Here is a 56,795-nt window from a genome sequence, read left to right on the forward strand (position 1 = left end):
AGAGGCAACACTTCATCTTTTCCACCACGTTATATCCATGCTAAGGGCTGACAGACCTATGCTGAAGCTTGAAGAGAGGTTTTCACAGAATGTGACTGTATTCGATGACCCTTTGAACCCAAACCTCATCGGTTTCTCTACATTTGATGACGAGGGGGTGAGGACTAGGAGAAAAGAGGTCATTGGAGACGGTTACGTGTTGAGTTATTTAGGAACACTAGGTACAGGTGAGCCGGGAAACGCCAGAGGTGTGATCCCTAAGCCAGATTATTTCAACCTAATCGTTAAGAACGGGGACTGGAGTTTAGAGGAGTTAAGGGAGGAGACTAAAGAGGGGTTGATTATAACTGGTGTTGAAAGGAGTGAGTTAGTAAAGAACAGTATAAGGATTTTTCCAAGAAGAGTAACGCTGATAGAAAAAGGAGATATAGTAGTCAGGGAGATAGCTATCCCTTTACAAGAGCTTCTCACTATTGATGCCTTGACCCAAGAAGCTAGAAGTGGTTATATTGATGATCAACACGGAGGCATAGCTCCTTATTTAAGAATGAAGGTTAGACCAATAATATATTAAAAACGATAACCGTTGAAGAGACCATATAACTATTAATAATTAATATTTAGGTATATCTAATTAAAATAAGCTATATTAGTTTTAAAATTTTCACAATATTATCTATCTCATTTCTATGAATTTATCTATAACTTAGCGTGAATTAGATTTTTATATTATCCTTTCCTTATGAGTATAGACATTAAAGCTTCTTCCACGTAAAAAACTTAGTAACTCCAGCCTCTTCTGCTATTTCAATTGCTAAACTAGTAGGTGCTGATATCCCACATATTATTGGGATACCGACCTTTATTGCTTTACTTACTATCTCATATCCTAATCTTCCACTGACTTGCATTATATATGAGTTAGCTGGTAATTTTCTCTCTAACATTAATTTTCCTATTATCTTATCTACAGCGTTATGCCGTCCTACATCTTCATATTCACCGTCTATGGTAAATAACACAGAAACATGAAGTCCTCAATGCGTTTTGCTTCTGCTTTAATTTCTCTTGGGAGAGGTATAGAATCAGCAACTATTTCTTTTTTCGCCACCTCTTTTACTCCGTCATGTCTAAAAACTCCAACCACTTAAGAATCTCAACATCTCTCTTCGCGTGTTCAAGTCTCTATAACTTCTCGTTAACGAATTGCAAGATCATCTTACTCCAGTTGACGTTGTACTTTACTATCTTCTGTTTCAGTTCCTTATTGCTTGAGATCTCATAATGCTACAAGGTTTGAAGGTCTTCTAAAGGTATTATTGACCTAGTTTAAATTGGAATTTCATATAAATTTTTAAGAAGAAGAGATTTTAAAAATTAGTTAAACGTGGGTAACTTTATTAAAATCATTTTATATATACGAAAGTTAATTTCAAATCATGCCTTTTGATTTTGAAGACCTTGGTATGGGAGTACTCTTAATAAAGCCAAAGACCTTTCCTGATAAAAGAGGGTTCTTCCTTGAAGTGTTTAAGTCTACAGATTTCAGTAAATATAACATTCCAATACCACTCCAGGTTAACATGTCCTTCTCAGTTAGAGGAGTAGTGAGGGGTTTACATTATCAGATGACACCAAAGGAACAAGGGAAGCTCGTGTTCGTCCCCAAAGGGAAAATATTAGATGTCGCAGTAGATATTAGAAGGTCTTCTCCAACATTTGGAAAGTACGTAAGTGTGGAGTTAAGTGAGTCAAACCACTACATGCTATGGATCCCACCGGGATTTGCCCATGGTTTTCAAGCTCTTGAAGACTCCTTAGTCGTTTACTTCGTCACGCATAACGATTATTCACCTCAACACGAGAGGTGCATTAACTACTCGTATATCGACTGGGAAATAAAAGAGGTCATATTAAGCGATAAGGACAGCCAATGCCCTCCTTTAGATTGGGCTGAAGTGTTTCCCTAAACCCTACCGTGTTCTTATTAATTGGTTGTAGGTTATATTTACGTTATACGAGGGTCTCTCCATCATTCTCATAGTATAATTAATCCTTTTTATTCATCACTTTTTATTAATTATATTCTACAAGATCATTTTTCTATTCCACTAACTTACATTAGAAAAAAAAGATTTATAATTTCTATTGAATAATAAGTGCAATGCGAATATTACTGATTGGAGCCGCGGGTCAGTTAGGCATTGAGTTAGGCAAATTACTTTCTAATAAACATCAAGTCATCAAGTTGTACAACTCATCAGAAATCCCTGACGGTTATAAGCTGGACATAACCGAATTTATACGTCTGGAAGATTTCATAATCAAGACTAGACCCGAAGTTGTAATAAACACTGCAGCTATGACTGACGTAGACAAGTGTGAAACAGAAAAAGAGAAGGCATATAAAATAAACGCTGAAGCAGTAAGGCACATGGTGAGGGCAAGTAGGATAATAGATGCTTACTTTATTCACATTAGCACAGACTACATTTTTGATGGAATAAAGGGCAACTACAAAGAAGAGGACTTACCCAACCCAATAAACTATTATGGACTCACCAAGCTAATAGGAGAGGCCTTTGCTTTATCATATGACGACAGTCTTGTTATAAGGACTTCTGGAGTGTTCAGGCACAAGGGATTTCCAGTCTACGTGTATAAGACATTAAAGGAGGGAAAGACAGTCTTCGCGTATAAAGGTTATTACTCACCTATTTCCGCAAGAAAACTCGCTTCAGCTATAGAGGAGTTGTTAACCCTTAGAAAAACCGGTTTACTAAACGTTGCAGGTGAGAGGATATCGCGTTATGAGTTAGCATTAAAGATTAAGGAAAAGTTCAATTTGTCAGGAGAAGTGAGGGAAGTAGATGAGATTAAAGGGTGGGTAGCTAAGAGACCCTTCGACTCCTCTTTGGACTCCTCCAAGGCTAGGAAGTTTTTATCTGTTGATTTTTACACTTTAGACCTAGACGGTATGGTGGTATGAGATGGAGGCAGTAATCCTACACGGGGGTCAAGGGACAAGGCTTAGACCGTTAACCCACACCGGTCCGAAGCAGTTGATAAAAGTAGCAGGGAAACCGGTTTCACAGTGGGTTTTAGAACAGATCAGGGACGCAGGGATAAGGAACGTAATAATTATCTTAGGCGATAACACACCAACACGTGTTGTAGACTATTACGGTGACGGTAGTAGGTTTGGGGTTAGGATAACCTACGTTTATCAAGGTAAAGCTAGAGGACTAGCTGATGCTGTTTATAAAGTGAAGGACGTAGTGTCGGATAGGTTCTTAGTTTACTTAGGGGACAACGTGGTTCCTTACGACCTGAGTAAGTTCTCCTCTTTTAAGGGCTCGGCTTCAATCCTACTCGCTAAGGTTGAAAACCCTAACAGGTTTGGCGTAGCCGTGATAAAGGACGGGAGGGTCATAAAACTAGTCGAGAAGCCTAAAGAACCGATTTCTGACTTAGCCCTAGTAGGTGTTTATGGGTTTACGAGGGAGATCTTTGATATTATCGAATCGTTAAAACCAAGCTGGAGAGGCGAACTTGAGATAACAGATGCAATACAAGGGCTGATAGACAGAGGAAGGGAAGTAGATTATGAAATAATTCAGGGTTGGTGGAAGGACACGGGAACTCCAAGGGATATCTTAGAGGCTAACGCGTTCTTGTTAGACAGATACGCTGAAAGGAAGGTTGAAGGTGCAATAGAGAACTCTACAATTGACGGCAGAGTGATAATTGAGAAAGGAGCTGTAATAAAGAACTCTGTGGTAAGAGGACCAACTTACATAGGAAGTGGTACTAAAATTGTCAACTCCTATATAGGACCTTTCACTTCCATTGGCGATGAGAGTGAAATATCAGACAGTGAGATAGAGTACAGTGTAATCCTTGACCGCGTTAAGATAAGGGGAGTGACACTAATGGACTCTTTAATAGGCAACAACTCTACTGTTGAAAAGGGTGGAAGGTGGCAAAAATTAATTATAGGCGAGAACTCTTCGGTGATACTATGAAAATCATCGTAGTTGGGGGAGCGGGATTCATAGGTTCTGCTTTCGTAAGGGAGTTAAACAAGAGGGGTATCAGACCCCTTGTTGTCGACCTATTAACCTATGCAGGGAGGAAGGAAAACCTTAAGGAGACAGACCACGACTTTATCCAGGCTGACGTAAGGAGCGACCAAATACACGACATAATTAAAGACTATTCACCTGATGTAGTGATTAATTTCGCAGCTGAGACTCATGTAGATAGATCGATTTACAAACCCCAGGATTTCGTAACCACCAACGTGCTCGGTACCGTAAACTTACTTGAGGCTTCAAGGAAGTTCGGTTTTAAATACATCCACATTTCAACAGACGAGGTATACGGTGAGGAGTGCGGAGATGAAAACTCACCTCTAAGACCCTCATCACCTTATAGCGCCTCTAAAGCATCAGCAGACCTATTTGTAAAGGCTTACGTGAGGACTTACGGTATAAACGCGATTATAGTGAGACCTTCTAATAATTATGGCCCCAGACAGTTCCCTGAAAAGTTAATACCAAAGGCTATAATCAGGACACTTCTAGGTATGCATGTACCCGTGTATGGTGATGGTAAAGCTGAAAGGGATTGGATATTCGTAGAGGACACTGCTAGGATAATTTTCGACGTGATGAGCAAAGCGGAGTGGAGAGGAGAAGCTTATAACATCCCGGGTGGACAGAGATATAACGTGCTTGAGGTACTGAAGATGTTAGAGGAAGTTAGTGGCAGAGAGGTTAGGATAAAATTCGTCTCAGATCGACCTGGTCACGACAGAAGGTATTGTATGACGACTACTATGAAGTATGAAGTAACACCCTTCAAGGAAGGACTGAGAAAAACTTACGAGTGGTATTTGAATAGCAAATGGTGGTGGGAGCCGTTAATTACGGATAAGTTCTTCGTAGAAGATGAGCCGTGGCTAGCAGTAAAGAGTAAGTAGTCGTAAGGGAAGTAGAGTTTTAAATAGCAAGCACCTTTCCAAAAGGTAAAAGGAGGAACGAAGGGGAATTTTGTATCTTACAATGGGAAAATCATAGTTTCCTTTGCGTCCTCTATAAGTATACGATAAATGTAGCAGAAAGGGTCTTACAGTATTATGACGAATTATTTGAGGATTACTAAAGTGAATGAGAGTGGTATAGAAGTCTAGATCAATTAAAGATAGAATCAGAGATGATAAGGGAAATTAGTGAAAAGAGAAAAAACATAGTCTTTATTTCCTCTTTAACAATAATAGAACTGCTCCGACTATAACTAACACTACTATAATTCCCACAATTGGAATTATATAATTCGACATTACGCCCGAACTTGCACTAGTATAACCATAAACTACATAATAAGTAGTAGATGGGTCGTCTACAACCACTACTTTACCATGATAAACAAAGTAGTCTTCAGGGTTAAGCTCAACCATACCATCCGCAGTCTGCTTAAACACTGCAAAACTCTCGTTTCGTAACAAACTAACGTTAAACATTATGTATCCACTCCCGCTGGCATTGACTACTTGGGCTGTATAGGACTTACCTCCGATCGTCACATTACTTACACTTACAGATTGAGGAGTTACCACACTTACAGTTACGTAAGAACTGTTGGGATATATTATCACATACTCTCCTGAACCACTAACGTTTACGTAAACCAGTGATGCGGGGTAAACAATGTACACAGGGTGATAGAAGTTTACATTAGCAGTACTTTCCACTCCGTTGTTAGTTATACTCACTATGGCTATATTACCGTTAATGTTAACCATACTCATCGTCTTTGCCTTGGCATAAGGCACCCCTTCATTTATTACTACCCTTATGTGGGACTCAACTTGGTTAAACGTTACATTGAAGAGGAAACCCTGATGGGATAAGTAGCTTGAGCTGAACGCGTTCTCTAGATATGCTAATGTGCTACCGTTAATGCCGAAGAATTCTATTGCACTAAATTCCACATTTTCTTCAGCTTGTAAGGATGGTAATGAGATAGAACCCTGACCCTCTCCTTCCCAGATCATCGCGGGAACATAAGTGCCGTTATAGTACGCTACTGTTACGTTATATGGTGCCTCAGCTTGTACTCCCTCAGATTCAAAATGAATTTTTTTATACCTTTCTGGGGTAGTAGAATTCACAGTTAGTGTAAATGAAGCTTCACCTATTTTCTGTAAAGACACTTTCACTAACGGTAAACTCTCGCTCAAAACATATTGTGAGGTCTTATGGGAGATCGTTAAAGTCACGTTGGCAAAGGTGCTACCGTTGAGGAACTGTAGAACTAGTTCTGCACTGGAGTTGAAATAGGCTAAACCGGAAATGGTGCTGGTAGTATTAAGGAAACCCGCCCATACTACTTCCTCTATTACGTTAGGCTCAATTAAGAGCACCCTTGCCAATTGTGGTATTTGGGAAGTAACATTTATTGAGAATGGCGATACAGTCACCACTATATTTCCAGTATAGGTTTGTAGTTTGCCGGTCTCCACGGCGTAGTGGAAACTGGTATAAGAAATTGTAGACTGTTGTTCATTAGTCGTGTTATATGCAGTGTAAGAGTAATCGTAAGTTATTCCTGAATGAGTTACCATTAGCCTTGACATGTACTGTTGGTACATAACTATGTGTTTAGGAGTTTGTGCCGTAGGAACTAGTGAGAACATCGGTATTAAAAATAGGACGACTAAAAGAGATGAGGCAAATATTTTCTTTCCGTTCATTAAATGATACTTGAAGCTCCTAGCTAAAAATTTTCTCGTAATAAATAGGAAAACTAGTAATCCAATACGTTTAGTAAGATAGAGGAAAGTAAGAAAGAACTGATTGAACTGAATCTTTATATAGAAAGTTGTAGCGTATTGCTACTATAATTAAATCTTAATTACGTCATCAATCACATTCTCTGGTAAGCGAGAAAGGAGCAGGGAGTTCAGGGAAATACTTAATAACTTAGCTCCCGTTTGTCCCTAGAGGGTCATCCTGAGTATTTTAGTGTTGTTTTGTGTCTCCTCTAAGGACTTCCACCTCATCCACAGGGCTCCAATCCCGTGGGGTCATGGGTGGCTGTAGAGCCCAACGGCACGGGACTCACATCTAGGTTTATCCCTGCTGGGCTTAGAGCATTGCTCCCATCACCCCGTAGCTGTCTGTTTTCCTTCCTCTCCCTCAGCTTCCTCATCATCTTCCTTTTCTCTCTAACGTGCAATAAATCGCCCTAACTAACCCTAATAAATCTTTCTGTCCCTAATTTATATCCACACTCGTGAACTGTCTAATATCAATCATGAGTTATCACCGCTTTTACAAAGTCTGGGTAAGGGGACTTCACTATTTATGATGGGGACAGATTAGCTCCTTATATCTTTAAGTCCTAAAAGCATAAAGGGTCGTATAGTTGTAATTCACCCCTATTCGACAATTCCGTAAATATAAAAAATGACCTTGAGCAGCTGGTTCTGCATTTGAATGTGGAATCATCTCTTCTAGTGACCTTTAGAGACTCATAAAGTGACTATTCCGCTATAATATGCTTGTTAACGAGATCATACAAAAAAAAAATTAAGCGAAGTTTAACACGTGGGTTTTCTGATTAAACACTTTAATACACCGAAGAGGAAAATATCTAGTGGAAGTAAATTACGAAACACTCATCACTTCACTCCCTGCAGAAGTAACGTACCACGATAGGAAAAAGTCGGTATTGCCGAGGAAATACGTCCAAAGGGAGGGTAATTTGAGACTTTTCGTTCCTCCTTACCTCATCGATAGTGTGGCAGAAGTTCTGAGAAATCACGGGTTTAAGGACTTAAGGCTCACTTTTCACAAGGGTGAGAAATATTCCTTGTCGAAAAAGCTCTTAAAGATTTGGGAGCTTCACGTCAGAATTTTTTCCAACGGATTTATCGACGCCCACTTTGAGATAAATAGGGATTTCCTCGAACATCTACATTACCCTACCCTCTCTATACGAAGTTTTCGATATTTATAAAGAAATATACCCTAAGATCCACATTTACGATGCGGGGAACAAGAAGTGGATTTCGGAAGTAATAAGCAAATATACGTTGAGTTTGAGGGCTCCTAAAACCGTCACTAAGTGGAAGCCGTTGTTTTACACATCCTTAATATTAATGTTTGTGGGAACTGCTCTTATCCTGAAACATTAAACTAAAACATTAAACGAAATATGCCCACTCCCTTTTCAGCTAAGGCTAAATAAGACGTAGTTAAATACTTATCTATGAAAATAGCCGTAGTCGGGTGTAGAGGTTTCGGCAGAGTCCACTTAAACGCTCTATCTGAGTTGAGAAAAGACCGTGAACTTGAAGTGTACGTTTTCAGCAGGACTGAGAAGTACGCAAAAGAGTGTTACAAGGAGTTCGATGCTCAAGGTTATTTCACGAGCTACGAAAAAGTCCTTACCTCCAATGTGGACATCATAGACTTAGTGGTGAGCCATGATGCTCACGAACCTATGGGAGTCTCAGCTATGAGGAATAAGAAGCATGTTATGTTAGAAAAACCTATTGCTAGAAATGAGGAAGAGGCGATGAGGTTAATTGAGACAGCAAAGGCAACTAGAGTAAAGTTCATGGTACTAGAGAATCACTACTTTGATCCATCAGTCTGGAAGGCAAAAGAGCTAATGGAAAAGTTGGGAAGTATTTCGCTAATCCTGGTGAGGAACACGAGGTTTAATTCGCCTCAGGGGTGGAGGAGAGTAAAGGATTTGATGGGAGGCGGAGCACTGATTGACGGTGGTATACATTTCGTAGATACGCTGTTGAACCTAGGGGGAGACTACACTAGCGTTTATGCGTCATGTAATTCAACATTTTCTGGACTTGAGGGAGAAGATACTACGGTTGCCGTGTTTAAATTTAAGAACGGGGCAGTGAGAAACTTAGTCTACTCTTGGACTTCACAGTCAAGGGGCGAATTCCCGCACTTTGAGATATATGGTGAAAACGGAACTATTAAAGAGGATACCAGAAGTAGGGTCAGTATCAAACCTTACGGCGATTTAATAGTGGAGTGGAAGAACGGAGAGACCCAAGTTATCTCGACCGAGAAAGTAAACGCGGTTAAGGAGGAGATAAAGGGTTTTATTAACGCGGTAGAAAGGGATAGTGAAGTACCGATGGATCCCATGATAGCGCTGAGAGACTTAAAGGCTGTAAGGGACATATATAGAAGTTGCGGAGAAATAAAGGAATAAGCACCGTCTTCGTACTCACGATCAACTTTTATTACCGTACCGTAACTAGTATCTGTGGATAGTATTAAGGAAATTAAACCTTGGGGAGTAAACGTCCCTTACATGATCCTCGCCGTGATTTACTGGATTATAGGAGGTCTTTCTCTGAGGTTTAACCCTTCCGATCACCCCTATTTCATGCTTTTAGGAGCTTACTCGTTATTTTTCGGCATGATCCAAAGGCTCTTCTTTCCTGCAACTAAGTATTTTGCCCTACAAATACTTACTTTAATTCTTTTATCAATCCCGATCCCCTATTTTCAGGTACTAGCGTCAGTAAGCCTTACTGCGACGGAAATATGGGCTCTAAAGGATGTGATGACTTACGGTGGTAAATTTCCGGTGAACCTCCTCGTCCTTTCCTCTCCCTTCTTATCTATAATAGGCTGGTCTTTATACCCACATTATTGGCTACTAATACTCCCCCTCATCACCTACACGTTAGGAGTAAATATAGGTGTTTTCACCGCTACTTTGAGGACTAAACCGGTTTTCGGCAGGAACCAATTGCCCTTATTGTTCTTCTTGGTACTTTCGGTAATTATTAGACCTTTATACTACTTTGTGGGAGTCTTATATTTGCTAATGATCGTTAGGACAGGATATAAAATGAATCTGAGTGCCTCTCTTACTCTTTTCTCAGTATCCGTAACTCCCATCTTAGCGTTATTTTTGGGAAGCACTCTACACTCTTTCTTCTTAGGCGTCATGGCTCCCCTCTTCTTTTCGTGCATAGTGTACTCAACGAGTAGATACAATTACGATTATGTATGGTTTCCCGTTTTGACTTCCTTCCTTTCTTACCTGATGAGGGGGATCAATATTGAACTCTCCGGTATAATTTGGGCAATTTCGTTACTTTCTTTTCTTTACCTAGTTAAGGATAACCTCTCTTTAACCGCTCTGAAGTTGGGTCTCTCCCCAAGGTATCTTAGGAGACAATAAGAGAAGTTTTCCAAGTTGCATTATTGACTTATCTCGCCATAACCATGTTTCCTTCCAAATCTAGAGCGAAAAACCCTTTTTATCTAAAAACAAGCATGATGGTTCACTCCGTGAATTCTATGGGAAAACGTATGTAATAAAAACTTTAAAAGGGGACAAACAATTCACTCGCTAGTGATCGTTTACACTTTTCCAGCTTTAAAGGAGGAAATAGTAAAGGAAAGACCTAACCGCTTTACAGTGATAACAGTCTCAGGAAGAAAGTGTCATCTCCACGACCCCGGTAGGCTAAAGGAGTTGATTTATCCAGGTAATAGGATCCTCATAAGGGAAGTTAAGGGCAATAGGAAGACTGATTGTCAAGTAACTGCAGCATGGAGCGGTAAGGAGTGGGTTGTCACGGACTCCAGTATTCATAGCGAGATAGCTAGAAAATTCCTCCCTACTGATGCTGAGAGCGAGGTCAGAGTTGGAGAGAGTAGACTGGACTTCGTTTTCGACGATACTTTCGTAGAGGTTAAGGGGTGTACTTTAGTCAAAGACGGAGTAGCGTTGTTTCCCGACGCTCCAACGGAGAGAGGTAGGAGACATATTGAGGAGTTGATAAAGCTGAAGAGGGAAGGTCATAATGCTGTTATACTGATCTTGGTGATGAGGAGTGACGCTACTTGTTTTTCTCCTAACTTCGAAACAGATAAAAAGTTCTCTGAGACTTTTCTGAGGGCATTGAAGGAGGGAGTTAAGGTTGAGGTTAAGACCTTTTATTTTGACGATAAATCCCTTGTCTACAAGGGTGACATACCGATATGTAGAGATCTTCTCCATTAGGAGATAGTTGATACTACAATCACTAGAAATATTCTTAAAGTGTAAAGGCTTGTAATTTTAACGACTGTCATTACGAAATAGTTTTAATGATGTTATACATATACGACGATACACGTAAAAGCAATAAGGCTTAACCCAGGTAGGACTAAATACCGTTTGGCTAAGGCTAAACTTTTAATATGGGTATTTTAACGATCTCATGTATACTACTTTCCAATTCTTTATAATCAAAGATAGAGATGAGTCAGAGTTCAAAAGTGAATAAGCTTATCTTAAATTCTGTGCCTTCTCGTTGTAAGACTTACCAATTATATAGAGGAGGATGCTAAAAGAGAAAGTAAAAAAGAATTTCTATTCAGAATATTCTTCCCTTGTGCTCGTATAATACCTGAGGTGTCAAGGCCTTAATTCTCCAATTTATATTAAACTGCTTCGCAGCTTGCATTAACATGTCCATGCTATCCACATCCCACTCACAAATTGCCGTCTTATTCTCATGAGAAATTTCCACTTTTTCAAGTTTCATACCTTTAGGAAGTTTCTTGTCCTTAGCCATGTTAACTAACTGATTGAAAAAGTTTGTAACAGCGTCTTTCTGGTTATCATCCCATTCATGAATTACTACTACTTTCATAATTATCATCTATTATTTCTCTTAAAGACTAATAAATCTACTTATGGTAATCAAATCACCTCAAAATTGTTTAGTTATTCACCACTTAGTGTAACTTATTGTGACATAAAATGGAATTAACTGAATAATAGGAGAGAGATTCAGAGGTTTAACCAAAATTTTCAATTACCTCAAAGTAAGGTAATGGTTATAACTTCACATTACGAGATTTACTTGTGTTAGGGCTACTAGTAAGTCACGGTTCTCCGACTATCCTAATAGAGGACTTACCTTTTAAGAAACAACTGAGGGAATTAGGAGAAAAAATAAGGAGAGAATACGAGCCCGATCTGGTCGTAGTATTGTCTCCTCACTTTATGAACTGGGGTGAAGACAACTTAATAGAAGCTGGAGAGAGGCTTAAATGCATACAAGACTATTACGGGTTTCCTAAGGAACTTTACCAGTATTGCTATGAGATGCCTAATGACGTTGAGGTAGTGGAGAAGCTTTCGACTTTTCTTAAAAAGGACTACAGATGGGGGCTTGATCACGGTGGATGGATCCCGTTATATTATATGTTCCCCGACGGAGGTATTAAGGGTATAACCATATCCATTAGCAATCGTTCACCTGAAGAACACTACCGTTTGGGTGTTAAGATAGGTGAAACGCTTAGGAATATAGGCAGGAAGCCAATAGTCATAGCTACAAGCTCACCGACTCATAGGCTCGACTTATATTCCCTCGGGGTCGATACCTACACGTTCTTCGTATTCGACCACATCCTTCAGGATTTAATAGAAGAGGGTAAGTTTGAGGAAATAGTCAAAATACAACAGCTTTTCCCTAAGGAGTTTAAGAACTCTTCTCCGGAGGGAGAGTTAAAGCCATTGTACGTTATGTTAGGTATAGTAAGACCTACTTCCGGTAAAGTCATTTATTATGACGTACCGTGGCCAGGGGTTAGTATGATGCTAGCGTCTTTCCAATGAGAACAGATTAAAGAAAACAGATCACTTAACGAGGGCAACTGTTAAATGGCATTCACATCTTCTTGTTAAGGAAAGCGTTCAGGAATTCCTTTTCGACATCATCAAATTTCACTTGGTTGTTACCGTGTATGTACTCCCAGACCTTAACGGCTGTGCTCAGGACTACGCCTTCACCGAAGTGGTTGACATATCCGTTGAAGTGATCACATGAACCAATGAAAACGCCGCTCGTGTCACCTTCGTAGATCACACCTTTTGAAGTCAAAGCAAACTGAGATATGTCAGAATGAATCTTAATCGCGAAGAGGAAACTCAGTGCGTCGGCTATGTACCTATCGCCGATCGAAGTCCTCATACAGTGTACGAACCCGCCGAAATCGAAACCTTGAACTGAAAGCATGTTATATATATTATTGTCAGATGATACTATATTAGGTCGCAGGTCGTGATTCCCTTGGGCCTACAGTAATCCAAAAGGGATAACACGTTAGATTATACCTTATGCGTCTCGCCTAAAAGTTTTTAAAAATCTCATAGTCTTCCGTAATAAACGTATTGTACCCATACTAGTTAAGAACTTTGACGTGTTTTCTTAGCGTAGAATCATTTCCTCTTTAATATTTAACTTTTTAAATAAGGCTGTTACTCTCACGAATATGAAATTCCTCCGTGAGTCTACCGGTTTCGTCAAGGAATTCAGCACTTTTGACGCGTTTGCACTTAACTTCTCCTTTCTCGGTCCTGCAGCAGGCGTAGCCTACCCTCTCTTCGTAGCAGCCTTTCTACCCGAAGCCAGTTGGACATTAGCTGTGATCATAGGCGCATTATTAATGGTACCGGTAGTCATTAATTACTACTTATTAACGGTTTTGATCCCGAGATCCGGAGGTGACTATATTTTCGTATCTAGGGTTATGGGACCGTTCTTGGGTAGTGTTCTAGGTATGTCGCTTATCATGGCTTTTACTATGGGTTTCCCGGTCTTAGCTATGTTAGAGGTAATTATGGTAATTGTGCCAGGTTTACAATCACTAGGGTACGTGCTAGGTAACAAAGGTTTGATAGACATTGGGAATGCAATAACTTCCTCTCCTCTAGAGCTTTTCGTAGTTACTACATTAGTTATATTCATTGTTTTCATCATATCGTCATCGGAGAGACTTTATGTTAAGATGTTCCGATATTTGACTTTACTTCAAATAGCAGGAACAATCCTCATGATAGTAGGACTGTTCACAGTTAATCGCTATCCAGTCTTCACTTCACCTCACGTAAATTTACAGACGTTATCTCTTTCCTCAATATTTGTCCTTTCCATGTTTGCCTTTACTAACGCTCCAGCGTTCTTCGCCGGTGAGATAAAGAGGGTTAAAAAGAGCTTCATAGCTGGTTACCTTATCTCCTACGCTGTAGCAACACTGTTCGCGTTATTATTAGTGATAGGGATCGAAAGAGGCTTCGGTAAGCAAAATTACATTAATTACGTACTTAACGGATGGAGCCTACCAATGTCAACTTCGTCCATCCTCTCCTTTGCCGTTTATCCCTTTTTGAACTACCCGTACATCGTGGTATTCTTAGTGATTTCAGCCCTAAGTTGGTACGTGCTATACGCAATGATAAACGTTGGGGCTTCGTCAAGGATACTGTTTTCCATGTCCTTTGACAGATTACTTCCTTCGTTCTTCGCTGAGGTCAGGAGAGGTATACCTATATACTCGCTCGTGTTCTCTCTAGCTCTCTCAATGCTTTTCAACTTCTTAGAAGTATATCTGGGTTACTCAGTTAGCTTTGCAGTTGACGGTCTCTGGTTCGTAATTTGGAACTACTTAATCGTAGCAATATCCTCGATAAAATACGGAAAATCCGACAACAAAATCCTTGTTACGTCTCTGTTATCGGTTTTCACGTTATCTCTCGTAGTAGTATTAACAGTGCTTTATGGGTTCCTGAATAGCTCCTTCGGAAGTGTAATATTCCAAGGTAATACAGCCTTTAACTTAGCTACAATAGTGATACCACCTTTGACCGGGACAGTGACTTACTTAACGTCAAAAGAGATTAGGAAAAAACAGGGTATTGAATTATCGGAGATATACAAGGAGATCCCTCCAGAATGATCATCTTATCAAACGCTCTGCGTTGTCCTTCAGTATCTTCTTTTTTATCTCACCGTCGATAGGTATAGCATCAAACTCCTTTAACCACCTCTCCGGACTGATAAGGGGGAAGTCAGAACCGAAAATTAGCTTGTCAGCTAGCCTTTTTGAATTGTCCCACAAAACTTTAGGAATGTACTTTGGTGCCCAACCGGATAAGTCTAAATAGACGTTGGGTTTGTGTAGTGAAATAGCAATAGCTTCTTCTGTCCACGGCCAGCCGAAGTGGGCTAAGACCATTTTCAAGTCTGGATACCTCACCGCAATCTCATCGAAATATATTGGCCTACCGTAGTCGAGCCTTATGTTCGATTTTACTCCAGCCCCTATGCCTGAAGTGCCCGTATGAAATACAGCGATTAGGTTGTGTTTTTCTACTACTGAGTATAGCTTCATAGCCCTCTCGTCTAAGGGATGAAATCCTTGTAACTGAGGATGAAACTTAACACCCTGAGGTTCTATTTCCTTTATCGCCTTTTCAAGCTCCTCAACTGCATTTGGCTTTAAGGGATCAACCGAGATGAACTTTATAACTCGTGGATCTCTAATCTCTGCAATCAATTCATTTGGAATCCTTCTTCCCATGAAAGTGGTAGAGTCTATAGGCAATATAACAACTCTTTCAATACCTAATGTTTCAACTTCATCTAAGATAACCTTTAGGTCTTTTATCTCGACCTTTGCGTTGAAATATCTTAGTGTAGGTTCAGCATACTCACCGAGATATCTGAGGAACTCCTTTACTGGGGCGTGAAAGTGGAAATCTATTGCCCTAATGCTTTCCTCAACTCCTCTATTATTGAGGGGTCGTCTAACGTAGATATATCACCTATTTCTTCTCCCCTGACTAAAGCCCTCAGCAGTCTTCTCATTATCTTACCGCTCTTAGTCTTCGGTAGACGCCTAACAAACACTACTTTATCAACAATATAACCGCTGTTCCTCAAGTACTCCTTGATCATGTTTTCCAGTTCTGGGCTCTCAGACACACCTTTCTTAGGTACTGCTACTATTAATATCCCTTCGCCTCCATCTTTCTTGTAACCCACTGCTGCAGCCTCAGCTATTGCTGGATGTGTGACTACCACGCTCTCTACTTCCATAGTCCCTATTCTTTCCCCTGCTGTTATCACGTCATCTGCCCTACCCAAAACGTACAAATACCCGTCTTTGTCCACATATCCGTAATCACCAGTATAGAAATAACCTTGAAACCTAGACCAATAAGTCCTGACTACTCTTTCACCGTTAGGATCTTTATGCATCTTTGCTAAGGCCGGGCTATACGGTTTTAATACGATATAGCCCTTACTCTGAGGGGGTAGAGGTTTACCCTCATCATCTACTATTACGAATTCTGACCCTGGGAACTTAATCCCCGCAGAACCAGGCTTATATGGGATCTCTGCTATTCCGAAAGGAGTAGCCGCGACCGGGTAGAGGTGTTCCGTCATCCAATACGCGTCTGCTATATATACGTTAGGCATGTGTTCTCTCAACCACATCCACGCCCCCACGTTTAACGGTTCTCCCGTGTTGAGTATCATTCTTAAAGTAGATATGTCCCCCGATTTTACAGACTCCTCTCCTAAGCTCTTCAACGTATATAAGGTCGTTGTGGACGACCAGACTAACGACACACCGAATCTCTCGACGATTCTTGAGAATAAGTCGGGCTTATAACCGATATACCCCTCGAAGAGCACACCTGTTAATCCCATGACCGGTATCACGTACACGTTGGCCATGGGCCATACTGGCCAACCAAGCTCTGAAATAGTCCACCACACGTCATTCTGTCTTGGATCAAAGATCAATTTGAATGACGTGTTTAATGCTACTACGTAACCGCCGTTGGTGTGAGTGAGACCTTTTGGTCTGCCTGTTGTGCCTGATGTGTAATATATTGTGGCAACTTCGTTAGCTTCTACGGCTATCGGCTCAACTTCCACCTTACCCCTGGGTTTAACCTCCTCGTATATTATGTCCCTCTTATTTACGTTAAAGTCATCATAGCCCCTCTTCACGACCAGAACCTTCTCTACCGGAGTCTTATACTCGTTAAGTAGTTTATCGACGAAGTCTTTTATCCTTATTTCGTTTCCGTTCCTGAAGCCCTTACTAGCTACTACTATTACTTTAGAGTCACAATCGTTAAGCCTATAGGATAGTGTCTCAGCACTTAACCCCACGTAATGGATGACTAGAGTAGCGCCTAAACGGTGAACAGCTAAAGAGAAGTATAAAGCTTCTGGGATACTCGGCATTAAGAGCGAGACCTTCTCACCCTTGCTTATTCCCAACTCCTTTAATACGTAAGCTGCTCTATTCACTTCAAAGTATAGGTCTCTGTAAGATATTGCCTTGCTCTCAAGCCTCTCGTTAACCCAATAAAATGCTACCTTATCTCCCTTTTCTGGTAAATGCCTATCAACGGCGTTATAAGATATATTCAACAACCCGTTTACGTACCACTTCTCGAAAGGTGGATGACCTTCAATAATCTTATCAGGTCTCCTGAACCATGTTATCAGCTTCGCTTTTTCAGCCCAGAATTTCTCAGGGTTCTTTTTAGCTTCCTCCCATTCTTTGATCACTTTCTCTAAACCATAAAACTTAGCGTCCATAAAATTATATTACATAAGTTGTCATATATATTTTACTTTGCACATTTATTTATTAACAATTATTTCAAAAGATAACATATGAACGAACTGATCTTTGACTCCATAAGGGAATTCGTGAAAAGACATGTAGAGCCCTTGGCAGTAAGAATTGACAAAGAGGACTGGTACCCCAGAGAGTTAGTAAGAAAAATGGGGGAGATGGGGTTTTTAGCACCTATGAGCGAAGGGCTTAGCCTACTTGACACGGCGTTGATCTTGAAGGAAATTGCTAAGGTTAGCGGTTCTGTAGCTCTCATACAAGACGCTCAGGGCGAACTGGTAACAGAACCACTGAGAGTTTATGGGGGAGATAAGTATATTGTGAATGCGCTTTCCAAGGGTGAGTTAATAGGTGCTTTCGCCCTCAGCGAACCTCAGGGAGGAAGTGATGTTGCTTCAATTAAGACGAGGGCAGAAAAAGTCAACGGGAAGTGGGTGATCAAAGGGAAGAAGATGTGGACTACTCAAGGTCTTTATGCCGATGTGTACCTCGTTGCGGCAAAGACCGGAGAAAACGGCCTTAAGTCTATAACTACTTTTCTAGTACGAAAAGGAGAATGTGTAAAGGTGAATAAGATAGAAGTGATGGGAAACAGAGGCACTGGTACGGCTGAAGTTGAGTTCAACAACTGTGAAGCTGACAATATCGTAGGTGAAGTTAACAAGGGCTGGGAGGTAGTCAAGTACGCCCTTCTAGTGGGAAGGGTTGCGATCTCAGCGATAGCTCTAGGTTTAGCTGAAGGAGCTTTAGAGGAAGCTCTCGAGTGGGCAAAGAGTAGGGAACTGTTTGGAACCAAACTCGTGGAAAAGCAAGGTATACAGTGGTATTTGGCAGAAAGTGTAGCTCAGCTAGCTTCCCTTAATGCGTTATTAAAGTCGGTAGCCAAGACTGAGGACGTTTTCAAGGACGAAGGAAAAATTGCGGTGTTGAAGTATTTGTCAACGAGAATTGCGACCGACATTGTGGATAAAGCTGTACAAATCATGGGTGGAATGGGTTATGCTAAAGGAACTAAATGCGAGAGGGCTTACAGAGATGTAAGATTAGGAAGAATAGGAGAGGGGACAGATGAAGTACAGTTAGGGATAATCTTCAAGATAATTAATAAAGAGGGACTCAAATACTTTTCAGAATAAGAGTTAAGAGGGTATATGATAATCCCGTTTGTCCCTACACTCTCATTTCAATCATTTTATGTATCAAGTGTAGGGACTTAGCCCTCAACCACCTACCAGGTGGGTCATGGGACTCCTTCGAGCCCAACGGCACGGTGCTCACATCACCATGTACTGGGCTTGGAACATTGCTCCCATCACCCCGTAGGCGTAGGTTCAACACAACATCCCTAACCACTTCTCCCTCCCCTTGGGGCATTGCCCCCATCGGGTTGGTAAACCTCCTTAGTTCTCATCATCTTTTTCACGAAATTAATTTCAATGAATATAAAAAGACTTCTATTGTTATGAAAAAGGACTCAGCCCCACTCTTTCAGACGGTTTTCCAAGCCACATGACTAACTTCCCACCAAACATAGCCCGGGAGCCAATGACGAGAACTACTGGAAGAGAACCCTTATCCTTTAGGGAAAGAGTTCGAAGACAGAGTCTTTCCATAACTCGTTTTCCCGTTTAATGTCAGATAGCCGTATTAACTTTGAGTGAAATATTATAATTTATGAAAATGTTATTAATTGGAATAATTGTAGTCTTAGCACTTGGTGCAAGTATAGGCGGATACGCACTAATGAACCATATGTTCGGTAATTACGGGCTAAGTCCTTATTCACAAAGTTATAATGGGAACGGCTATCCAACTACCTACGGTACGTTAATTCCCGTTCAACAAGCAATAACTTTAATGAAATCACCTCCAAGCTATGTCCACGTATTTACAAATAATAACAGTATTGTATTTACATCTCAAGAGATAAACTTAGTAGTTCTTACAATGGGTCATAAAAGAGCTGAAAACTTGACGGGTAGACCCTCTCCTACTGATGGAAATGTGTTTGTAATATACGGGCTAATCAACCCGACCTTAATAATCCCGCAAGGTGCTACAATTCATGTGACCGTTATTAATCTAGATGCTGGGGATTATCACAATTTCGTCATAACTACTGAAGCTCCTCCTTATTCCTACAACCTAATGATGGGAGGAGGAATGATGCAAGGAGGAATGATGAATGGTGGTAGGTTCATAACTATGATGCCTCTTCTACCTCCAGCTAACTATCAGACCGGCTATGCCCATGAATTTCAGTACACTTTTACATTACACCAAGGAGAGTTCTGGTATATTTGCACTTATCCCGGTCATGCTGAAGGTGGAATGTACGGGGAGATAATAGTAGCATGAGGAGATAAATATGGAAAACTATCAAGTCTTAGGTCTAATAGGTTCACTTCTCCTTATATTGGGATTCTTTATCATGCCCATGTTTTATTATGGTGGAATGATGGGAGGCATGATGGGGTATTACGGAGGTCCTATGCATTTCGGATTTCCCTTCTTAATAGCAATACCAGCTCTAGTTCTGGGTCTCATTGGTTCACTCATTAATGATAGGCAAATAGGAGGAATATTGCTCCTTATTGCTGCCGTTCTGTCTTTACCCGTATTTTTCGGCTTATTCGGAATCTCGTTCGTGTTATTGTTAATAGCTGGGATTTTGGCACTGTCAAAAAGAAGTTAAAACATTTTTGTTACGTAAACTATAGACCTCCCTAAGTTTAATAGAGTTAAGAGATTCTAAAGTTCCTCATGTTACCTCACATAGTCTCTTCCGTAGTCATAAATGTTCAATACTCTTGAGGAAGAATATAAAGAAAAGAAAAAAGAAAACGATAACTTCTGGTTCTCAAGATCTTGCTACTTCTCCCAGTTCCTTGAATATTAGATTGAAGTCGGCCTCGGATAACTTTACAAACACTCCATAGTGTCCCATAACACATACGGCATAGTCACCTGCTGCTACTGCCCAGCCGTGGAACGGTGTCCACTTCATCTTAGTTAACATGGTGAATCCTTCTGCCTCCATACTACCCATCAACGTGTTTGCTGCACACATCTTGGCTACTAGTTCAGCTATATCCTTTGGTATGTCACCTTTGTATCCCAGTAATTTACCATCCGCCGAGAAATGACCTGCAGCTATTACTCCCTTTATCTTCATTAACCTTTCGAGTTTTTCCTCACTCATTTTTGTTCACTTTTTATTATATCAATTATTAATATAAGATTTTTGCAAAACTCTTTTTAATTTCAAATAAATTATAACATATTTCTTTTCATTCTATCATGATAATAATGATAAATTATTCATAGTAGACTTAAAGACTATGAAATGTTTTGATAGTAAAGTTTATATAATAAAATTCTTTAATTTTAATAAGAATAATTTAAAAGGTAAAAATTCTAATTATTTACTCCAACTTTATACTATCCCATACTCTCTAATTCCCTTATCACTTTTAGTGCCTCACTTACGTGAGATGAAGGGTTTAACTGAGAGGAGTAAATATGGATAATTCGCCCATCGGTGTCTATCACAAAAGTCACTCTAGGCGGTATAAGTAAGCCTTTGACGCTGTATAACTCCCTTATCTTACCTTCTGTGTCAGATACCAATATGAACGGTAATTTATATTTCTCCTTAAACTTTTTATGAGAGTCTACATTATCACCGCTTACACCGATTACAACAGCGCTAAGCCTCTGGAGGTCATTATACCTATCACGGAAAGACATTGCTTCAACTCTACATCCTGGAGTATCGTCCTTAGGGTAAAAGTAGAGAATTACAAACTTCCCTCGGAAGTCCGAAAGTCTTATTTTTCTTCCTTCGTCAGTAATTCCTTCAAAATCAGGAGCCTGATCACCTATTTTTAGTTTCACATGATCTTAACGTATTTTTCGTATTTAATTTTGCTTACAAAATAGTCCTACCGTCTCCTTCTATAACGTATTGTAAAGAGATAAATATAAAGGAACTAGCACTTGCTAAGCGTAAATGAAAAGTCTACCTCTAATTACTAGATGAACAACTCTATAAATCTTGGAAAGTTCATAAGCTTCTAGAAAATCTCTGTATAGTCTTCCCCTCGAGGGACGTAAAAGATTACATCAGGATCCATGTGATCTGAAATCTAACTTAGCAATAACATTTTTTAAACAAAACTACAAGATAAATGAACCTTGTGATAGTGGGTTACTTTGACGGATTATGCGAGCCAAAAAACCCAGGGGGAATAGCAACCTTCGGTTATCTCATAATCTTGGATAACGGAGAAAAAATAAAAGGTTATGGGCTAGCTGCAAAGCCTTTCTCAAAGGACTCTACTAATAACGTAGCTGAATATACGGGAATAATATGCCTAATGGAGGAGCTGAAAAGACTCAATGCATTTCAGCCTATAATTAGAGGCGACTCTCAACTTGTGGTAAAGCAGTTAAACGGAGAGTATAGAGTTAAGGCACAGAGAATTATACCTTTATATAAGAGGGCTTTAGAGTTGAAAGAGGAATTAGATGCTAAAGTAGAATGGGTGCCTAGAGAGTTAAACACCGAAGCAGATTACCTAAGTAGGGTTGCTTATGATTTAGTTGTAAAAGGAAAACTTACTGATGTAGGATGCAAAATTTTTGATCATTAAAAATACGTTTAATAATAGTAAGCAGCTGATAGACTGACTCCTCCCAGCCTTAGAAGGGCTTTCGGTTCTTCTTTACTGGAGAGATATATTTGTGAGCCATTAGAGTAGCAATTTGTGAATATAACTAATCCGATATAAAGAAGTTGAGCATTAGTGAAAAACTGAGCGTTATTAAAGGAAAACGATGTTAACATTATGTGTTAATGACTGATACATAAAACCATTGTTGAGAGGTTAAGTTAACTAGTCTCATGTTTTTAAACGCTACAATCTAACCAAAGGTAGATACTTCCATTATTGATGTTTGCACCACGGCATTATTACTTGTTACTGTCTGAATTTCAATAAACGAATATTCTGTTCCCGTTATAAACACTGGAGGAGTATTTCCGTTGTTTGAAGTATTTACACCGAGTCCGTCAACTTCTACGATGAAATGAAGAGAAGGTTCAAGCGTTATAGGTAATGAATCGGATGCATACAATCTACCTCTAACTAATAGATTATCTACGCCGTAAACTTTAGACAGAAGCATGAATTCTTGAAATGCTTGCGTGGAATCAGTTCCCGGTGGCGCATAAAAATCAACATCTGGATCAAGATGATCAGAGATTATTATTGGTATTCAACAACGTATTTGCTAAAGCAAGTTATAAGTTTTTTATATTTACAAAGCAGAATCTCTAAGAATAAAGCCTCATTGATTAACTAAAACAATCCCGATAGTGCTTATACGTTAACTGTGAGGAGAAATTTAAAAACATTGTACGTTTTAAGAAAATCTTTATTATATGAAAGAAGAACTACACCAATTTACTCATAAAAAAGGATCGAAATAGTTTTAAAGTTATTAGAAACCCGGATTAAATTTTACTACAGTCCTTACCATCTGACCGTTAGATAAATATAATAAGACGATGTAAGTGTTACCGGGTGTTAAATTCGTAGCCTGAGGAAATCTTATAGTGACTTCATTTTGTCCTTGATTTAAGGTGCTTGGATACACTTGAGTAGTGTAAATAGTAGTGCTTTCAATAGAAGCTCCAGTTATTGATAAACCGTATCTATTCGCCATAAGGGTTACTTTGGCTTCACCGTTTTGGTTAATTTGACCTATCCCTATCTGATATACATCAGTACTTGCAGGGGGTATATTAGGAACAGGTTGCGAGCCGTATGTTGGTTGAGTGCTATACGGGGGATACCCTCCTTGGGGAGTTCCAGCAGGTGGATAAGCTGAAGCCGGATATCCACTACTCGGTCCGTACGTTAGTCTTCTCACTATCTCGTCTACGCTTATATATGTTAATATCCAGCCTATAAAGGAAATACCTGGTATAATTATTAAGATTCCACCAATCTTCATCATATCGTTTGAATAAACCCCTCCTAAGTTGTATATTGTTATGCCTATCAGCAAGTAACCTACGAAAGTGACTATTGCACCTAGTAATGCTAAAACCCCTCCTATAGCAGCTAACGCTAAGCTACTCGCACTAAATATAGAAGCAGCTACACCTATAACGGCCAATAAACCCCCTATAAAGGATATCAGTATTCCAAATGGTAGTATTTTTAACCCAGTGAAGCCGTTATTAACATCTTTCCCAGTCATAGCAAACGATTGGAATGTTGTTCTCAGTTTAGGAATTCCTATTATAAATAGTAGTATTAAACTAACTATGGAAACTATTGCACCAACACTTGCGAAAAGTCCTATATATCCTAAAAGCGTGATAATGATAAACCACAAAGATGCGTCCTTTAATTGCTGCAGTGCATTAACGTCTTGATAATATGGAGAGTTAGGTAATGGATTGCTCATATAAGTGTAATTTCTTAATATTGAAATATAAATCTACTCCTATATTCTAGTTTAGAAATTAATTTAATATAAAAACTTAGAATTGTTAAAAAGTGTTTTGAGTTTTAAGGTAATGCTATTTATCATTTCATTATATAGAGCGATTGACGTTGATTAATACAATAGACGTAAATTTAGATTTACTTGGCTAAAATACATCTTTAGCCTATTACGGGAATTAACATAGCCTTAATGATCGCGTTTAAGAACGTTACTATTCTTAACTTTAGCTTAGGTAATCACTATTAACCGATATTTCGTTATTACCATATCTTTTACCTAACCTTGTGAACGAGATAACCCCAACATAGTTTTACACCATCATCTAATCTCTAAGTACCTGAAATGAACCCATTTCGCTAAAGGGAAGAACCATTCGTGGAAATTTTTACAAAAACAGATGTTAAGAGGGCTAAAAGTTTAATCCTTTCAATGTGGAGACTTCAGATCCCTAACATTATAACTGCTCCCCCCTTCGGCATACTCGTCCGTTCTGATGCCCGTTTAATGATATGTCCAGTGTAAAGTTATAATGTATTACGCCTCTATCGTCAAGGAAATAAGTTAAATATTCTTTGAATAAAGAAATATATTATGGACGAAAAAGAAATAGTTCTTACCGCTTTGGAGCAAGTTGACAAATGGTACGTCCAATTAGCAGGAATAAAAGAAGATACTTTGTTAATAGTGTCAAAGAAACCAGTACCAGAAAAACTAGTGGTAAACGGAAAGGAGTACAACGTTAAGTATTACACACCAGAACAATACATCGAGACCATTAAGGTGAATGAAGAAGAATTTAGGAGTTTTCACATATACTATTTCGTGAAGATTTACATGAGAAAAGTACTGGACATTCTAACCCAACTGGAAGTAGAAAAGATGAGCCTAAATGAAAACCAACTGAGGTAAGAAAAAATTACTTTATGGCAACTCTTTTAGATTTTCCCTCCCACCTGGGTAGACCTTTCACGAACCGGATATCTGCATGAACGAAAGCTACAGCTTGAATATCTGCAGCTATCAACTCTTCAGACGGTTTATCCGTTTCGATCAGTATCTCGAACTTAGCAGGCTCCTTAGTAAATACCAACTGGTATTCTCTAATTTCCGGATACTTCACTAACACCTCGTTTATCGCCGTTGGATAAATCTTTACCCCCTTGTAAAATATTACGTCATTCACCCGTCCATAGGTCATGTTAATTAGCTTTTTTATTCTCCTTATTTCGCTGCCTAGTTATCCACGTTGTTATTTCTTAACTTCAAATTTAACTAGTAAATTCCGTTTCCGAGAATAGTAGAAATCTCGAAAAACTAACTTAAAGCCACTGTAATACCCTAAAACTGTCAGATTTAATAGTCAACAGCTTCAACATGTTGAAAGAATGTAAAGTTTCCAATAAATTCCAGGGGGAAGTTAGGATTGTGAAATAGAACGTACGAGTCAGGCTAACTCTTTTTAGGAAAATACGCGATTTATTTTACGAAAGTATTAAAAGTTAGGATTTCACACGTTTGTGGAAATGAGTGAGGATCAAGCTATTAACCCACTTGAAGTAACGAGATATTATCCAGAAAAAGGTCAAGTTGAGTTAACAATAGCATTACCCCAAGAGAGATTCTTGTGGAACGCAGATATTCACCCAGTCCCGGTCAAGCAGAGGACATGGGGTCCCTTAACTTATTTCCTAATATGGGTATCAATGGCATTTATAATACCCAGTTGGACTTTAGCGAGTGTAGGCATTGTCATGGGTTTAAATGCGTTACAATCGATCCTCATCGTCTTCTTAGGAAACGTAATTGTCTTAGTCCCTATGATAATCCAATCTCACGGCGGAGCAAGGTACGCTTTAGCTGAACCGCAACTAACTAGATCGAGGTGGGGAATATACGGAGCAATATTCCCAAGCTGGCTCAGGGCTGTCATAGGAGCTGGTTGGTGGGGCATAGAGTCTTACATCATTACTGAGGCTACAACTGCTATCTACGCAATCATGACGGGTAAAATTAACGTTATAGCCTATACTGTGTCTCACTATGCCGATTATCCTTTCGTGTTGAGTAAGGACTTCCCGAACATATTTTGGGGCACTTTTGCCATAGTCATATTAGCCCAGATATTGGTCTTTTACTTCTCACCAATAACTAAAGCTCAGCCCGTATTAAAGTGGTTGGCAAGACTGAGCGGACCTATAATACTCTTAGGATATCTCTTAACGTGGTCTTACTTCATGCAAAAAGTGAATTGGAACGTTAACATTCTTTCTTTATCCACCTCTTCTGGCAACCTCCTCAGCATGTTAGCTTTCTTAAATGCCAACATCGCGTTCTGGGCTACTATGGCTATAACAATGCCTGATTACACAAGATTTGCTAAAAGTCAAATAGCCCAAACTTTAGGACAAATACCAATGCCCTTCCTCATGTTATCTATCGCAGCTATGTCAACTATGACTACTGCTTCTTCCCTCAAGCTCTACGGACAACCTATCTGGGATCCAATAGTCCTTGTGACCTTACATATGCCACCTTCCCTAAACGTCTTTGTGCTTTTCACTTTCATCTTAGCTACATTCACGGTAAACGTATTCGCTAACGCTGTAGGCCCCGCTTACGATATAGCCAATACTTTCCCTAAGAAGTTAACGTGGTTTAAGGGGTCCTTGATCCTAATCGTTATAGGTTTAGCATTAGGAGCGTGGAGTTACTATGGTAACGCTTATAGCTATATTGAGAGTTGGTTGTTGACTTACGGTGGTTTGCTGGGAAGTGTGGAGGGAATAATAATCTTCGATTACGCCTTGATAAGGAGGTTTAAGTTCGAATTATTAGACATTTTCTTATCCAATGGACGATTTAGATACTGGAAAGGAGTAAACCCTGCTGCTGTAATAACGTTCCTAGTTGTTTCCTTAATACTGTATTTACCTTACCGTGGAGAAAACATATTGTTAAGTAACGCATGGGTATTTTCTTTCATAGCTTCAGGTCTAATTTATACACCGCTAATGGTACTGTGGGTAATTCCAAAATACCAGAAGGACTTAAGTGGTTCACTTATTACTGGTTACTACTCTGATGTTACAAAAAAGATATTTAACATCTCTCAGAAAGATGACGATAGAAACAGTAAAGATACCCTATGAGTACGGAGGAGACGCCGAAGGAAACCTCAAATGAGTAAAGCATTAGGGTAGCGAACAAATCGTTACGCGTTAATAGAACAGTCAGTCCCGAAATCCCTGCTATTCCTATGGCGATAAGGTTAACGGAAGCTAGGAGACGTGGGAAGAGAAGACCAGTATTGTAAGCTAGCTTAAACAGAGCAAGTGACAACGCACCAGTTATTACGGCAAAGCTCACGTGAAGGTAGAGGAAGCCCTCTGAGAAACTGACCTTGAGTTTCCCAGCATCTGCGAGAGCTCTAGCTAGACCTAGAGAGAATGTTACGACAAGTAGTAAATTTGTAAAAAGGGAAAGTTTATAAACTCTCTTTAGCATACTCAACCTCATTCACCTTTACTTCTTCTAGATCTGCTTTAGCCCTTAGGAAACGTAGATTAGACATAACTTGAACCTTAACACTTTCGATTACTGAGAGCCAAGCAGTATCTAGCTCTTCGTTCCTTATTTTTACCTCCATTTCCTTAGCCAAAGACTTTACTCCTAAAAGACATTCAGAATTTACTGGACATCCTCCGCACTTATATGTTTCATTTTCAGCGTTATAATAGATAAGTTTCTTGTCTTGCGTTACGAATGCTATTCCTTCTGTAACTGAGAGACCGTTATGAGAGGGCTTATAAGGTAACAAGACTTTAAAGGATAACGCGTTGTCTATAAGTAAACCTAGAGCCCTTAGCTTATTTACAATATAGTAAAAGTAACTTTTACTAATCTCATCCCATTTCTTGTCAGATGCTAGTACCCTTAAGTATGTCTCGTCTCCTAGTCTTACGAAGTCGTCGTAATTGATAAATACTACATCGTTTGTAAGAACTGGTCTATTTACATTAACAACCCGTAATAAGCACGTAAATTATAATTTTTAGTGTAATTAAAAATAACTGTATTCCTAATGACTCACATTAGGAGCATTAACAGAGTTAACAAAACGTCAGGATAACGGATTAACAAGTGTGTTACTACTGCTTACGATTTAATTCAAATTAATTATCACGAAATTTGAATTGAAGCATACCTATCCCTTTCCTAATTAAAATTAATATTTAATATTACAACTTTCAATAAATAGAAAAATAATAATAATTAAAATTAGTTCACACTATTGAGACCTAAATTAAATTATGTAAAGTATTAACTTAATGAATGAACGGCAGTGTATTACGGATTAATTTTAACTACTTAACATAACTAGTCCTTTATTATCGTCTACTTTATACTCAATAATCATTTTTTCACTATATATAACTATATAACTATGTATCACTCTATTTACTACTTAAACTATGTAGAGAATATTTTAAGTAGACTTTCTATCTATGTATAAAACCATGAATAGGCCGGAATCCCTATTTAAGCCGATAGATTCCCTAAAACTGACTTTTACACATATAAAGATATGGTATACTGCAGGGATGGGATTTTTCACAGACGCATACGACTTATAGGTTATATCCTGGCAACTATAATTGATGCATACAAGTATGCAGGAATTACAATACCAGGCTTTACCGAATACTTAGTAGGAAGTAATGCAGCTTTCTGAACTGGTTTACTGGCTTCCATATCACTAATCCCTTAAGCGGTATTTCAGCCTTAATTTTACCGTTTTGAGTCTCGACTTTGTCAGCTCCCAGCACATTCTTAAAAGTGAAATGAGGGTCTGAAAGCAATTCTATTACCACAGTCCCGTGAGGGTTTTTTACTTGGTTTACGTACTCCACGACACAATTCGTGTGATAAGTTATTATACTTAATCGACATAATTTATATACTTCTCAATACCGTACATAGTCAATAAAACGCTTAATTCTATACTCTACCACATCCTCTCTAGCATTCGGCTAACCCTTTAGCCCTCCTCAAAATTTTCAACCAATCTTCCCAGCTTAGTCTCCCAGTCCTAGTATTCTGGGCACTCACGTGATAACTAACTAACACTTTATATTTTCCAACTTCGATCTCTTTACCGTGCTCGAAATCAGCTTTTATTCCTAATAATAGTGACACGCTGTAAAAAGCTACCCTACCTAAAGGGATAATGACCTTGAGATACTTCAAAGAGTTAATTTCCTTTAGTAACCAGTTTGCCGAACATTTCTTTATTTCTTCGTTGGTGGGTCTATTCTTGGGAGGAGCACACTTCACAGCATTAGTTACGTATACACATTTGAGCATAAGACCATCGTCCTGCGAAACACTTTCCGGTTTATTAGCGAGACCTATTTCATAAAGCCCCCTGACCACCCATTGCCCTGATTGATCTCCAGTAAAAGCCCTCCCAGTTCTGTTACCACCGTGGGCTGCGGGGGCAAGTCCTACAATAAGGATCTTGGCATTTGGATCGCCAAAGCCTGGGACTGGTTTCGCCCAGTAATTCCATGACTTAAACCGCGGTGGAGGGATTATGGACTTGACGTAATCTCTCAGTCTGGGACATAGATTACAAGAAAAAAGAGACTCACCGGCTAAGTTCATAAAAGACTTTACGTATAAAGCAAATAAAAGTGATTTCTTCTATACCCTAATATAATGTGTCATACTCACCTACTATTAAACGATGAATAAAATAACCGTTACATAGTATCATTAAAAACCTGACCTTTTCGCATTGCCGATGTTTGATAAACTTCAATCTATAGGTGGAAAACCTTACGTCATTTAATACGTAAACGTTTATCGAGGTTCTCATGGTTTCGATATAAAAGCTTTGTACTTTTTCCCTATCCTAACACCAATTAATATAAATTGTAAAAATACGATATGTAGGCATGGAAAGCGGTGCCAGAATACTCCTTTCTAAGTTGAAGGAAATGGGTGTTGATAAGATATTCATGGTCTCGGGTACTGATTATGCAGCTTTCATCGAGGAGAAAGTGAGAGACCCCTCTCTGCCCGATTTTATAGTAGTACCCCATGAGATAACTGCAGCATCAGCTGCTCTAGGTTATTCTTTAGCAGGAAAAATAGGAGTAGTCGCACTCCACACACTTCCCGGTACAGCAAACGCATTGGGTATAATCATTAACGCTTACACTTCCCGTATCCCCCTTATAGTAATAGCCGGGAGAAGCCCTTACACGGAAGAGGGGAGTACAGCTAGCAGGAATTTACGTATTCATTGGACCCAAGAAGCTAGGGATCAAGGTGAAGTCGTTAGACAGTGGGTCAAGTGGGACTTCGAGATAAGGCGTGCTGATCAGGTGGAAAAAGCTGTAAACAGGGCTTTTCAGTTAGCGTTTAGTGAACCTACTGGTCCAGTTTACCTCATGATTCCCAGAGAGGTAAGTGTGGAAAAAACTGAGAGAAAGTACGAGAGACCTCTGGCTACTTTTTCACCGGGAGTTAGAGAGGAGGATTTAATCAAGGCTAAGAAGTTAATAGAGGAAAGCCAAAACCCCGTTATTATCACTTGGAGGGCTGGGAGGAAGAAAGAGTGGTTTGATAGTCTAAAGTCCTTTGTTGACGAGGTAGGTATCCCAGTTCTGCATTATGTAGGTGAAGTGGTAAATTATGAAGGTGAGATGGGAGTAGACTATTACGACTTATCTCAATCAGATTTGCTCATAGTAGTCGAATCTGAGGTACCTTGGATTCCTAAAAAGGTGAAAGTTAAGGGAAAAGTAATAAGGGTTGACGTCGATCCCTCATACTCATATATACCGTTTTACGGTTTTCCTTGCGACCTATGTGTACAGTCTACGGTATCTGAGTTCTTCTCTAGGCTTAAGGTACCAGAAAAGAAGGAACTGAAGGAGAAGATTAAAGAACTCCACACTGTACAAGAAAAGAAGAAGGCAGAGGAGATTGAAAAGCTAAAGAAGATGAAGGTCATTCATCCGAGGTTATTATCATATTATGTGGGCAAGTTAGGGTTAACCATATTTAACGAGTATCAATTTAATCCTAAATATGCACACCTAACTTTCGGGCAATATTTCGCAGATCCGGGCTTCGGTCACTTAGGTTGGGCATTAGGGGGTGGTGTAGGTTATTCTATCGCTAGTGGAAGGAAAGTAGTAGTTACAACGGGTGACGGAAGTTTCATTTTCGGGGTTCCAGAGGCCTTTTATTACACAGTTACGACATATGGAGGTGATGTACTAGTAGTGATATATGACAACGGTGGGTGGTTAGCAAGTGCTGAGGCTGTAGACGAAGTATTCCCAGAGGGTTTAGCAAAGGCCAAAAGAATCTATCCTGGAGCAGATTTTAGAAGATACAACATAGGGGAGACTGTAAAAAGTTTCGGTGGGTATTTTAAGTTAGTTGAGCGGCCTGAAGACATTGAGGATAGTCTAAAAGAGGCGTTGAAATACAAATTAGCCGTTGTTCAAGTTATAGTTGAGAGGACTAGATGATAAGTAATGACCTTGAAACTTAAAAGATCGACTGACGATGTTAGAACCAATTTAATCAAAATTTAAATAAAAGTGAATATACCACATCTCAAGAGAAGATAGTTAATGAGTGTTTATTCACAAGATATTACAATCCAAACTACTAAGGAGAGAATACTAAGCTTACTGACGGATCCCTTCCTCCTCACTGGAGTCTTTGGTCATATTAACATACTACAGATTTATGACCAAAAAGAAGGAAAATATGTGAAACCTTCTTCACTTTCAAGCTTCTCGAACAAGTTCTTAGTATTGTACATCTTTGGTACACCAGACACAAAGCTGAACTTCTTAGAAGGGGAAATGGAAGGGCCAGTATACACGTCAGAGGGTATAGTTTATAGAGGATGGGAAAAAGACCAAAAATTTACTTGGGAAATGAAATTCCAAACCAAGGCAGTAAAGCCTATGGAGACGCTAGTAAGAATAATTGTGAATGCTGACTACAAAGTATCTGGTCTAGACAAATTACTAGGGAGGACACCTTTCGCCTTAGCTCAACATATAGTACAAGATCACATAATACCGTACGTGAAATACTTTCTAAAGACCCCTAGTGGAATTGGAATAGATGATATCACACCGACGAAAATACTGGAAGAACAAGGTACATTTAGCCAAATATTACCAAAGATAACAAAAGCAAGAGAAGACGTAGAATACGGAATAGCAATAATAAAAGGAGAAGACGTAAACGGAAGAATACTAATTAAAGACGGAAAAATTACGAAAATAAATGTGAATTACAAAGGACAAATAATACAAGGACAGGACGCTATTCTCGAACTAGTAAGTTTACTAACTCCAGTCAGAGTAACACTTTACGCAGTATATATAGATGAAGTGTTGATGACAAAACTCGAAAAATACGCACTCGCTACCGTTTCTCAAGAAACCAGCCCTGAATGAATTAAAAAGAAGTAAATTGATATAGTTTGCATAATTTTTATCAAATCTAAACTGCTAGTTTATAAAGCGGAAATATATTTAGTTTTTTGCTGAAAGTATAATTTAATGAGTGAAAAAAAAAGAAAAACAAACCAGACTTAATCCTTGACCTAAGAGGAGAACCTTGTCCGGAACCCCAGATAGAGATCGTAAAAAGGCTTAACCAGATGAAAGAAGGTGTTGAGATTATAAGTGATAACGAACCAGCAGAGCTTTCAATACCAATGATATGTGAGTCTAGAGGTTATCCATGCGAAATAAAGAGAGATGGTAACACTTTTAGAATTAGGATCCTTAAAACTAAGTGATTTTGCTATTACTTTCAGAGATCAACTTCTTAAATCGTAATGCATCATCAAAAGAGTAGATGTTATTGAACATTACATACGACTCGTCGGTTACCATATTCTTCAATAAGTCGAGGTCGTCATCAGTGTACTTGTAAGAATAGTTCACTTCACCTTTTCCTATACCGTGAAGTCTGTAGTATTTCACCGTTGTTAATGAAGTGTGCTTGAAGGGGTCTACTACGTGAATCACACCGGATTCCTCCACTACCTTCCTCAATAACTTCAGCTCATTATACCATTCTCCCCTAGGTTCCCAACCGTATTTAAATTTCTTATCAAGGGTGGAGAAATAGTCTATGACAGCCCTAGCGTTACTCTCGGAAGGTTTAAAGGAGGCAGGTGTCTGGAAAATGATAATCTTAGCGTTCAACCCCTTTGCCTCCCTTAACGTGATCTCAGTAGCTTCTCTAACTTCCTTAGTATCCTTAAACGACCCGTAATTTTTAGCATCTCCGAACTTATGTTTCATTCTCTTGTAAGTACTCGTGTTATACTCGTGAGTTATTATTTGTAACGCCTTTATTGTGAGCTCTACATTATTTTCTTCAGCTAACTTCCTCCATTTTTGTAATTGAGTGTCGCTAACAATGTCGTAAAATGTTTGTTGCACTTCTAAGGCGTCAAAATACTTGAAGTGCTTATAGGTGAAACCGCAAGTACCTACCTTAATCACAATGTAAATCTTAGCGCGAAGGTTTAAAAACCGAATTCCCTTAACATCTAATTCCTAGTTCCTCCTTAACTTCGTCAAGAACTTCGTCTTTCAATTCACAAAGCCACTTAAGGTATGGCCTGACCTCATCCCTACCTATGATTCCTACATTAATCAGTGGTATCAAAGTTACGTACCACGATAATACCCTTACAGTTAGGTTTTTATCCTTTAGGAGTTGAAAGAAATACTCAACATTTTTTCTAACGTCCTCCATTGTGAGCACATTGTTACTGATAAAGTTGGGTACTTCATTCCAAGCCCTATATCTTGTACCCGTATCGTCGAAACGCAATAATTGAATAAGGTATTCTCTCCCTAAATCATTTTGATGTCTAAGTACGTAGTTCCAAGCTTCGTGCTTTATTTCCTTATCTTCACTCCTCAGTAAAGCGTCTAACTCATCTGTGGGGATAACTTCTGAGCTATTCAACTTTTTAATAATCTTTTCCTTTTCTTCCACAAAATTAAGTAAATGCTTAAAGTAATTAAATAACCGAGCTCACTGTAAACTCAAGAATTTATTATCCTACGCTACATGAAATGATGTTTAATAATAACCGTAAAATAAAGGTCTAAGGCGGATAATAAGGGATTGAATGAAAACAAGAAATATTAGGGTTTTCTTCACGTACAATAATAACCTCATAATTTCTTGGTTCATTATTATAATACTTACTTCTTCTACGTCAATCTATTCTTGGTGAGTAATCTTTTAAACACTACTTAGTCTTTACTCCAATAATGTTTGATAAGTTAATATCCGGTTTGGCTGGAGGAATTTTTGAATTATTTTTCTTTGTAAACGACCTATCTATATTTGCGGTTATTTCGTATCACCTAACTCATGTATCTTCCATACTACTCGGCATAATTATTCACATAATTGCGGCAGTAGTTGTCTTTACAATCGGAGTAACTATTATTGAGGCGAGTGGTATAAGGTCAAACAGTATCCCGTCTTCAATAGTGCTAGGACTTCTTTTCGGTTCTTCCGTCCTCTCCATTTTCAGTTTACCAATTCACTTAATCCTCATACCTTATACGATCACGTTACCGTACGTAATAGCTCATCTTACTTACGGTCTGGTATCTTACTTAATTTATTACTTGATACAACGAAAATAGAGGACGAGTTTATAATCTTTCACATTTCAAAAACAAGGTAGTCATGCAGTCCTCTTCATTACTCCTTTTTCTCCTTGGCTTGTAGTCTTGAATGCTTCTCTAAAGCTCGTTATTATACTCAGTAAACCTATGAGTCCAACAGTCATTACTACTAACAGGAAGCTCACATCTATAGCGTCGAGGTTAGGAATTGAAATCCCAGTCGAGATTGCAAAGTTGTCTATCTGCGGAAATGCTATTATAAGTGCACCAACTACCATGAACACTAATCCGCCGTAATATAGCACCCTGCCTGCGGATTTCCTGGCTACATAAGTGATCTGTTCTTCGCTAGCCTTCTTAGCCCTCAGTATATTTCCGAATATTGCTCCAAATATTATCTGCATGATCATTGTACCTATGCCGAACATTAAACCTGGGAGAGGAGCGTAAATGACACTAGGTAACTGCGGAGCGAGGACGAAAGTTATTATCGTTGCATAAGCACCAAAGCCGAAGCCAGCAATCAGACCATGCACAACTGTCATTCTTAATGGTACATCCCTAGGAATTTCGTGGCTTCCGTGCTTCATTAAAGCGTCTATCGGTAAATGTAAGTACCTTCCCTTGAGGATATAAGAACCTGCTATTGCCATTACGAAACCTACGATTATGTACACCGGACCGTCTAAGTTGTACTCTTTGTAAATAGCTGCAAGGCCTATATAACCGAGAGTGGTTAACAGAGCTCTCTGTGCAGTGAATCCTGCTGAGAATAGGAATCCTGCTTTCATCCCTCCCTTCGTACTGTATTTTCCTATGGCATAACTGAAGGTTATAGGCCAAGTATGTTCGTCAGGTGTAGCACCGTGTAGCATTCCTAGTATTAATGATATTAGGAGGATTTCTGAAACTAAGAGACCTGTAGGTGGGTTCAAAATTTCGCTTAGTCCTATCATTTTGGGTAACCCTAATAATTACACTTATTCCGTTGCTTTTAAATTTATCGTTAGTAAAAAGAGCTAGAAAAAATGATTATAATTCTAGACTTAGATAGTTAGAAACTAAGTAGAGTGTGCAACTTCCTATACCTATATTCACATCCGACTAATTGTTCTGATACTTTATTTTAAGTCATAATCTGTGCACTCCTATCATGACTAGCCTATCACAACAATTAACTTTCAGTAGTATCTCGGAACTTTAATAAAGAGATGTTAGTACGTTTCTCTCCTCAACTCGTTTTTAAACTAGAACTGAAGTAATATCAGAAGGACTGAATCCTTTTTCATAATAATAAAAATCTTCTTTTTATATTCATTTATTGATTAATTTCGTGAAAAAGATGATGAAAAACTAAGGAGGTTTATCAACCCGATGGGGGCAATGCCACAAGGGTTAGAGAAGTGGCATAGAGATGTTGTTGCTGTGTTGAATCTACGCCTACGGGGTGATGGGAGCAATGTTCTAAGCCCCGTAAACGGAGATGTGAGCCACATGCCTTTTGGCTCGAAGGAGACCCATGACCCAGCTGGTAGGTGGTTGAGAGCTAAGTCCCTACACTTGATACATAAAATGATTGAAATGAGAGTGTAGGGACAAACTGAGTGCTATCGCTACAGAAGTCAAAGGTGTACTGAATACTGAAAATAGTCCTAACAAAGGTGAGTTTATGATAATCCTCCCTAGACTTCAGGGTGACTGCCACGGGCTAAGAACCCTCAAGACTATAATCGATGTTTTACCGAGTGAGCATAGTGACCTCCTAGCTGGTAGAGACGAGATAGAAGTGGATGACAAGCTGTACAATATTTTTGTAGAGCTCGAGTCTCAAGTTCCTTTCGATTGGAGGGGGAAGAATATTCTGTAATCCTCAAAGAGATTTACTAATCTAGAGTGATCTGGTGAAAAGTTAAATTCTATTGAGCAGCTAATCTCTTCTCACCTTCTATTCTAACGCTTGTCTAACTATCATAGCCCACTAACTACAAGTTATAATGAGTGATTATGAAAAGGTTTCTACATCAAAAACGCTGTCTCACCAAGCTCAGAGGTGTGGGCGTAATTCTACATAGCCTTAACTGTAGGTAGATATGCTGTGTCTGACTTCTTCCCCGCCAGCGATGGTTCCCTCCTCATAGTTCCCACTATAAGTTCGGGCTGATCGGTGGTCCACGGAACCAACCCCAAATGGTAAGAAGTTGTGCGGGACTTTCATCTAATCCCTTAAAGGAGATAGTAGTTCATCCTCCCTTAATCCCATTAATCTAACATCGTTATAATCACTAGAAGAAGAATAGTTTAGAAAATGTTTAAATTATCTATAAAGAGCTACCCCTTGGCAAGGCTTTTCTTCCCTTAACCCTCAGAGTAAAGTCCTTTGATACTAATTTATCTCACACATACTCTTTTTTGACGTGAAGGCGTTTACTTATATCTCTTATCCATAAGACAGACCCGATAAGAGATAATACTACCCCTTGGAGTAGGACGTCCTTTGGGTAGCTTACCACATAAGCCTTAGTGACCTTGAAGATCAGTGTTACATTATAGTACTGAGAAGTATTAAGTACTTTCCCGGTCGTGGTATTGATCTCTTTCAAGAGGACAAACTGGTAATCCCCACTACTTAGACAACCTGAATAGGGAGTTACTACGGTCGTATTTGATGAGCCGTTAAGTATCGAGATTATAGCCCTTACGTCACTTTTGTTTTCGACCAAGTTAATGCTCACACTATTAACGAAAGACGGTATACTGACGCCGTGTGAGTGAAGGAAGTTAACTGTAGTCTGCGTGTTACCGCTTATGGTAGTAAGAGATAAGAATACCATAGTCAGTCCTAATGAGAGTAAAAGTAAACCCAACCTGATCAAAACTCCATCACCCTAAACTTAAGGTAAGATATCAAGAACAAAACTAGAGCTAATACGACGTCCACCTCGACACCTGTTATTGCATAAGGGATTACCGTGAAATAGGTTGAGGGATTGATAGAGTAAGCCAAGATTAACGGATATACATTCATGAAGGAGGTAATACTCAAGGAGTTGTAATTTATCCCTCCTATTATTATTTCGTAATTTCCAATCCCTCCGATAATGAAAATCGAGCCTAGAGTGAACATTGAGGCTAGAGTTGCAGCACCATTAGTCCTCAAGAGGACGGTGTAGAACAGTATTACTGACGTGGAGAAGAAATAACCGGCTGTGTAAATTAAACCCATGAACATTGTGAGGTTGTTGATGAGAGATAATTCATATAAATACCAGAAATAAGTGGCTAACCACATGAGGTAAGGTATAACTACGTCATTGAAATAACTCATGAAAAAGAAAGCCCTTCTCTTTACGGGCATCATCAGGAAAGATACTATACTCCCTGAGTTCATGTGGTCTCCGAAGACGAATATTATGTTCCTTAACGCTAAAGCTACAGCTACCGTCTCGGGGATACTTATTACCGGTATATTAGCTAAAACCAGAGCGTAATTAAGGAAGTCCTCTCTTATCAGGAATGAGGGGATAAATATATAACCCACTAGCATAGTCGGCAGGATCATCTGTAACGTCGGGTCTTTGTACCTCTCCTTAAAAAGTATTTTAAACACCTGAAAGCTTTCTGAAGACGTCATCCAGGCTCACCTTCCTGATACTCAATACTTCCACATGGTTATCATCAAGAATATCTATTACCTTTCTCATTTCACTCCTGACTTTAATGTAAGGGCCGTCTTCTGCGGGGTTAAAGTCTTTGAGCACTTGTAAAGCCCTTTCTTTATCTTTGACGAGAATCAATATCTCATCACCTTTTAGCATGGATTCCACATAGGAGAGCTCTCCAAGAGCCTTTACCATCCCGTCGTCAATGAAGACAAGATGATCAATTACTCTCTCTAACTCTGATAATATATGAGACGATATGAAAAAGGTGACCCCGTAATCACGTGCAAGGGCTTTAACCATTTCGTAAAACTCTATCCTCGCTTGAGGATCTAGGTTAGCCGTAGGCTCGTCAGCTATTACCAACTCCGGTTTTTCAATAGTGAAGCTATAAGCTGTATTTTCTGTGCTTGTCCTGATGAAAGTTGAGAGACCCTCTTTCTCATGTGTTCCTGTAGGTCGAATTCCTTAATCAGTCTGGTTAAGTCTCCGTGAAATAAGCTGTTCAAGTCCTCGAGATATTCCCTAACCGTATCATTGGAAGGATAAGGTAGTTTAGTGAAGATAACGGACACCTTTTTCCTAAGACGCGGATTATCCCACGGGTCTTCACCCAGTACATATAATTCTCCTTTGTCCTTCCTGAGTAGTCCCGAAAGGATTTTTATGGTCGTAGTTTTTCCAGCTCCATTAGGTCCCACAAAGCCCGTAATTGAACCCTTCTTAACGGAAAAAGTGAGACCTTTTAAGACTAATTTTCCTCTAAAACTCTTGATTAATCGTCTTGCAAAAATAACGTCCACAATCCCTTTTTTAACTGTTAATTATTATAATTTTTCCTAATTTTTGAAAGAGCACAAAAGCTTCTCTCTATAGTCAAGGATCTTTGAACTAACTTCCAAAAAGTCGTTAACAAGTGATGAATCAAGCTTTCGATAGCTTAATACCTCGTTTACGCTCTCCTTCAATAATACGTCCCTAGACTTCTTGTCTAATGAACGTATTATTTCCACACCTTCCTTAAAGTGATACTCATCACTCCAGAGATTGAACCTCGTAACAGGCTTATTCATTATTTCGTAGACATAGTAGAGGGGTTTCCAAGAAAGTAACGAGTGTCCGTGGTCTACAATATATCCGTTGCCCTCCTCGTCAGCCATTAGGTGGTCTTGTTTGAGGTCTATGTTCAGAACCCATTCCTCAAAAGGTAGAGCTTTCTTAAGCTGAGCCAAGTTTCTAATGTCAGTAGGATTTATGACCTTTCTAGGTAAATACTCCATTACTAAACCCTCGTGAGTCAGACTTACCTCCAGTACTGGGATCCCTAATATATTACCCAGTCTTGACACAAAGAGTTCGCTGAAAAGTTCATATGTTCCGTGGACTTCATCTTCCTCCTTAAACCTCTTTGTAAATTTCATCGCCTTGTAATTATCTTAATGCTTAAAAATTCTCTGTCTGTCGTGAGTCTAACCTTCACTTTTTCCTTTACACTGTCTTACTTGTTATACAAGTTATCCTTTCTAGTTCCGCTTTCATTCTCACCTTGATGTCTACATCTAAAGGCAATTGAATGCTGTTTATCAAAGTCTTAAACCGCGTTGTTAGCCAGTTGAGGTAAAGGAGTGAGTAAAACACTTTAGACTTCTCAACGTCATATAATATACTTTTTACATTATCCAATGTCTTTATATTCCTCACAAACGATCTTTAAACCGTATTTCTCACAAAAACCCTTAGGTTCTTCAATCATCTCTTTTAGTGGGTTCATTTTACCGCTTACTAACTCTCTCAAGGGAAAGACTTCTTTACATAACTTACCCCCGCATTCAGCGTCAATTAGAAAGGAAGTCTTGTCCAAGACGTCTATTAAATCCTCGATTTTGAATGAGAGCACTTCTTTCATAAGTACTTCCTTGCTCATTATACTACCTTTTACATCTTCAGCCAAAAGCACGTCTATCACTTTTATTATCTCGGCATACTCCTCTTTCATTTGATCAATTTCGCTCAAGAGTTCGCATTCTCCACCTTTCGAGGAATATGGTAAATTACAAATAGAGTTTATAATATCCTCTAGAAAGGCTTCATAATTCTTGAACCTTTCATCCTCTAACCTAAGGCTTTTTAAATCTCGTAATAATCTCTGTATTTTCTCCCTGATCTCATTGATCTCTTCTTGTCTCGAAAATATATTGTGTACATAGGCCATGCAGGCAACTTGAGATGAACATACCTTATTCAATTCCTCAAAATTATAGATCTCGTTGATCTCATCTATCATTAAAGGTGTTAAAACTTCGTGTAAGCGAATGGTGGAATCCCTCATCTGAAGGCATTCTTGAATTGAAGATTGCTTTTTCAGCTCGTCTATCTGGGTCTTAAGCAAATCAGTTTGCTTACGGTAGTAATAGATAGTCCAAATTAAAGCGGCTGTTGAGATAATTGAACTGAGACCTGATGCTGAACTTAATATCTGGTTTAAGAGCGTCATGAGAGTAAGATCAAAATTGATCGGGAATAAGATTGACTGAACCTATTGTTTCTTCAGAATTACAAAAATTAGCATGTCTAACGGTCCTTTACTAATTATTAACATTTTTTAATTTTCAAATCATTAATATTTTTATGTACAAGAGAATAGAAATTAGAAAAGACGGATTAGGCTTCTGTTATCAAGGATCGTGGATAAGCATTACCGCGACCGACGATTCATTAATTATAGCTGAAGAAGTAACCTATGAAGTTCCGGTGGGAAGTCAGTTCTCAAAGATAAGACTATTGGTGAAGAACGGCAAAGTTTACGCCGAGACTCCTTTAGGTACTTCTGAACTTAAAGATCCATCACAAATCCTTGAAAACCTCAAAAAGATTAACGAAGAGGTGGTCAAAACCAAAAACATAGAATTATACGAGAAAATTAAGAAACATATGTCGTACTAAACTCCACGATTTTGCGAATTAACGGACATTACCAATCCCATAATGAGTAGTATATTTATCCTACATTACGCGTGTCATGAAATCTTGGAAAAAGTATTTTGAGGAAAAGTAGGAAATTTTTTGACTACTGTTGTAGATCTTAATCTAAATAGGTCTAATATTCGGAGCTATATTAAGTCTCATTATTTTCAATCAAAAATAATTAAGGAAAAGAGTTTTTCCTTAATCTTTTTAAACTTACATTTAGATTTATCTAGGCTTGCAACTAAATCAGGAGAAAATTTGGTCAAAACTACTAACTTATCATTCAGCCTTTAGCGCCCTCTCAAAGGGCCTTAACACTCCTCTCTTCTCCATATCAATCGTGAATAGGGCTATCCATCCTCCCAGTAGCCATCCTCCTAACACATCCAAGGGCCAATGGACACCTACGTAAACCCTCGAATAGGATACTAGTAAAGCTTCGATTAATAGAGGAACCCATACCCATCTTGGAGCTGTAAAAGCTAAGACTATCGCCCCATCTCCTACAATTAACGCATGTCCTGACGGGTAGCTGAAATCGTGAGGCTCACTGACTAATAGATAATCGGGGAAAACATAATAGAATGGCCTTAGTTGTGCTACTAAATATTTGCTTCCCTCACCAAGAATTATGGCGAGTATAAAGGATGCAGCTAAAGTTATTGCTATTTTTCTAGTCTTCTTGAAAATGAGTAGTATTGCTATTACGGGAATCCAAACGTATTCCCTTCCGTATTTAGATAATAAGACCATTATAGGGTTAAGAAATGAAATTTGGTGATAATTTATCAGTTTAAATACCTCGACGTTTAGGGGGATATTTTGTTCCCCAACTACTTTTACATACAGTGTAAGGGCTATAAATAGAATAAGTAGAACCCAATACTTTTTCATATGACTATTGCTACTATATTTTACTATAAGGTTATCCGTATCCAATTTTTTTATATATAAACTATATACATGAACCTTATTAGATGGGCGAGATCTCTATAACATATGACAAATTATTACGTTATAATCACCTCAGTTTTACTACTATTCCTGAATTTCTACCACCCATACTCTTTGCTATTATTAATACCATTACTCATCTCCGTGACTAATCTAAAGCTACCTAGAGTTATAGCACCCATATCATTGTTGCTATCTTTACCTTTCCACGATATCATCATAACAGCACTAGCGTTACAACTTGTCATTCTAACCGGGGATTAAAATGATTGACGTGATCAAATCTGTAATTTTAGGTATAGTACAAGGTATTTCCGAATGGTTACCCATAAGCAGTAAAACACAAGAACTCCTTGCTTCTCACTTCCTCTTGGGACTTACAATAACCGTAGCTTACACCTTTGGTCTCTTTATGGAAATGGGATCTATTGGCTCTGCGTTGATTTACTTTAGAAAAGACGTCACGGCTGTTTTTAGGGATAAGTTCTTACTCAAATTCCTCATAGTAGTGACCCTAGTAACGGGTCTTATAGGCGTACCGCTTTACGTTATCTCCGATAAGTTATTACAGAACGCTTACAACCCCTCTATTCCTATGCTCTTACTGGGAATTGTATTAATACTGGATGGTATATACATCAAGTTTACAAGGGAGAGAATAAAGCCACGAGAGCTCAGAGAGGTATCCCTAAAGCACATGATAATTATAGGCTTTGCCCAAGGGTTAGCCGCCTTACCTGGAGTAAGCAGGTCAGGCATGACGGTATCCACAATGCTTTTATTAGGTATAAAGCCTGAGAACGCGTTCAGGTACTCTTATTTAGCATACATACCAGCTGCTTTAGGTGCCGTCCTCACTACACTCTTATTCACTAGGCATAACGTCAGTTATGCAGTTCATTACATCGGCATTGAGGGTCTGATGATAGCAGTTGTGACTGCCTTAATAACTGGCATATTGGTTATAAGGGTATTGATGAGAATAGCCAAGACCACTAAAGTATACATAATCAACTTCATGTTAGGAGTTATTGCAATTGCAGTAAGCTTGGTAACCTTATTTCTCTAAACGTATTACAAAGTAATTAACCTTCTTACGAAAAATATATATTATGAGAGCTTATGCGAGAGCCGAATGGGATCCTTTGAAAAAGGTTGCATTACATAAGCCGGGGCTGGAAGTCTTTTTCGGACTTTTGGATCCTGAGAAGTCGCTCTTCAAGAGGAGATTTGACTTCGTAAAGGCTAGAAAAGAGTACGAAGAGTTAATAGACGCGTTGAAGTCTGAGGGTGTGACTACTTTCAGAGTATTGAGGAGCATTATTAGGAGAGCGTTAAAAGACGAGAAATTTTATGAAAGGCTGAAGAAAGTAGTAGGGGTTGACGCAGACCCATGGTTTTTAGCAAAATTGTTAGTTCTCAGACCTAAGTTCATATCGACCGACGGTGAGATAAGAGTTGAGCTAATAAACCCCTTATCTAACCTGTACTTTATGAGGGATCAACAAATAACGACTAAGAACGGGGTTATCATAGGTAAGATGGCAAAACCTCAGAGGAGCGCTGAGACGGAGCTGGTGAAACTTTTCTGGGAGTCGATCTCCGTTAAGTATAAAGAAGTGAGTGAGGGACATCTAGAGGGGGGAGACTTCTACCCTATGGGTGACTTTTATTTAGTAGGGGTGGGTAACAGGAGTGACATGAATGGCGTTAAAGGACTAATAAATAGCGGTGAAGAAGTGGTAATAGTGAAAGAACCTATGTCAACAGAGTTCTTTCATCTAGACACGTATTTTAACGTAATATCTCGTGAGTTGGTGGTAGGAGTAAAACAACTAATGCAACACAGTACTGTTGAAGTTTATTCTGAAGGGAAGTTAGTAAGGAAAGGAGTAGATATGATAACATACCTGAAAGAGAAGGAGTTCAATATACACTTCGTAGATTTAGATGAGGCTAGAAAGTTCGCTACTAATTTCCTAACCCTGAGAGCTGGGAAAATACTCACCCCTTATGATTTGAAAATCCCTGGTGTTGACTCCGTTTTCGTTAACGTTGAAAACCTCACTGGAGGATTCGGTGGGATACATTGTATGACAGCTGTTATAGAAAGGGGATCAGGGTAAGAAATGATGTTTCTCATCCTCAATTATCTTTCCTATCTCACCCATAGGTTCGAAGTTCTTCAAATAAAAATCCAGTGCACCTGATTCTGCCTTATTCACAACGTAACGTATCGCTTTGTAACCAAGTAAAGCAGTGATGACTCCTACCACGTATAAAAGGTAGAAAACCGGCTTTTCCAACACACTTCTCCTATATTTCTTGAAATACTCCCAGTGAGACCTCTCGTTCTCGTAGGCAATTTTAAACCTCTCCTCTTTTCTAACGTTGTATATGCCTTTCGCTAGCCCTGTAGCACCTGCCTCTCCGAGGAGTGCAAGTAAGTACTTATCCACGATAATGAGATCTTACTGGGAATTTTAAAATGGTTGTGAGAGAAAAGAGAATTCAAATTTTTAAGGGAGCATCTACAAATTTAAGTCTTCTTAACCGAGGTGTATATCACAATTATGCCGATAAACGCAAGAATAGGAAAGATATCTAAAAATGAGGAAGAGTACTATTTCGCTTATGAGGGTGGAAAATGGAGGCAAGTTAAGCTCAAGGAAAAAGCATGGCACTCGCTGAAATCAGTTAAGTACGTTGAGGGGATTTTAGACGAGAAGGAAGGCGTGGTAATAAAAAGAGTTTACAAGAGGAGCGGGAAAGTCATATCTGTAGATTATTTCGTCAAGAGAGGAGATTCGTTAGAAGATCTTAATTGCATAAAAGGTACTGAATTCGAGGGAGAAACGATCGAAATCTTCAAAACTGATGACATTACAATTTACAGATACGCAGGGAATTATTTTGAAGATAAGACCTCTCTTGTGAAGTTCTTGACCCTACAAATCAGAAGGAGGGTGGAAGAGAAATTAGGAAGTGAGTTAATCTCACTAGATGCAAAGCTCAAAGGAGAGACCGATAAAGCTTATCTTCTCGTAATTAATGGGAAGGAAGTGTGGGTTCCCAAGAGCGTTGGTAAATACCTAGACGGTAAAGTAACTTTGCCCATCTGGTTTGTGAAAAACAATAACCTTGCTGATGTTAAGGATTATGAAGAAAGGGTTGATAACGAGGTTAGAAAGTATGAGGAAAAAATTGCCAGATTGGTATTTGAACTATAGTAAAAATAAAAGTGTTATAGAATAAGAAAGGAGAGAAGATATAACGCTATGCTCAAGGATATCAAGGTCATGGATAAGTTTATAGCCCATCTTCCTTCAAATCCCGGTAAATTAAGTTTGTGGAAAACCAAGTGAATGGCCCCAAATACGATTAACACCGTACCAATCGTTGTAAATATTATTCTTAAGAGTAATACCGAATCGATTATCATATATCTGACTCACATTTTATGCTTTAAAGCTTAATTGGAATTTTCAAATTAATTCTCTTAAATCATCTCTTACATCTTCCAGCCTCTTCAATATATTGTCTAGGTCACGTTTATCCAGATCCTCTCCGTTATAAGCTCTTTCTAACAAGTCATCTATATCGGATAATATATCCTGAAGTTCTTCTTTAGCTTTCTCTAGAGTCTCGACCTCTTCTTTATTAACCATAATTAAAAATTAATACTCCCCTTATTTAAAACAAACGTATGGTTAATCTATCCAAGAAGTTGGAGCCTAGGGAGGAATCGATTAGATCTTCACTTGTATACGCTCAGTCCCTCAGTTCAATCGCCCCACTTGGTTCCGTTTCGGCTTACCTAACGTACGCATTACAGAGTTCCTTAGCCTCAACATTCCTAGCGGGTATAATGGGGGCATTAATCTACTTCCTTTGGGTTCTAATTGGTTACAACTATTCAAAGGTCATAGCAACTACTGGTGGTACTTACGATTTCGCTAGGAGCGGAGGAGGTGAACTCTTAGGGAGAATTGCCGGATGGCTTTATTGGCTGAGCTACGGTGTATATCTCTCTTCAGCCTCAACCTATCTAGCTGGGATAGTTATACCCTCAGAATTTAACGTAAGTCCGGCGATTTTTGAGATCGCGATTCCCCTGCTATTAACACTTCTTCTACTAACGGGTATAAGACCACCACTGATCTATGCATTAATAACTTCAAGTATTGAAGTAGCGTTAATTTTCATACTGGGTATAAAAGTTCTATTACTCACTGGGGTATCAGCCCTTCCTCTATCACTAACTGTTCCTCCTGCTGACTTTTTCTCAGGGGCTCTGGCAGTTGGATTCACATTAGCTGGAGGAGGCGCCTCGTTCTTCTTGGGATATGAAGCTAAAGGTAAGGGAAAAACTGTAGGGAAGTCCTATATTATAGCCTACTGGGTTGCAGCTATAGCAGTGCTCTTCGCATCTTATTTTGAAATAGCCGCTGTAGGTTATAGTAACGTTGGTGTCTCTAATTTACTCCAAGTGACTCAATACCCAGGTTTTTACATAGCTCAGAAGTTCGTGGGAAGTACATTCGCATTGATATTCTTCATATTCACGATTAATAGCTTAATAGGCTCGGTTACAGCCGCTTATGTAGCCCTTTCAAGGCTAACTTATACTTTGGTTAAAAGGGATATGGTAGTGTCAATAGCAATACTAGCCTTCATGTTCACGTTAATAAACACGTATACTGCTGTTTCGCAGTCTTATGTTTTGGTGTATAATATCACTACTGAAGTTAGTTTGATAACGTTATACTCGTCGCATGTTATAATTTCCTCTGTATACCCGTTTTTCAAATGGAAGGTATTTAATAAGGTTACAGTTACTGATTTACTCCTTTCAATATTTTCTACCCTCCTTATGGGTTACGGTATTTTCAGTAATCTGATACAATCGACCTCTTTATACGGGTTAATTTCATTAATCATAGGTGTTATAATTGGATTTATACACTGGTGGTACAAACGATAGACGTAATTGAAAACTTGCTTAGGATGGGTAAACCTCTAACTGCATTGCGTTTTCTTAAACAGTTCGTGAAAGACAACTCAAAACTCATGAGAAATGATGAAGAGTGTGAGACTGTCAAAAAAATTGTGATGGCTTTTCCCTCGCTTAATGACGAGAGTTGGAGGTATTTCGTGCCCCAACCGCAAAAAGAAGAAATAGAATATTTAATACAGAAAGTTAAGGAATGTTTACCTATTTCATGATACGCAAAGTTTTTGAGGTATTTAATCAGCCTTTTATAATCATATTATAAGTGAATTTATAACTCACTTAATTCAAATTTTTACATAATGAAAACAGTAACAGAAAAAGTGGACGAAGCAAAGTGGAATATTAATCATTGGAAGCTGTTCATTTCTCTCAGCTTAGGCTATTTAATGTGGGGACTTATTACTTCAATCGCACCTTTAACATATAGCCTAGCTAAGGGAAACCCGATATACATAGCATTACCAGCTCTATATCCGTTAATAGGAACGTTATTACTACCTTATCTCTCAGACAAAGTTCTGGGGAGAAAGAAGACGTTTTACATTACTTTAATACTCTATTTAGCTGGTGCGCTTATTGTCTCTGCCACCGCTTATTATATATCCTCCTCTAGTGTTGCGTTTTTACCTTTAGTGCTTGTGGGACTTCTGTTAGCAAATATAGGCGTTGAAGGAGAAGTACCTACCGGACTTTCTTACGCAGCTGAGAACTTCCCCTTAAAGTGGAGGGAAAAGCTGTTGATTCTAATACCTAATTTTGATAATATCGGAATAACTGTTGCTGCATTGTTATCATTAATAGCCTTCTCACAGATATCTTCTCCTACGTTTGTAATGGAAGTATTAGGGTTTTCGGCGATACTGGTTAGCGTTTTCTTAATTTTAGTGAGATTTTCGTTACCGGAGTCAGTAAGATGGCTCGTAACTAAAGGTAAAGTGAATGAAGCCGAGAAAAATGCCGAATTGCTACTAACCAAAGGAGAGGACACAACAACTCCTATGAAAAATAACAGAGTCTATAAACTACCGTTAATAACAAGATATTTATTCCTTGTTATTTTAGGAGTATCCCAGTACCTTACTTTCGGTCTGATGGCATATACAATCGCAGATTATTACTTCTCTAACAACCAATATTATCTGTCCACGATAATATTTGTCGCTTCTCTAGCTACTGTATTAGCTGGTTTCTTGGCAGCATATATCGTGGATAAGATAAGAACTAGATTTTATGTGATGTTGTCTTATATTGGAGGTACTATTACTATGTTACCGATACTCGCACTAGTTATGATAGCGAGTAGTATTACTGGGACTTACCTAGTAATGTTTTACATCCTATTAGCACTAAACATGTTGTTCAGCGAGTTTGCATGGGGATCAAGGACAATATTGGAACCTCTTTTATTCCCTACACAAAATAGGGCTTTCCTGATAGGTCTTGTGAGGGCTATACCAATAGTTTCTTATGCAATATCAGTTTACCTAACTAGCAGTATTCCGTTAGTCAATTACGTCTTACTTAACCTTATACTTTGGGGAATGGGTGCCGTAGCTTCATTATGGTGGTTTTTCAGAGGCTATGATACAAATCTTGTCCCACTAGAGGAGATCACTACTGAAAACCTTTCTCAACAAGGTTAAAGCTGATTTTTTCCCACATACTTTTTCTTATTAAAGCTACAATGAGGACAGAAACTGACGTTAATAAGAACAAGACGCTAGTTAACAAGAATAGACCAGCTAAAATTGTCAGCGCTATAATTATATAATCAACAATTATAACCACTATCATACCGCTTCCTGCTCTGTAGTTGTAAACCTCACCTCTGAACTGTATCGGGTTCAGTTTACTCATAAGGATTGCTGTGACTAAGTACCCCGTCATTACGCCACTAAAAAGCGATATGCCTAGTGTACATCTCCCTAGTATAGAGTCTACAATTGCAAAGGGAAGTGAGAGGAAGGCAGTCTGCAGAGTCTTAATAATTATTTTTTCTGCTATTATTCTCCCTTGGTCTAAAGACATAAAGGTTAGCCAAGGTCTCTCTTGTGAAAGTGCATAAAGACCAGTAGTAGACAGAAAGGACACGATCAGGACATTAGGTGCTATAATCCCCGTGTAAAACGGTGGACGAAAAGTCATTTCTATAGACAGATATACCAAGGAGATGAGCGCTGAAATCCCTATTGCCTTATAGTAAGGGATGATGTAGAAGAATATCCTTCTCCCGGAAAAAGTAGAACCGTAACCCCAAACAAACTCATAATTGTTTAAGATTATATGAAGAACAGACTGTTTACCATTAATGAGACTGGTCCTTTTGGCTCTAACCTTGGACCCAGATAGTTGTAAGTCAGCATATCTAACAGAGTAATAAAGTATGAGCGCTGAAAGAATTAGGGAGCTTAGAATTCCGCTTAATAAGTGTCCAAATATTAACGCTGTCGGTGTAAGGTAGAAGTGAAAATAAGGTAACCAACTTAGAAAAACTAACGCAAAGATTATATAGAACTTGTTTCTTGCTAAGGTCAAGGAACTAACTGCTATTCCGAAAATTGAAAAAGAGATGAAAGCGATATAAGAGTACGGAGGGGGATAAAGCAAAATCATATAAGTACTGAGAACTATGAAGTAAGCTCCCCCGGTAAACATGCCTCCTACTACGTATAGAAGAGTTAATGTTGTAGTCTTTACTGGGGAGGTCAGTAAAAAGTCAAAGTCTGCCTTTTGGACTATTGAGGAAAATAAATTAAAGACTAAGAAGAACGTAACAAATTCTAGGACATTTATTTTTAGTTGGGGAAATAGATAGGTAACAAATACTATTTTTCCTATACTGAGGTAAAACAGCATCATTAAACCGGAAAATACAATAGTCAATATCACAAAGCTTTTGGTAAATCTGGATAAAATGAAGAATTTAAGAACATAAAAAAGGTAGGTTAAATTATTGTATTTCACAGATAGTTAAAGATTTCAGTGTAATTTATTTGTTTAGGAGAAATTATCATAGCTCCATAATCCACTCCGTTGGTTCCCTTTTCGATACCTATTATGACGTATACAGAATGTCCGTTATCTTTCTGTGCAGTAAATTCATAAACTACTGCCGTAGAGTTCTTTATTATAACCTTCCCCTCAACAATATACTTGTGGGTCTCGAACAGGAAGAAATGGAATAGATTTTCAAGCTTTGTAAAGTTTGCAGATGTTGAGTTAGCCTTTAGTATTATCATCTGTCCGTTGACAAACTCTTCAAAACTCGTGTTCTTTACATATCCTTGGAATACTAAACCACTTACTGGGGTAGGTAAAACCTTAGGAGAGTTATATAGAGAAATTATCATATTTACGGCTTCAGACGTAGATACGTTGTCATGAGTAAAATGCACGTAATGACCGTCGAAACCTATTGCAGTTTTGTTGGCGTAATAGTATATGAGGTTCTTATAAGAGCCTTGTTTGAACCCGTGTTGTGTTAAAGTCGAGTTTATATAATAAAATATTAGGGAAGCTTCCGGTCCTTCCACTTGAATATAACCTAGTACTCCTCTTGTGTCGTTGTATTCAAGTACGTGAATTACTCCCTCTCCAAATACGTTGGTGATATTACTCACATTGTAACCGTATGCCGAAATAAAGCTATTTAATGCGGAAATGTTGTATATATAGATTGTACCTATGTAGTGAGGATCTTCTAATAAAGTAGTTTGTTGTGAGCTAGACGCCAGGCTATGTGTTTCAAACATAAGGAAACCTAATACTGAGGCTAAAACTACAATTGCTATTAAAACTCCTTTAAATAACGCCTTCATGAGTTATTATGTAATCTGTGAAGATTAAAAACCTTTACCAAACGGCTTATTTCAAGAATATATTATGTCCTTAAATATCCTTTCTATCGTTCTAGGAGATATTGCTCTTCTAATTATCTCCCTTAAAGCCTTTTTCATTTCCTCTGACTTAGCTATATCTACCATAGAGTACTCCAGTCTTGGTGAGGTAACTATCTTGGACTGGACATCTGAAACTTCATCTTCATAGTTCTGGCTCTTTAGGTAATCAACAACCAAAGTCAATTTACTCTCTAACATTATGGGATCGTTTATTATGGATTGAAGATACTTAACGATCAAATCCTTTTTGTCAGATGCCTTTAGGTTAGTCTTATAAGTGTCACTGAAGTGTTTTGACAATATAGGGAAAGTAATGGTTATGAAGTACTGCTCTCCTCCTAGGCTCCATAGCCCTACTTTTTCTGCAATTTCATCTACTGACTGTATTAACGCATCTTTTATTGAAATAAGTGCTAAATCTAAGATTTCTTTCTCGGCATCAGCAGCATTCTCGGCGACTTCGGTCTGCTGAATTACGTTCTCTTTATAAAGTTGACCATATACCGATAAAGTTCCGAACTTCCACGTTGAGAAAGGACATATTGTCGCTACTTGCTTTTTGTTATAAGGGAATGGAAAACCCTGATAAGTAGTAAAAGTCAAACCAGCACACTCGTCATCATCACCTTTAATTCCTAATTTCTTAGCCCAACAACCAGTATGTATTTTTCCTTGGACTTTGTCCTTAATTACCTCATAAGCTAAAATCCCCTTTTGATCAGAAAACTTGTTGTAAACGTACAAACCCTCTGGACACATAAAGTATACGTTTATAGCCCCACTGTTGTTCTTTTCTTCAATAATTGACATAACTTTCTTCCTTGCTCCTTCCTCATCTCCTGCTAAATAGTCATCGAAGCCACAGCACCTTCCAGAGATTAGCCTAACTCTAGGAGAGAATTGTGCAGGGAGCTTATCTCCATTATCTAATAAGAACTGTAGGAACCCTCTCAACCCAATAGGATCATATTTAGCAGCACATCCCACAAATAGGAGAAATAGGGGTCTATTTCTATACTTCTCATTTAACTTCTTCTCAAGTGCTCTTATATCAGCCGTCACGTCAGATATCTCAATCGGAGGCTTAGTAGTTAGTGATACTTTGTTTATACCTTCAGTCATTAATTCACTAATAGGTATATTTACTGGACATACCTCCTCATCTTTAGTACAACCGAAACATGTTTCGAAGCTAGTCTCTTCAAATATAAGACGACCTATTCTACCCATGGGAGAAAAGACTGGGTTACCCGTTATTTTATATGCTAAACAAGCATCTAAACATAACCCACAATTTATACACTTTAACGAGTCTACGTATAATTTAGATATTTTAGTGTATTGCTTAGGTGTCTTTACTTTCTTTCTAACCTCTCTCAGAATTGATAATTCTAATTCTGTATATTCCCTTGGGCTGGGAAAAGGTTTTACATCTTTGTTTTTCAGCAGGAATTCAGAGATCTCCTCCAGATTATCAAACTTTGCGTTGCCTATAGTTACGTAATACTTCTCAGGCGAGTTATAACTTATAATGTAAGTCAAAACTTCCTCATAGTTCGGGATCGAAGGGATCTTATTTCTGGAAGCCGGAGGATATATAAGGATTAGAGGGAAATAATCCCTCTTAAAACTTCTTATTATTTGAGAATTAAAGTCACTAAGCAAAGTATAGGAATCTACTTTACCACCACTGCTTATACCCAAAAATTTTGCGTAGAATGAGGGCAAATAATACCTTTCCTTACCGTCCACAATTACGGCACTCCACGCATATTCTGTCTCCGCGTCTACTTCTATGACCTCTGGGTACTTAGCTGTCATTATAGTTGCTACAGTAGATCCAACAAGTTTGTATACTTCCTTTTTACCTCTCACAAAACCGAACTTATAACTACCGAATCCTGAACCGTTAGTCGATATAAACCCTCCTACTGTTCCCTTCAGGTAGAAGGGTGAAAGAACTGGTACATAGCCCGAAGGCTTTAACTCAGTCAACAATTCCTCGAATGTTAAACCCGGAGCTACATTATAGTATTTATAAACTGAAGAACCGTTCTGTTCCTTGCTCTCCTCTATCTTATTTCCATTACCTAAAAGGTTAGGGGATCTTACGTATTTGGCTCTAGCATATCTTATTAAGTCACCTGAGACAGAAGTAGCCTTGCCCACGTAAATTACTTGCTCAGTTTTATCGAGATACTTCTCTATTTTCTTAATGTCTATTGTAGTCAAAGCTCTACTAAAGAGTGATGCATCTGTAATTGTCATCGTTTCTTACCCTCTATAAGATTGATTATAAGATTTAGTTGTATGTATATAAATACCAGTGCTCATAAGTTTTTGTACAAATTGCACTTAGAAGTATCAATACCACTAAACGTTTCTGGAGTCTGGTATCCAGTTTATGATAACGATGTCTCAAAAAGCGGTTCAATAGGTCTTTCTTTAACGCTAGAACCAAAACTAGTTGTAACTGGAAGATTGAGTGACCGTGAAAAAATAATCATCATTAGAAGTGACGGTGAGGAATTGGAATTAAATGACTTCAAGAACTTACTTACATTAAAGAAGTTGGGTACGCTATCCCTAAACGTATACAGCGAAGTACCTTTGGGTTATGGTTACGGAATGAGTGGTGCAATAAGCTTAGGATATGCAATGATAGCTTATGAATTAGGATTAACAGATTTAAGGAAGGCATTGCTTACGGCTCACGAAAGCGAAGTTCTGTCAAAAAACGGTCTAGGTGACGTTATTTCTGAATATTACGGAGGCGGAATAATTTTCAGAAAAAAGCCTGGAGCACCTACTATAGGAGAAGTGGAAGTATTTACAGTTACGGATGACGTACAAATTTGTAGTTTGCCAGAATCACGACTTTCAACGAGCCTTCTCCTCAAGACCAACGAAAATGCGTTAAACTACATAAACCAGTTCCTCCTTAATCCTACTATCCACAACTTCTTCGAAGTAGCTAAGAAGTTCACAGAGGAATTAGGTTTTATCTCTCCATATAAAGGCTCATTTAAAAAGAAAGGCTTAATACTTAAACTAGGAGAGTGTGGAGAGGGATGGATAAAGCACAAGATAGCAAGGAGTGGAGTATCCGTTCGCTGATCCCAGAAAACCATCCCAGAAAAGAATCCCTCATAATAAGGGAAAAAATCGTAGAGGGATTAGAGGAAGGGTACGTAGCCCCACAAGGGCTGATAGCTCACGGAAGGGGGGAATGCTTCGATTATCTAATGGGGGAAAAGACACAACAATTTGCAATAGACGCGATCAAAGCCTCGGTGGCAACGCTTTTACTAGCTAAACACCCCGTGATATCGGTCAACGGAAATATGGCAGCTCTTGTACCAAAAGAGATTGTGGAGCTAGGAAAGGAAATAAACGCGAAAATTGAGGTAAACTTGTTCTACAGAACTGTTGAAAGAGAAAAGGCTATTGAAAAAGTTCTGAGAGAAGCAGGGGCTGATGAAGTTCTGGGAGTGGGTGAAGACGCCTCAGCCACAATACCTGAGTTATTCAGTGAAAGGAGAAGGGTAAGTCCGAGGGGGATATTAATTGCCGACGTAGTCTTACTAGCTCTAGAGGACGGTGACAGAACTGAAGCTTTAGTGAAGATGGGGAAAAAGGTAATAGCGATCGATCTAAATCCCCTGTCTAGGACTGCAAGAATGGCGTCGATAACTATTGTAGACAATGTAATAAGGGCTTTCCCACTCTTGATAAAATACGTGAGGATAATGAAGAGTTATAGCAGAGAGGCACTAGAGGAGATAGTTAAAAAATATGATAATAAGGCAGTACTAACTGCCTCCTTAAAGTTTATAGCTCAACGGTTATCTGAAATTTCCTTGTAGTTTTCTCTCGCTGGGAATTTACCGCTCTTTACATCACTTATGTATTCATTAACTGCCTTACCAATTATCTCTTTTAAATTCACATACGCCTTTGCGAAATAGGGTGAGAAGTCAGTAAAGCCCAATAGATCGTGAATAACAAGTATTTGACCATCACAATAAGGACCTGCACCAATACATATTGTAGGAACACTCACAGTTTCTGTGATCTTTTTTGCAACTTCGGCGTAAGTGTTTTCAATAACAATGGAAAACACACCTACATCTTCTAATGCTTTAGCATCCCTTATGAGCTGCTCTGCTTCATTCTCTCTTTTTCCTAAAGTTCTGAAACCTCCTATTCTCAGAAAACGCTGAGGAGTCAAACCTATATGTCCCATGACCGGGATTCCTGCCCTGATTATCGCCTTTATTACGTCAACAATTTCCTCTCCTCCTTCCAACTTAACGGCATCGGCCCCGTTTCTAGCCAATTCCCCCGCATTTCTTACCCCTTCAGTAACAGAGACCTCGTAGGAGAGAAAAGGCATGTCTGCAACAATTAACTGTTTAGGCTTAGCTCTGGCAACAGCTGATACGTGCCTTATCATATCCGACATTGTAACATTCAAAGTATTCTCGAACCCAAGAACTACCATCCCTAACGAGTCTCCTACAAGGATTCCATCTAAATCCGTGTTAGATATCACTTTCGCCGTCGGGTAGTCGTAAGCTGTGAGCATGGTTATCTTTTCTTTCCTCTCCTTCTTCTTCAGAAAATCCCTGATCGAAATCTTTGCCATAAATCCTCTTCCCTACTTTATAAGCTAAGGTTAATAACTTGTTAATCTGCTTTGCAATTCCTTGAGTCTCCTCATACTGAATAGCATCATCATATAATTGTGTTAATTGTTCTATTTCATCAAAGACTAACTTCCTGAAATTTTTCTTGTCTACCTCAGAAAGTACAGTTTTCCTAGAGTAGAATTCTAGCTTACGTTGAAGCTCCTTCGGATCAAGAGAGTAAAATTTTAGGAAGATAAGTCTAACCCTCGGGTCTTGTTGACCGGAATCAGAAAGCGCAAGAGAAACTTGTTCCTTGTCTAAGAACTTCCACCAGTGCTGATTGGAACTTTTGTATGTAGTTTCCGTTATACCAAAGTCCTTTTCTAAGCTTCGTAAGAGCATTTTAGGGTCAAAGTTATAACCCATGTCTATGAGTTTATCAACGACCCCTTTGTAACTGAAATCACCTAACTCTTTATTCTCATTCTCCTCGCTGTACTCCAATGCAGCCCTCAATACAGATTCTCCTCTCTCTCCGAACTTCAATAGGAACTCGGCAGTTCTGTCCCTAATACTCCCAGTAATCACAACTAATTTTATTCTAACGATTTTAAATTTTAACAAAGTATATAATATGGTATAATGAATTCCGAGATAGCCGTAAGTGTTACCAACGTTTTTAAAAAGTTTAACAATTCCCTTGTTCTCAAGGGCATTACCTTCGATGTATTTAAGGAGGACGTTTTTGGCCTTATTGGACCTAATGGCGCGGGAAAGACTACTACCCTGAGGATAATAGCTGGGATAATCAAAAGATATGAGGGAGAAGTAAGGGTCTTCTCTTACAAACCAGAAAAGGCTAAGGAGTTGGGACTCATTTCATACATGCCTGAAGACGCTTTTCCATATGAAAGGCTCACTGGCTTAGAGAACCTGAACTTA

63 protein-coding genes and 4 pseudogenes (2 of these 67 running past the window's edge) are annotated in these 56,795 nt (G+C 38.8%); 34 read left to right on the plus strand and 33 right to left on the minus strand.

Annotated features, from left to right (window positions below; all coding sequences use genetic code 11):
- Positions 1–574, plus strand: partial view of a metallopeptidase TldD-related protein gene (locus tag D1868_RS07475; protein ID WP_156007008.1) — the 3' portion only. It extends 431 nt beyond the left edge of the window; the window shows 574 of its 1,005 coding nt (coding positions 432–1,005); the start codon falls outside the window, past its left edge; it ends in the stop codon at positions 572–574.
- Positions 575–724: 150 nt separating this feature from the next.
- On the opposite strand, the pseudogene D1868_RS07480 reads toward D1868_RS07475, so the two are convergent.
- Positions 725–1,037 (minus strand): annotated as a pseudogene (locus D1868_RS07480) (formate dehydrogenase accessory sulfurtransferase FdhD); the annotation flags it as partial.
- A 402-nt stretch (positions 1,038–1,439) separates the two neighbouring features.
- Between D1868_RS07480 and rfbC the strand changes: the two are divergent.
- The 4 genes from rfbC to D1868_RS07500 all read left to right on the plus strand — a co-directional run bounded on the left by rfbC (position 1,440) and on the right by D1868_RS07500 (position 4,984).
- On the plus strand, positions 1,440–1,970 hold the full coding sequence (gene rfbC / locus D1868_RS07485) for a dTDP-4-dehydrorhamnose 3,5-epimerase (protein WP_156007010.1): 531 nt from the start codon (positions 1,440–1,442) through the stop codon (positions 1,968–1,970).
- Positions 1,971–2,164: 194 nt separating this feature from the next.
- Positions 2,165–2,989, plus strand: coding sequence for an SDR family oxidoreductase (locus tag D1868_RS07490; protein WP_156007011.1), 825 nt, complete (start codon positions 2,165–2,167; stop codon positions 2,987–2,989).
- 1 nt (position 2,990) lies between these two features.
- Positions 2,991–4,025 (plus strand): glucose-1-phosphate thymidylyltransferase, encoded by a 1,035-nt coding sequence (locus D1868_RS07495; protein ID WP_156007013.1) that lies wholly within the window; start codon positions 2,991–2,993, stop codon positions 4,023–4,025.
- Entirely contained in the window at positions 4,022–4,984 is a 963-nt protein-coding gene (locus D1868_RS07500) for a dTDP-glucose 4,6-dehydratase (protein ID WP_156007015.1), read from the plus strand. The genes D1868_RS07495 and D1868_RS07500 overlap by 4 nt, the downstream gene beginning before the upstream one ends.
- A 273-nt stretch (positions 4,985–5,257) precedes the next feature.
- On the opposite strand, the gene D1868_RS07505 is transcribed toward D1868_RS07500, so the two are convergent.
- Entirely contained in the window at positions 5,258–6,757 is a 1,500-nt protein-coding gene (locus tag D1868_RS07505; protein ID WP_156007017.1) for a hypothetical protein, read from the minus strand.
- 905 nt (positions 6,758–7,662) lie between these two features.
- Here D1868_RS07505 and D1868_RS07510 point away from each other — a divergent pair.
- From D1868_RS07510 to sfsA, 4 genes are all read left to right on the plus strand, one after another.
- Positions 7,663–8,025, plus strand: coding sequence for a hypothetical protein (locus D1868_RS07510; RefSeq protein WP_156007019.1), 363 nt, complete (start codon positions 7,663–7,665; stop codon positions 8,023–8,025).
- Between the two features lie 252 nt (positions 8,026–8,277).
- Positions 8,278–9,255 carry a Gfo/Idh/MocA family protein gene (locus D1868_RS07515; protein WP_156007021.1) on the plus strand — a complete coding sequence of 326 codons (978 nt, stop codon included), beginning with the start codon at positions 8,278–8,280 and terminating at the stop codon, positions 9,253–9,255.
- A 54-nt stretch (positions 9,256–9,309) separates the two neighbouring features.
- On the plus strand, positions 9,310–10,239 hold the full coding sequence (locus D1868_RS07520; RefSeq protein WP_156007023.1) for a hypothetical protein: 930 nt from the start codon (positions 9,310–9,312) through the stop codon (positions 10,237–10,239).
- A 174-nt stretch (positions 10,240–10,413) separates the two neighbouring features.
- The gene (gene sfsA / locus D1868_RS07525) at positions 10,414–11,067 is read left to right on the plus strand and encodes a DNA/RNA nuclease SfsA (RefSeq protein ID WP_156007024.1); all 654 of its coding nucleotides are present in this window, start codon (positions 10,414–10,416) and stop codon (positions 11,065–11,067) included.
- A 355-nt stretch (positions 11,068–11,422) separates the two neighbouring features.
- Here sfsA and D1868_RS07530 read toward each other — a convergent pair whose 3' ends face one another.
- Positions 11,423–11,701 carry a hypothetical protein gene (locus D1868_RS07530; protein WP_156007026.1) on the minus strand — a complete coding sequence of 93 codons (279 nt, stop codon included), beginning with the start codon at positions 11,699–11,701 and terminating at the stop codon, positions 11,423–11,425.
- 215 nt (positions 11,702–11,916) lie between these two features.
- Here D1868_RS07530 and D1868_RS07535 point away from each other — a divergent pair, with 215 nt between their 5' ends.
- Positions 11,917–12,675, plus strand: coding sequence for a DODA-type extradiol aromatic ring-opening family dioxygenase (locus D1868_RS07535; protein ID WP_156007028.1), 759 nt, complete (start codon positions 11,917–11,919; stop codon positions 12,673–12,675).
- Between the two features lie 52 nt (positions 12,676–12,727).
- Here the strand turns inward: D1868_RS07535 and D1868_RS07540 are convergent, their stop codons facing one another.
- Entirely contained in the window at positions 12,728–13,030 is a 303-nt protein-coding gene (locus D1868_RS07540; RefSeq protein ID WP_156007030.1) for a hypothetical protein, read from the minus strand.
- Between the two features lie 301 nt (positions 13,031–13,331).
- On the opposite strand from D1868_RS07540, the gene D1868_RS07545 reads away from it, so the two are divergent.
- Positions 13,332–14,795 (plus strand): amino acid permease, encoded by a 1,464-nt coding sequence (locus tag D1868_RS07545; protein WP_156007032.1) that lies wholly within the window; start codon positions 13,332–13,334, stop codon positions 14,793–14,795.
- On the opposite strand, the gene D1868_RS07550 is transcribed toward D1868_RS07545, so the two are convergent.
- Both D1868_RS07550 and D1868_RS07555 read right to left on the minus strand, forming a co-directional pair.
- Positions 14,796–15,602, minus strand: coding sequence for an amidohydrolase family protein (locus D1868_RS07550; RefSeq protein WP_156007034.1), 807 nt, complete (start codon positions 15,600–15,602; stop codon positions 14,796–14,798).
- Positions 15,599–17,461 carry an AMP-binding protein gene (locus tag D1868_RS07555; RefSeq protein ID WP_156007036.1) on the minus strand — a complete coding sequence of 621 codons (1,863 nt, stop codon included), beginning with the start codon at positions 17,459–17,461 and terminating at the stop codon, positions 15,599–15,601. The genes D1868_RS07550 and D1868_RS07555 overlap by 4 nt, the downstream gene beginning before the upstream one ends.
- Positions 17,462–17,539: 78 nt before the next feature.
- On the opposite strand from D1868_RS07555, the gene D1868_RS07560 reads away from it, so the two are divergent.
- Positions 17,540–18,637, plus strand: coding sequence for an acyl-CoA dehydrogenase family protein (locus D1868_RS07560; RefSeq protein WP_156007038.1), 1,098 nt, complete (start codon positions 17,540–17,542; stop codon positions 18,635–18,637).
- A gap of 34 nt (positions 18,638–18,671) precedes the next feature.
- Here the strand turns inward: D1868_RS07560 and D1868_RS07565 are convergent.
- Positions 18,672–18,901, minus strand: a pseudogene (locus tag D1868_RS07565) (hypothetical protein); the annotation flags it as partial.
- 274 nt (positions 18,902–19,175) lie between these two features.
- On the opposite strand from D1868_RS07565, the gene D1868_RS07570 reads away from it, so the two are divergent.
- Positions 19,176–19,859: a cupredoxin domain-containing protein gene (locus tag D1868_RS07570; RefSeq protein ID WP_156007041.1), complete on the plus strand. Its 684-nt coding sequence runs from the start codon at positions 19,176–19,178 to the stop codon at positions 19,857–19,859.
- A 10-nt stretch (positions 19,860–19,869) separates the two neighbouring features.
- Entirely contained in the window at positions 19,870–20,196 is a 327-nt protein-coding gene (locus tag D1868_RS07575) for a hypothetical protein (RefSeq protein WP_156007043.1), read from the plus strand.
- A 165-nt stretch (positions 20,197–20,361) separates the two neighbouring features.
- Here the strand turns inward: D1868_RS07575 and D1868_RS07580 are convergent, their stop codons facing one another.
- On the minus strand, positions 20,362–20,703 hold the full coding sequence (locus tag D1868_RS07580) for a DUF2173 family protein (RefSeq protein ID WP_156007045.1): 342 nt from the start codon (positions 20,701–20,703) through the stop codon (positions 20,362–20,364).
- 239 nt (positions 20,704–20,942) lie between these two features.
- Positions 20,943–21,398: a peroxiredoxin gene (locus tag D1868_RS07585; RefSeq protein WP_156007048.1), complete on the minus strand. Its 456-nt coding sequence runs from the start codon at positions 21,396–21,398 to the stop codon at positions 20,943–20,945.
- Positions 21,399–21,700: 302 nt separating this feature from the next.
- On the opposite strand from D1868_RS07585, the gene rnhA reads away from it, so the two are divergent.
- The gene (gene rnhA / locus D1868_RS07590; protein ID WP_156007050.1) at positions 21,701–22,156 is read left to right on the plus strand and encodes a ribonuclease HI; all 456 of its coding nucleotides are present in this window, start codon (positions 21,701–21,703) and stop codon (positions 22,154–22,156) included.
- Positions 22,157–22,427: 271 nt separating this feature from the next.
- Here the strand turns inward: rnhA and D1868_RS07600 are convergent, their stop codons facing one another.
- Together D1868_RS07600 and D1868_RS07605 are read right to left on the minus strand one after the other, a co-directional pair.
- Positions 22,428–22,691, minus strand: a complete 264-nt coding sequence (locus D1868_RS07600) for a hypothetical protein (RefSeq protein ID WP_156007054.1) — start codon at positions 22,689–22,691, stop codon at positions 22,428–22,430.
- 315 nt (positions 22,692–23,006) lie between these two features.
- Entirely contained in the window at positions 23,007–23,981 is a 975-nt protein-coding gene (locus tag D1868_RS07605) for a DUF973 family protein (RefSeq protein WP_156007056.1), read from the minus strand.
- Positions 23,982–24,614: 633 nt separating this feature from the next.
- Between D1868_RS07605 and D1868_RS07610 the strand changes: the two genes are divergently transcribed.
- Positions 24,615–24,932, plus strand: a complete 318-nt coding sequence (locus D1868_RS07610; protein ID WP_231112341.1) for a hypothetical protein — start codon at positions 24,615–24,617, stop codon at positions 24,930–24,932.
- 7 nt (positions 24,933–24,939) lie between these two features.
- Here D1868_RS07610 and D1868_RS07615 read toward each other — a convergent pair whose 3' ends face one another.
- Complete coding sequence (locus tag D1868_RS07615; protein WP_156007060.1) at positions 24,940–25,221, minus strand: phenylacetate--CoA ligase family protein; 282 nt, start codon at positions 25,219–25,221, stop codon at positions 24,940–24,942.
- 325 nt (positions 25,222–25,546) lie between these two features.
- On the opposite strand from D1868_RS07615, the gene D1868_RS07620 reads away from it, so the two are divergent.
- A complete protein-coding gene (locus D1868_RS07620) occupies positions 25,547–27,172 on the plus strand; it encodes an NCS1 family nucleobase:cation symporter-1 (protein WP_156007061.1) in 1,626 nt (541 codons plus the stop codon).
- Here the strand turns inward: D1868_RS07620 and D1868_RS07625 are convergent.
- From D1868_RS07625 to D1868_RS07640, 3 genes are all read right to left on the minus strand, one after another.
- Positions 27,123–27,527: a hypothetical protein gene (locus tag D1868_RS07625; protein ID WP_156007064.1), complete on the minus strand. Its 405-nt coding sequence runs from the start codon at positions 27,525–27,527 to the stop codon at positions 27,123–27,125. The two genes, D1868_RS07620 and D1868_RS07625, sit on opposite strands and share 50 nt — an antisense overlap.
- On the minus strand, positions 27,508–27,840 hold the full coding sequence (locus D1868_RS07630; RefSeq protein ID WP_231112342.1) for a hypothetical protein: 333 nt from the start codon (positions 27,838–27,840) through the stop codon (positions 27,508–27,510). Before D1868_RS07630 ends, D1868_RS07625 begins: the two co-directional genes overlap by 20 nt.
- A 1,202-nt stretch (positions 27,841–29,042) precedes the next feature.
- Entirely contained in the window at positions 29,043–29,687 is a 645-nt protein-coding gene (locus D1868_RS07640) for a uracil-DNA glycosylase (RefSeq protein WP_156007068.1), read from the minus strand.
- Positions 29,688–29,980: 293 nt separating this feature from the next.
- Here D1868_RS07640 and D1868_RS07645 point away from each other — a divergent pair, with 293 nt between their 5' ends.
- From D1868_RS07645 to D1868_RS07655, 3 genes are all read left to right on the plus strand, one after another.
- The gene (locus D1868_RS07645; RefSeq protein WP_156007071.1) at positions 29,981–31,570 is read left to right on the plus strand and encodes a thiamine pyrophosphate-requiring protein; all 1,590 of its coding nucleotides are present in this window, start codon (positions 29,981–29,983) and stop codon (positions 31,568–31,570) included.
- Between the two features lie 105 nt (positions 31,571–31,675).
- A complete protein-coding gene (locus D1868_RS07650) occupies positions 31,676–32,518 on the plus strand; it encodes a hypothetical protein (protein ID WP_156007073.1) in 843 nt (280 codons plus the stop codon).
- Positions 32,519–32,658: 140 nt separating this feature from the next.
- On the plus strand, positions 32,659–32,865 hold the full coding sequence (locus D1868_RS07655) for a sulfurtransferase TusA family protein (protein WP_156007076.1): 207 nt from the start codon (positions 32,659–32,661) through the stop codon (positions 32,863–32,865).
- Here the strand turns inward: D1868_RS07655 and D1868_RS07660 are convergent.
- Positions 32,858–33,580 carry a DUF72 domain-containing protein gene (locus D1868_RS07660; protein ID WP_156007079.1) on the minus strand — a complete coding sequence of 241 codons (723 nt, stop codon included), beginning with the start codon at positions 33,578–33,580 and terminating at the stop codon, positions 32,858–32,860. The two genes, D1868_RS07655 and D1868_RS07660, sit on opposite strands and share 8 nt — an antisense overlap.
- 40 nt (positions 33,581–33,620) lie before the next feature.
- The gene (locus D1868_RS07665; RefSeq protein WP_156007082.1) at positions 33,621–34,082 is read right to left on the minus strand and encodes a hypothetical protein; all 462 of its coding nucleotides are present in this window, start codon (positions 34,080–34,082) and stop codon (positions 33,621–33,623) included.
- A 281-nt stretch (positions 34,083–34,363) separates the two neighbouring features.
- Here D1868_RS07665 and D1868_RS07670 point away from each other — a divergent pair, with 281 nt between their 5' ends.
- Entirely contained in the window at positions 34,364–34,747 is a 384-nt protein-coding gene (locus D1868_RS07670) for a hypothetical protein (protein ID WP_156007084.1), read from the plus strand.
- Positions 34,748–34,788: 41 nt separating this feature from the next.
- Here the strand turns inward: D1868_RS07670 and D1868_RS07675 are convergent, their stop codons facing one another.
- Complete coding sequence (locus tag D1868_RS07675) at positions 34,789–35,685, minus strand: hypothetical protein (protein WP_156007087.1); 897 nt, start codon at positions 35,683–35,685, stop codon at positions 34,789–34,791.
- Between the two features lie 401 nt (positions 35,686–36,086).
- Here D1868_RS07675 and D1868_RS07680 point away from each other — a divergent pair.
- Together D1868_RS07680 and D1868_RS07685 are read left to right on the plus strand one after the other, a co-directional pair.
- Positions 36,087–36,322 (plus strand): annotated as a pseudogene (locus tag D1868_RS07680) (transposase family protein); the annotation flags it as partial.
- A 76-nt stretch (positions 36,323–36,398) separates the two neighbouring features.
- Positions 36,399–36,596, plus strand: coding sequence for a hypothetical protein (locus tag D1868_RS07685; RefSeq protein ID WP_156007089.1), 198 nt, complete (start codon positions 36,399–36,401; stop codon positions 36,594–36,596).
- Between the two features lie 526 nt (positions 36,597–37,122).
- Here the strand turns inward: D1868_RS07685 and D1868_RS07690 are convergent.
- From D1868_RS07690 to D1868_RS10940, 6 genes and pseudogenes are all read right to left on the minus strand, one after another.
- Entirely contained in the window at positions 37,123–37,602 is a 480-nt protein-coding gene (locus D1868_RS07690) for a hypothetical protein (protein ID WP_156007091.1), read from the minus strand.
- Positions 37,599–38,360, minus strand: coding sequence for a hypothetical protein (locus D1868_RS07695; RefSeq protein WP_156007093.1), 762 nt, complete (start codon positions 38,358–38,360; stop codon positions 37,599–37,601). Before D1868_RS07695 ends, D1868_RS07690 begins: the two co-directional genes overlap by 4 nt.
- Positions 38,329–39,191, minus strand: a pseudogene (locus D1868_RS07700) (ABC transporter ATP-binding protein). The gene D1868_RS07695 and the pseudogene D1868_RS07700 overlap by 32 nt, the downstream one beginning before the upstream one ends.
- A gap of 36 nt (positions 39,192–39,227) precedes the next feature.
- Positions 39,228–39,809, minus strand: a complete 582-nt coding sequence (locus D1868_RS07705; protein WP_156007096.1) for a hypothetical protein — start codon at positions 39,807–39,809, stop codon at positions 39,228–39,230.
- Positions 39,810–39,876: 67 nt separating this feature from the next.
- A complete protein-coding gene (locus tag D1868_RS07710; protein ID WP_156007099.1) occupies positions 39,877–40,071 on the minus strand; it encodes a hypothetical protein in 195 nt (64 codons plus the stop codon).
- Entirely contained in the window at positions 40,064–40,882 is an 819-nt protein-coding gene (locus D1868_RS10940) for a hypothetical protein (protein ID WP_196770231.1), read from the minus strand. Before D1868_RS10940 ends, D1868_RS07710 begins: the two co-directional genes overlap by 8 nt.
- Before the next feature lie 134 nt (positions 40,883–41,016).
- Here D1868_RS10940 and D1868_RS07720 point away from each other — a divergent pair, with 134 nt between their 5' ends.
- On the plus strand, positions 41,017–41,331 hold the full coding sequence (locus D1868_RS07720; protein ID WP_156007101.1) for a hypothetical protein: 315 nt from the start codon (positions 41,017–41,019) through the stop codon (positions 41,329–41,331).
- A gap of 303 nt (positions 41,332–41,634) precedes the next feature.
- Here D1868_RS07720 and sepP read toward each other — a convergent pair whose 3' ends face one another.
- Positions 41,635–42,249 (minus strand): undecaprenyl-diphosphatase SepP, encoded by a 615-nt coding sequence (sepP, locus tag D1868_RS07725; RefSeq protein WP_156007104.1) that lies wholly within the window; start codon positions 42,247–42,249, stop codon positions 41,635–41,637.
- Positions 42,250–42,354: 105 nt separating this feature from the next.
- Between sepP and D1868_RS07730 the strand changes: the two genes are divergently transcribed.
- The 3 genes from D1868_RS07730 to D1868_RS07740 are packed head-to-tail and all read left to right on the plus strand — an operon-like array spanning position 42,355 to position 44,435.
- Complete coding sequence (locus tag D1868_RS07730) at positions 42,355–42,573, plus strand: hypothetical protein (RefSeq protein ID WP_156007107.1); 219 nt, start codon at positions 42,355–42,357, stop codon at positions 42,571–42,573.
- Between the two features lies 1 nt (position 42,574).
- Positions 42,575–43,378, plus strand: a complete 804-nt coding sequence (locus tag D1868_RS07735; protein ID WP_156007109.1) for an undecaprenyl-diphosphate phosphatase — start codon at positions 42,575–42,577, stop codon at positions 43,376–43,378.
- A 43-nt stretch (positions 43,379–43,421) separates the two neighbouring features.
- The gene (locus D1868_RS07740; RefSeq protein WP_156007112.1) at positions 43,422–44,435 is read left to right on the plus strand and encodes an arginine deiminase family protein; all 1,014 of its coding nucleotides are present in this window, start codon (positions 43,422–43,424) and stop codon (positions 44,433–44,435) included.
- On the opposite strand, the gene D1868_RS07745 is transcribed toward D1868_RS07740, so the two are convergent.
- On the minus strand, positions 44,427–44,768 hold the full coding sequence (locus tag D1868_RS07745; RefSeq protein ID WP_156007115.1) for a ferritin family protein: 342 nt from the start codon (positions 44,766–44,768) through the stop codon (positions 44,427–44,429). The genes D1868_RS07740 and D1868_RS07745 overlap by 9 nt on opposite strands.
- A gap of 114 nt (positions 44,769–44,882) precedes the next feature.
- Here D1868_RS07745 and D1868_RS07750 point away from each other — a divergent pair, with 114 nt between their 5' ends.
- Positions 44,883–45,539 (plus strand): hypothetical protein, encoded by a 657-nt coding sequence (locus D1868_RS07750; protein ID WP_156007117.1) that lies wholly within the window; start codon positions 44,883–44,885, stop codon positions 45,537–45,539.
- 14 nt (positions 45,540–45,553) lie between these two features.
- Here the strand turns inward: D1868_RS07750 and D1868_RS07755 are convergent, their stop codons facing one another.
- Positions 45,554–45,751: a hypothetical protein gene (locus D1868_RS07755; protein WP_156007119.1), complete on the minus strand. Its 198-nt coding sequence runs from the start codon at positions 45,749–45,751 to the stop codon at positions 45,554–45,556.
- Positions 45,752–45,794: 43 nt separating this feature from the next.
- Complete coding sequence (locus D1868_RS07760; protein WP_156007121.1) at positions 45,795–45,977, minus strand: hypothetical protein; 183 nt, start codon at positions 45,975–45,977, stop codon at positions 45,795–45,797.
- A gap of 38 nt (positions 45,978–46,015) precedes the next feature.
- Here D1868_RS07760 and D1868_RS07765 point away from each other — a divergent pair, with 38 nt between their 5' ends.
- From D1868_RS07765 to D1868_RS07775, 3 genes are all read left to right on the plus strand, one after another.
- Positions 46,016–47,293: an APC family permease gene (locus tag D1868_RS07765; RefSeq protein WP_156007123.1), complete on the plus strand. Its 1,278-nt coding sequence runs from the start codon at positions 46,016–46,018 to the stop codon at positions 47,291–47,293.
- On the plus strand, positions 47,278–47,535 hold the full coding sequence (locus D1868_RS07770; RefSeq protein ID WP_156007125.1) for a hypothetical protein: 258 nt from the start codon (positions 47,278–47,280) through the stop codon (positions 47,533–47,535). Before D1868_RS07765 ends, D1868_RS07770 begins: the two co-directional genes overlap by 16 nt.
- Before the next feature lie 87 nt (positions 47,536–47,622).
- Entirely contained in the window at positions 47,623–48,966 is a 1,344-nt protein-coding gene (locus tag D1868_RS07775; RefSeq protein WP_156007127.1) for an MFS transporter, read from the plus strand.
- Here D1868_RS07775 and D1868_RS07780 read toward each other — a convergent pair.
- From D1868_RS07780 to D1868_RS07790, 3 genes are all read right to left on the minus strand, one after another.
- Positions 48,938–50,182: a hypothetical protein gene (locus D1868_RS07780; RefSeq protein ID WP_156007130.1), complete on the minus strand. Its 1,245-nt coding sequence runs from the start codon at positions 50,180–50,182 to the stop codon at positions 48,938–48,940. The genes D1868_RS07775 and D1868_RS07780 overlap by 29 nt on opposite strands.
- 101 nt (positions 50,183–50,283) lie before the next feature.
- Positions 50,284–51,141 (minus strand): hypothetical protein, encoded by an 858-nt coding sequence (locus D1868_RS07785; RefSeq protein WP_156007133.1) that lies wholly within the window; start codon positions 51,139–51,141, stop codon positions 50,284–50,286.
- Between the two features lie 51 nt (positions 51,142–51,192).
- A complete protein-coding gene (locus D1868_RS07790; RefSeq protein WP_156007136.1) occupies positions 51,193–53,490 on the minus strand; it encodes a 4Fe-4S dicluster domain-containing protein in 2,298 nt (765 codons plus the stop codon).
- A gap of 42 nt (positions 53,491–53,532) precedes the next feature.
- Between D1868_RS07790 and D1868_RS07795 the strand changes: the two genes are divergently transcribed.
- Together D1868_RS07795 and D1868_RS07800 are read left to right on the plus strand one after the other, a co-directional pair.
- On the plus strand, positions 53,533–54,339 hold the full coding sequence (locus tag D1868_RS07795; RefSeq protein ID WP_231112344.1) for a GHMP family kinase ATP-binding protein: 807 nt from the start codon (positions 53,533–53,535) through the stop codon (positions 54,337–54,339).
- Positions 54,294–55,088, plus strand: coding sequence for a 4-phosphopantoate--beta-alanine ligase (locus D1868_RS07800; protein WP_156007138.1), 795 nt, complete (start codon positions 54,294–54,296; stop codon positions 55,086–55,088). The genes D1868_RS07795 and D1868_RS07800 overlap by 46 nt, the downstream gene beginning before the upstream one ends.
- Here the strand turns inward: D1868_RS07800 and panB are convergent.
- Together panB and D1868_RS07810 are read right to left on the minus strand one after the other, a co-directional pair.
- A complete protein-coding gene (gene panB / locus D1868_RS07805) occupies positions 55,061–55,870 on the minus strand; it encodes a 3-methyl-2-oxobutanoate hydroxymethyltransferase (RefSeq protein WP_156007141.1) in 810 nt (269 codons plus the stop codon). The two genes, D1868_RS07800 and panB, sit on opposite strands and share 28 nt — an antisense overlap.
- Positions 55,767–56,441 carry a hypothetical protein gene (locus D1868_RS07810; RefSeq protein ID WP_156007144.1) on the minus strand — a complete coding sequence of 225 codons (675 nt, stop codon included), beginning with the start codon at positions 56,439–56,441 and terminating at the stop codon, positions 55,767–55,769. The genes panB and D1868_RS07810 overlap by 104 nt, the downstream gene beginning before the upstream one ends.
- A gap of 54 nt (positions 56,442–56,495) precedes the next feature.
- Between D1868_RS07810 and D1868_RS07815 the strand changes: the two genes are divergently transcribed.
- Positions 56,496–56,795 carry the 5' portion of an ABC transporter ATP-binding protein gene (locus tag D1868_RS07815; RefSeq protein ID WP_156007147.1) on the plus strand. The gene runs 450 nt beyond the window's last position, so 300 of the gene's 750 nt are visible here — the first part of the coding sequence; its start codon is at positions 56,496–56,498; its stop codon lies off the right edge, out of view.

This window comes from Stygiolobus azoricus, from assembly GCF_009729035.1.
Classification (GTDB): Archaea; Thermoproteota; Thermoprotei_A; order Sulfolobales; family Sulfolobaceae; genus Stygiolobus; species Stygiolobus azoricus.

What these genes read in the sequence shown, in the direction of transcription:
- D1868_RS07705 (WP_156007096.1), bottom strand. Translation starts at nt 39,809, where the DNA reads ATGAAATTTACAAAGAGGTTTAAGGAGGAAGATGAAGTCCACGGAACA.
- rfbC (WP_156007010.1), top strand. Translation starts at nt 1,440, where the DNA reads ATGCCTTTTGATTTTGAAGACCTTGGTATGGGAGTACTCTTAATAAAG.
- D1868_RS07500 (WP_156007015.1), top strand. Translation starts at nt 4,022, where the DNA reads ATGAAAATCATCGTAGTTGGGGGAGCGGGATTCATAGGTTCTGCTTTC.
- D1868_RS07610 (WP_231112341.1), top strand. Translation starts at nt 24,615, where the DNA reads ATGGACGAAAAAGAAATAGTTCTTACCGCTTTGGAGCAAGTTGACAAA.
- D1868_RS07605 (WP_156007056.1), bottom strand. Translation starts at nt 23,981, where the DNA reads ATGAGCAATCCATTACCTAACTCTCCATATTATCAAGACGTTAATGCA.
- D1868_RS07785 (WP_156007133.1), bottom strand. Translation starts at nt 51,141, where the DNA reads ATGAAGGCGTTATTTAAAGGAGTTTTAATAGCAATTGTAGTTTTAGCC.
- D1868_RS07505 (WP_156007017.1), bottom strand. Translation starts at nt 6,757, where the DNA reads ATGAACGGAAAGAAAATATTTGCCTCATCTCTTTTAGTCGTCCTATTT.
- D1868_RS07620 (WP_156007061.1), top strand. Translation starts at nt 25,547, where the DNA reads ATGAGTGAGGATCAAGCTATTAACCCACTTGAAGTAACGAGATATTAT.
- D1868_RS07775 (WP_156007127.1), top strand. Translation starts at nt 47,623, where the DNA reads ATGAAAACAGTAACAGAAAAAGTGGACGAAGCAAAGTGGAATATTAAT.
- D1868_RS07490 (WP_156007011.1), top strand. Translation starts at nt 2,165, where the DNA reads ATGCGAATATTACTGATTGGAGCCGCGGGTCAGTTAGGCATTGAGTTA.
- D1868_RS07765 (WP_156007123.1), top strand. Translation starts at nt 46,016, where the DNA reads ATGGTTAATCTATCCAAGAAGTTGGAGCCTAGGGAGGAATCGATTAGA.
- D1868_RS07755 (WP_156007119.1), bottom strand. Translation starts at nt 45,751, where the DNA reads ATGATAATCGATTCGGTATTACTCTTAAGAATAATATTTACAACGATT.
- D1868_RS07720 (WP_156007101.1), top strand. Translation starts at nt 41,017, where the DNA reads ATGTACAAGAGAATAGAAATTAGAAAAGACGGATTAGGCTTCTGTTAT.
- D1868_RS07530 (WP_156007026.1), bottom strand. Translation starts at nt 11,701, where the DNA reads ATGAAAGTAGTAGTAATTCATGAATGGGATGATAACCAGAAAGACGCT.
- D1868_RS07780 (WP_156007130.1), bottom strand. Translation starts at nt 50,182, where the DNA reads ATGATGCTGTTTTACCTCAGTATAGGAAAAATAGTATTTGTTACCTAT.
- D1868_RS07740 (WP_156007112.1), top strand. Translation starts at nt 43,422, where the DNA reads ATGAGAGCTTATGCGAGAGCCGAATGGGATCCTTTGAAAAAGGTTGCA.
- D1868_RS07670 (WP_156007084.1), top strand. Translation starts at nt 34,364, where the DNA reads ATGTTTGATAAGTTAATATCCGGTTTGGCTGGAGGAATTTTTGAATTA.
- D1868_RS07580 (WP_156007045.1), bottom strand. Translation starts at nt 20,703, where the DNA reads ATGAGTGAGGAAAAACTCGAAAGGTTAATGAAGATAAAGGGAGTAATA.
- D1868_RS07790 (WP_156007136.1), bottom strand. Translation starts at nt 53,490, where the DNA reads ATGACAATTACAGATGCATCACTCTTTAGTAGAGCTTTGACTACAATA.
- D1868_RS07675 (WP_156007087.1), bottom strand. Translation starts at nt 35,685, where the DNA reads ATGATAGGACTAAGCGAAATTTTGAACCCACCTACAGGTCTCTTAGTT.
- D1868_RS07760 (WP_156007121.1), bottom strand. Translation starts at nt 45,977, where the DNA reads ATGGTTAATAAAGAAGAGGTCGAGACTCTAGAGAAAGCTAAAGAAGAA.
- D1868_RS07545 (WP_156007032.1), top strand. Translation starts at nt 13,332, where the DNA reads ATGAAATTCCTCCGTGAGTCTACCGGTTTCGTCAAGGAATTCAGCACT.
- D1868_RS07540 (WP_156007030.1), bottom strand. Translation starts at nt 13,030, where the DNA reads ATGAGGACTTCGATCGGCGATAGGTACATAGCCGACGCACTGAGTTTC.
- sepP (WP_156007104.1), bottom strand. Translation starts at nt 42,249, where the DNA reads ATGAAAAAGTATTGGGTTCTACTTATTCTATTTATAGCCCTTACACTG.
- D1868_RS07685 (WP_156007089.1), top strand. Translation starts at nt 36,399, where the DNA reads ATGATAATCCTCCCTAGACTTCAGGGTGACTGCCACGGGCTAAGAACC.
- D1868_RS07575 (WP_156007043.1), top strand. Translation starts at nt 19,870, where the DNA reads ATGGAAAACTATCAAGTCTTAGGTCTAATAGGTTCACTTCTCCTTATA.
- D1868_RS07730 (WP_156007107.1), top strand. Translation starts at nt 42,355, where the DNA reads ATGACAAATTATTACGTTATAATCACCTCAGTTTTACTACTATTCCTG.
- D1868_RS07625 (WP_156007064.1), bottom strand. Translation starts at nt 27,527, where the DNA reads ATGCTAAAGAGAGTTTATAAACTTTCCCTTTTTACAAATTTACTACTT.
- D1868_RS07600 (WP_156007054.1), bottom strand. Translation starts at nt 22,691, where the DNA reads ATGCTTCTGTCTAAAGTTTACGGCGTAGATAATCTATTAGTTAGAGGT.
- D1868_RS07800 (WP_156007138.1), top strand. Translation starts at nt 54,294, where the DNA reads ATGGATAAAGCACAAGATAGCAAGGAGTGGAGTATCCGTTCGCTGATC.
- D1868_RS07515 (WP_156007021.1), top strand. Translation starts at nt 8,278, where the DNA reads ATGAAAATAGCCGTAGTCGGGTGTAGAGGTTTCGGCAGAGTCCACTTA.
- D1868_RS07570 (WP_156007041.1), top strand. Translation starts at nt 19,176, where the DNA reads ATGAAAATGTTATTAATTGGAATAATTGTAGTCTTAGCACTTGGTGCA.
- D1868_RS07735 (WP_156007109.1), top strand. Translation starts at nt 42,575, where the DNA reads ATGATTGACGTGATCAAATCTGTAATTTTAGGTATAGTACAAGGTATT.
- D1868_RS07560 (WP_156007038.1), top strand. Translation starts at nt 17,540, where the DNA reads ATGAACGAACTGATCTTTGACTCCATAAGGGAATTCGTGAAAAGACAT.
- D1868_RS07495 (WP_156007013.1), top strand. Translation starts at nt 2,991, where the DNA reads ATGGAGGCAGTAATCCTACACGGGGGTCAAGGGACAAGGCTTAGACCG.
- D1868_RS07795 (WP_231112344.1), top strand. Translation starts at nt 53,533, where the DNA reads ATGTATATAAATACCAGTGCTCATAAGTTTTTGTACAAATTGCACTTA.
- D1868_RS07650 (WP_156007073.1), top strand. Translation starts at nt 31,676, where the DNA reads ATGAGTGTTTATTCACAAGATATTACAATCCAAACTACTAAGGAGAGA.
- D1868_RS10940 (WP_196770231.1), bottom strand. Translation starts at nt 40,882, where the DNA reads ATGACGCTCTTAAACCAGATATTAAGTTCAGCATCAGGTCTCAGTTCA.
- panB (WP_156007141.1), bottom strand. Translation starts at nt 55,870, where the DNA reads ATGGCAAAGATTTCGATCAGGGATTTTCTGAAGAAGAAGGAGAGGAAA.
- D1868_RS07750 (WP_156007117.1), top strand. Translation starts at nt 44,883, where the DNA reads ATGCCGATAAACGCAAGAATAGGAAAGATATCTAAAAATGAGGAAGAG.
- D1868_RS07695 (WP_156007093.1), bottom strand. Translation starts at nt 38,360, where the DNA reads ATGACGTCTTCAGAAAGCTTTCAGGTGTTTAAAATACTTTTTAAGGAG.
- D1868_RS07640 (WP_156007068.1), bottom strand. Translation starts at nt 29,687, where the DNA reads ATGAACTTAGCCGGTGAGTCTCTTTTTTCTTGTAATCTATGTCCCAGA.
- D1868_RS07645 (WP_156007071.1), top strand. Translation starts at nt 29,981, where the DNA reads ATGGAAAGCGGTGCCAGAATACTCCTTTCTAAGTTGAAGGAAATGGGT.
- D1868_RS07615 (WP_156007060.1), bottom strand. Translation starts at nt 25,221, where the DNA reads ATGACCTATGGACGGGTGAATGACGTAATATTTTACAAGGGGGTAAAG.
- D1868_RS07555 (WP_156007036.1), bottom strand. Translation starts at nt 17,461, where the DNA reads ATGGACGCTAAGTTTTATGGTTTAGAGAAAGTGATCAAAGAATGGGAG.